The organism is Nitrosococcus halophilus Nc 4 (assembly GCF_000024725.1).
Classification (GTDB): Bacteria; Pseudomonadota; Gammaproteobacteria; order Nitrosococcales; family Nitrosococcaceae; genus Nitrosococcus; species Nitrosococcus halophilus.
The window spans coordinates 572,598-628,808 of record NC_013960.1 but is presented as its reverse complement, the minus strand read 5'-3'; the positions used below and the strand labels follow the sequence as shown (position 1 = coordinate 628,808).

General features: G+C 52.2%; 62 protein-coding genes (2 of these 62 running past the window's edge). 27 read left to right on the top strand and 35 right to left on the bottom strand.

Features of this window, described 5'->3' with window-relative positions; genetic code table 11:
* From NHAL_RS03030 to NHAL_RS03005, 7 genes are all read left to right on the top strand, one after another.
* Positions 1-827 carry the 3' portion of a sulfotransferase domain-containing protein gene (locus NHAL_RS03030; protein WP_238985422.1) on the top strand. 82 nt of this gene lie to the left of the window's left edge, so the window shows 827 of its 909 coding nt (coding positions 83-909); its start codon lies beyond the left edge, outside the window; the stop codon is at positions 825-827.
* A gap of 90 nt (positions 828-917) precedes the next feature.
* On the top strand, positions 918-1,844 hold the full coding sequence (locus NHAL_RS03025) for a sulfotransferase family protein (RefSeq protein WP_013031695.1): 927 nt from the start codon (positions 918-920) through the stop codon (positions 1,842-1,844).
* Positions 1,844-2,911: a glycosyltransferase family 2 protein gene (locus tag NHAL_RS19605; RefSeq protein ID WP_013031694.1), complete on the top strand. Its 1,068-nt coding sequence runs from the start codon at positions 1,844-1,846 to the stop codon at positions 2,909-2,911. Before NHAL_RS03025 ends, NHAL_RS19605 begins: the two co-directional genes overlap by 1 nt.
* A complete protein-coding gene (locus NHAL_RS19600) occupies positions 2,908-3,948 on the top strand; it encodes a glycosyltransferase family 2 protein (protein WP_013031693.1) in 1,041 nt (346 codons plus the stop codon). The genes NHAL_RS19605 and NHAL_RS19600 overlap by 4 nt, the downstream gene beginning before the upstream one ends.
* 24 nt (positions 3,949-3,972) lie before the next feature.
* The gene (gene glf, locus NHAL_RS03010) at positions 3,973-5,073 is read left to right on the top strand and encodes a UDP-galactopyranose mutase (protein WP_013031692.1); all 1,101 of its coding nucleotides are present in this window, start codon (positions 3,973-3,975) and stop codon (positions 5,071-5,073) included.
* A 21-nt stretch (positions 5,074-5,094) separates the two neighbouring features.
* On the top strand, positions 5,095-5,247 hold the full coding sequence (locus tag NHAL_RS20900) for a hypothetical protein (RefSeq protein ID WP_157862473.1): 153 nt from the start codon (positions 5,095-5,097) through the stop codon (positions 5,245-5,247).
* A gap of 10 nt (positions 5,248-5,257) precedes the next feature.
* Positions 5,258-6,382 (top strand): glycosyltransferase family 4 protein, encoded by a 1,125-nt coding sequence (locus NHAL_RS03005; protein WP_013031691.1) that lies wholly within the window; start codon positions 5,258-5,260, stop codon positions 6,380-6,382.
* 839 nt (positions 6,383-7,221) lie between these two features.
* Here the strand turns inward: NHAL_RS03005 and NHAL_RS03000 are convergent.
* The 4 genes from NHAL_RS03000 to NHAL_RS02985 all read right to left on the bottom strand — a co-directional run bounded on the left by NHAL_RS03000 (position 7,222) and on the right by NHAL_RS02985 (position 12,090).
* Complete coding sequence (locus NHAL_RS03000; protein ID WP_013031690.1) at positions 7,222-8,487, bottom strand: glycosyltransferase family 4 protein; 1,266 nt, start codon at positions 8,485-8,487, stop codon at positions 7,222-7,224.
* Positions 8,488-8,498: 11 nt separating this feature from the next.
* Complete coding sequence (locus NHAL_RS02995) at positions 8,499-9,365, bottom strand: glycosyltransferase family 2 protein (RefSeq protein ID WP_013031689.1); 867 nt, start codon at positions 9,363-9,365, stop codon at positions 8,499-8,501.
* Positions 9,366-9,523: 158 nt separating this feature from the next.
* Entirely contained in the window at positions 9,524-11,488 is a 1,965-nt protein-coding gene (locus tag NHAL_RS02990; protein ID WP_013031688.1) for a tetratricopeptide repeat protein, read from the bottom strand.
* Between the two features lie 110 nt (positions 11,489-11,598).
* Positions 11,599-12,090: a pilin gene (locus NHAL_RS02985; RefSeq protein ID WP_013031687.1), complete on the bottom strand. Its 492-nt coding sequence runs from the start codon at positions 12,088-12,090 to the stop codon at positions 11,599-11,601.
* A 366-nt stretch (positions 12,091-12,456) separates the two neighbouring features.
* Here NHAL_RS02985 and NHAL_RS02980 point away from each other — a divergent pair, with 366 nt between their 5' ends.
* On the top strand, positions 12,457-12,714 hold the full coding sequence (locus NHAL_RS02980) for a type II toxin-antitoxin system RelE family toxin (protein ID WP_013031686.1): 258 nt from the start codon (positions 12,457-12,459) through the stop codon (positions 12,712-12,714).
* Complete coding sequence (locus NHAL_RS02975) at positions 12,711-13,094, top strand: helix-turn-helix transcriptional regulator (RefSeq protein WP_013031685.1); 384 nt, start codon at positions 12,711-12,713, stop codon at positions 13,092-13,094. Before NHAL_RS02980 ends, NHAL_RS02975 begins: the two co-directional genes overlap by 4 nt.
* 11 nt (positions 13,095-13,105) lie before the next feature.
* On the opposite strand, the gene NHAL_RS02970 is transcribed toward NHAL_RS02975, so the two are convergent.
* The 12 genes from NHAL_RS02970 to suhB all read right to left on the bottom strand — a co-directional run bounded on the left by NHAL_RS02970 (position 13,106) and on the right by suhB (position 22,190).
* A complete protein-coding gene (locus tag NHAL_RS02970; protein WP_238985421.1) occupies positions 13,106-13,324 on the bottom strand; it encodes a PIN domain-containing protein in 219 nt (72 codons plus the stop codon).
* A 17-nt stretch (positions 13,325-13,341) separates the two neighbouring features.
* On the bottom strand, positions 13,342-13,608 hold the full coding sequence (locus NHAL_RS02965; RefSeq protein ID WP_013031683.1) for an AbrB/MazE/SpoVT family DNA-binding domain-containing protein: 267 nt from the start codon (positions 13,606-13,608) through the stop codon (positions 13,342-13,344).
* Between the two features lie 36 nt (positions 13,609-13,644).
* Positions 13,645-14,100: a helix-turn-helix domain-containing protein gene (locus tag NHAL_RS02960; RefSeq protein ID WP_203434353.1), complete on the bottom strand. Its 456-nt coding sequence runs from the start codon at positions 14,098-14,100 to the stop codon at positions 13,645-13,647.
* A gap of 60 nt (positions 14,101-14,160) precedes the next feature.
* Positions 14,161-14,490, bottom strand: a complete 330-nt coding sequence (locus NHAL_RS02955; RefSeq protein WP_013031681.1) for a DUF4258 domain-containing protein — start codon at positions 14,488-14,490, stop codon at positions 14,161-14,163.
* Between the two features lie 185 nt (positions 14,491-14,675).
* A complete protein-coding gene (locus tag NHAL_RS02950; RefSeq protein ID WP_013031680.1) occupies positions 14,676-15,239 on the bottom strand; it encodes a Uma2 family endonuclease in 564 nt (187 codons plus the stop codon).
* Positions 15,240-15,285: 46 nt separating this feature from the next.
* Entirely contained in the window at positions 15,286-15,444 is a 159-nt protein-coding gene (locus NHAL_RS20110; protein WP_013031679.1) for a type II toxin-antitoxin system RelE family toxin, read from the bottom strand.
* Between the two features lie 64 nt (positions 15,445-15,508).
* Positions 15,509-15,919 (bottom strand): transposase, encoded by a 411-nt coding sequence (locus NHAL_RS02940; protein ID WP_083761352.1) that lies wholly within the window; start codon positions 15,917-15,919, stop codon positions 15,509-15,511.
* A gap of 147 nt (positions 15,920-16,066) precedes the next feature.
* Positions 16,067-17,401 (bottom strand): sigma-54-dependent transcriptional regulator, encoded by a 1,335-nt coding sequence (locus NHAL_RS02935; RefSeq protein WP_013031677.1) that lies wholly within the window; start codon positions 17,399-17,401, stop codon positions 16,067-16,069.
* Positions 17,398-19,065, bottom strand: coding sequence for a sensor histidine kinase (locus NHAL_RS02930; RefSeq protein ID WP_013031676.1), 1,668 nt, complete (start codon positions 19,063-19,065; stop codon positions 17,398-17,400). Before NHAL_RS02930 ends, NHAL_RS02935 begins: the two co-directional genes overlap by 4 nt.
* Entirely contained in the window at positions 19,010-19,237 is a 228-nt protein-coding gene (locus tag NHAL_RS22200; protein WP_013031675.1) for a PP0621 family protein, read from the bottom strand. The genes NHAL_RS02930 and NHAL_RS22200 overlap by 56 nt, the downstream gene beginning before the upstream one ends.
* Before the next feature lie 4 nt (positions 19,238-19,241).
* Positions 19,242-21,071 (bottom strand): translational GTPase TypA, encoded by a 1,830-nt coding sequence (gene typA / locus NHAL_RS02920; RefSeq protein ID WP_013031674.1) that lies wholly within the window; start codon positions 21,069-21,071, stop codon positions 19,242-19,244.
* A gap of 321 nt (positions 21,072-21,392) precedes the next feature.
* Entirely contained in the window at positions 21,393-22,190 is a 798-nt protein-coding gene (suhB, locus tag NHAL_RS02915; protein WP_013031673.1) for an inositol-1-monophosphatase, read from the bottom strand.
* 579 nt (positions 22,191-22,769) lie between these two features.
* Between suhB and NHAL_RS02910 the strand changes: the two genes are divergently transcribed.
* On the top strand, positions 22,770-23,081 hold the full coding sequence (locus NHAL_RS02910) for an Lpp/OprI family alanine-zipper lipoprotein (RefSeq protein ID WP_013031672.1): 312 nt from the start codon (positions 22,770-22,772) through the stop codon (positions 23,079-23,081).
* A 73-nt stretch (positions 23,082-23,154) separates the two neighbouring features.
* On the opposite strand, the gene NHAL_RS02905 is transcribed toward NHAL_RS02910, so the two are convergent.
* On the bottom strand, positions 23,155-24,075 hold the full coding sequence (locus NHAL_RS02905; RefSeq protein WP_238985420.1) for a L,D-transpeptidase family protein: 921 nt from the start codon (positions 24,073-24,075) through the stop codon (positions 23,155-23,157).
* Positions 24,076-24,217: 142 nt separating this feature from the next.
* On the opposite strand from NHAL_RS02905, the gene NHAL_RS02900 reads away from it, so the two are divergent.
* A complete protein-coding gene (locus NHAL_RS02900) occupies positions 24,218-25,000 on the top strand; it encodes an outer membrane protein assembly factor BamD (protein ID WP_013031670.1) in 783 nt (260 codons plus the stop codon).
* A gap of 101 nt (positions 25,001-25,101) precedes the next feature.
* Here NHAL_RS02900 and NHAL_RS02895 read toward each other — a convergent pair whose 3' ends face one another.
* The 3 genes from NHAL_RS02895 to sucC form a co-directional block, all read right to left on the bottom strand.
* Positions 25,102-25,440 carry a P-II family nitrogen regulator gene (locus tag NHAL_RS02895; protein ID WP_013031669.1) on the bottom strand — a complete coding sequence of 113 codons (339 nt, stop codon included), beginning with the start codon at positions 25,438-25,440 and terminating at the stop codon, positions 25,102-25,104.
* A gap of 129 nt (positions 25,441-25,569) precedes the next feature.
* Positions 25,570-26,451, bottom strand: a complete 882-nt coding sequence (sucD, locus tag NHAL_RS02890; RefSeq protein ID WP_013031668.1) for a succinate--CoA ligase subunit alpha — start codon at positions 26,449-26,451, stop codon at positions 25,570-25,572.
* Positions 26,448-27,617: an ADP-forming succinate--CoA ligase subunit beta gene (gene sucC, locus NHAL_RS02885; protein ID WP_013031667.1), complete on the bottom strand. Its 1,170-nt coding sequence runs from the start codon at positions 27,615-27,617 to the stop codon at positions 26,448-26,450. Before sucC ends, sucD begins: the two co-directional genes overlap by 4 nt.
* A 61-nt stretch (positions 27,618-27,678) precedes the next feature.
* On the opposite strand from sucC, the gene pip reads away from it, so the two are divergent.
* The 4 genes from pip to NHAL_RS02865 are packed head-to-tail and all read left to right on the top strand — an operon-like array spanning position 27,679 to position 30,971.
* Positions 27,679-28,623 carry a prolyl aminopeptidase gene (gene pip, locus NHAL_RS02880; RefSeq protein ID WP_013031666.1) on the top strand — a complete coding sequence of 315 codons (945 nt, stop codon included), beginning with the start codon at positions 27,679-27,681 and terminating at the stop codon, positions 28,621-28,623.
* 9 nt (positions 28,624-28,632) lie between these two features.
* Positions 28,633-29,097, top strand: coding sequence for a D-aminoacyl-tRNA deacylase (gene dtd, locus NHAL_RS02875; protein WP_013031665.1), 465 nt, complete (start codon positions 28,633-28,635; stop codon positions 29,095-29,097).
* A 6-nt stretch (positions 29,098-29,103) separates the two neighbouring features.
* Positions 29,104-29,643, top strand: a complete 540-nt coding sequence (locus NHAL_RS02870) for a TRAP transporter small permease subunit (protein ID WP_013031664.1) — start codon at positions 29,104-29,106, stop codon at positions 29,641-29,643.
* Entirely contained in the window at positions 29,643-30,971 is a 1,329-nt protein-coding gene (locus tag NHAL_RS02865) for a TRAP transporter large permease (RefSeq protein ID WP_013031663.1), read from the top strand. Before NHAL_RS02870 ends, NHAL_RS02865 begins: the two co-directional genes overlap by 1 nt.
* A 106-nt stretch (positions 30,972-31,077) precedes the next feature.
* On the opposite strand, the gene epmA is transcribed toward NHAL_RS02865, so the two are convergent.
* Both epmA and efp read right to left on the bottom strand, forming a co-directional pair.
* On the bottom strand, positions 31,078-32,073 hold the full coding sequence (epmA, locus tag NHAL_RS02860) for an EF-P lysine aminoacylase EpmA (RefSeq protein ID WP_013031662.1): 996 nt from the start codon (positions 32,071-32,073) through the stop codon (positions 31,078-31,080).
* A gap of 46 nt (positions 32,074-32,119) precedes the next feature.
* Positions 32,120-32,689 (bottom strand): elongation factor P, encoded by a 570-nt coding sequence (gene efp, locus NHAL_RS02855; protein ID WP_013031661.1) that lies wholly within the window; start codon positions 32,687-32,689, stop codon positions 32,120-32,122.
* A gap of 59 nt (positions 32,690-32,748) precedes the next feature.
* Here efp and epmB point away from each other — a divergent pair, with 59 nt between their 5' ends.
* Positions 32,749-33,759 (top strand): EF-P beta-lysylation protein EpmB, encoded by a 1,011-nt coding sequence (gene epmB, locus NHAL_RS02850; RefSeq protein WP_013031660.1) that lies wholly within the window; start codon positions 32,749-32,751, stop codon positions 33,757-33,759.
* A gap of 53 nt (positions 33,760-33,812) precedes the next feature.
* Here epmB and NHAL_RS02845 read toward each other — a convergent pair whose 3' ends face one another.
* The 12 genes from NHAL_RS02845 to NHAL_RS02790 all read right to left on the bottom strand — a co-directional run bounded on the left by NHAL_RS02845 (position 33,813) and on the right by NHAL_RS02790 (position 46,535).
* On the bottom strand, positions 33,813-34,973 hold the full coding sequence (locus tag NHAL_RS02845; protein WP_013031659.1) for a citrate synthase: 1,161 nt from the start codon (positions 34,971-34,973) through the stop codon (positions 33,813-33,815).
* 184 nt (positions 34,974-35,157) lie between these two features.
* Positions 35,158-36,138 carry a lipoyl synthase gene (gene lipA / locus NHAL_RS02840; protein ID WP_013031658.1) on the bottom strand — a complete coding sequence of 327 codons (981 nt, stop codon included), beginning with the start codon at positions 36,136-36,138 and terminating at the stop codon, positions 35,158-35,160.
* 300 nt (positions 36,139-36,438) lie between these two features.
* Positions 36,439-37,071 carry a lipoyl(octanoyl) transferase LipB gene (gene lipB / locus NHAL_RS02835; RefSeq protein WP_013031656.1) on the bottom strand — a complete coding sequence of 211 codons (633 nt, stop codon included), beginning with the start codon at positions 37,069-37,071 and terminating at the stop codon, positions 36,439-36,441.
* Positions 37,072-37,099: 28 nt separating this feature from the next.
* Positions 37,100-37,963, bottom strand: coding sequence for a D-amino acid aminotransferase (locus NHAL_RS02830; RefSeq protein ID WP_013031655.1), 864 nt, complete (start codon positions 37,961-37,963; stop codon positions 37,100-37,102).
* 7 nt (positions 37,964-37,970) lie between these two features.
* Complete coding sequence (locus NHAL_RS02825; protein ID WP_013031654.1) at positions 37,971-39,119, bottom strand: D-alanyl-D-alanine carboxypeptidase family protein; 1,149 nt, start codon at positions 39,117-39,119, stop codon at positions 37,971-37,973.
* 87 nt (positions 39,120-39,206) lie between these two features.
* Positions 39,207-39,986, bottom strand: a complete 780-nt coding sequence (locus NHAL_RS02820; protein ID WP_013031653.1) for a septal ring lytic transglycosylase RlpA family protein — start codon at positions 39,984-39,986, stop codon at positions 39,207-39,209.
* Positions 39,983-40,978, bottom strand: a complete 996-nt coding sequence (mltB, locus tag NHAL_RS02815) for a lytic murein transglycosylase B (RefSeq protein WP_013031652.1) — start codon at positions 40,976-40,978, stop codon at positions 39,983-39,985. Before mltB ends, NHAL_RS02820 begins: the two co-directional genes overlap by 4 nt.
* Before the next feature lie 20 nt (positions 40,979-40,998).
* On the bottom strand, positions 40,999-42,138 hold the full coding sequence (gene rodA, locus NHAL_RS02810; RefSeq protein ID WP_013031651.1) for a rod shape-determining protein RodA: 1,140 nt from the start codon (positions 42,136-42,138) through the stop codon (positions 40,999-41,001).
* Positions 42,139-42,146: 8 nt separating this feature from the next.
* Positions 42,147-43,988 (bottom strand): penicillin-binding protein 2, encoded by a 1,842-nt coding sequence (gene mrdA / locus NHAL_RS02805; protein WP_013031650.1) that lies wholly within the window; start codon positions 43,986-43,988, stop codon positions 42,147-42,149.
* 12 nt (positions 43,989-44,000) lie between these two features.
* The gene (mreD, locus tag NHAL_RS02800; protein ID WP_013031649.1) at positions 44,001-44,495 is read right to left on the bottom strand and encodes a rod shape-determining protein MreD; all 495 of its coding nucleotides are present in this window, start codon (positions 44,493-44,495) and stop codon (positions 44,001-44,003) included.
* The gene (gene mreC / locus NHAL_RS02795) at positions 44,482-45,408 is read right to left on the bottom strand and encodes a rod shape-determining protein MreC (RefSeq protein ID WP_013031648.1); all 927 of its coding nucleotides are present in this window, start codon (positions 45,406-45,408) and stop codon (positions 44,482-44,484) included. The genes mreD and mreC overlap by 14 nt, the downstream gene beginning before the upstream one ends.
* Positions 45,409-45,485: 77 nt before the next feature.
* The gene (locus NHAL_RS02790) at positions 45,486-46,535 is read right to left on the bottom strand and encodes a rod shape-determining protein (protein ID WP_013031647.1); all 1,050 of its coding nucleotides are present in this window, start codon (positions 46,533-46,535) and stop codon (positions 45,486-45,488) included.
* A 113-nt stretch (positions 46,536-46,648) separates the two neighbouring features.
* On the opposite strand from NHAL_RS02790, the gene gatC reads away from it, so the two are divergent.
* The 7 genes from gatC to rpmG all read left to right on the top strand — a co-directional run bounded on the left by gatC (position 46,649) and on the right by rpmG (position 52,250).
* Complete coding sequence (gene gatC / locus NHAL_RS02785; RefSeq protein ID WP_013031646.1) at positions 46,649-46,936, top strand: Asp-tRNA(Asn)/Glu-tRNA(Gln) amidotransferase subunit GatC; 288 nt, start codon at positions 46,649-46,651, stop codon at positions 46,934-46,936.
* Positions 46,937-46,964: 28 nt separating this feature from the next.
* Positions 46,965-48,416, top strand: a complete 1,452-nt coding sequence (gene gatA, locus NHAL_RS02780; protein WP_013031645.1) for an Asp-tRNA(Asn)/Glu-tRNA(Gln) amidotransferase subunit GatA — start codon at positions 46,965-46,967, stop codon at positions 48,414-48,416.
* Between the two features lie 93 nt (positions 48,417-48,509).
* A complete protein-coding gene (tviB, locus tag NHAL_RS02775; protein ID WP_013031644.1) occupies positions 48,510-49,787 on the top strand; it encodes a Vi polysaccharide biosynthesis UDP-N-acetylglucosamine C-6 dehydrogenase TviB in 1,278 nt (425 codons plus the stop codon).
* A gap of 38 nt (positions 49,788-49,825) precedes the next feature.
* Entirely contained in the window at positions 49,826-50,836 is a 1,011-nt protein-coding gene (locus NHAL_RS02770) for an NAD-dependent epimerase (protein ID WP_013031643.1), read from the top strand.
* Between the two features lie 35 nt (positions 50,837-50,871).
* Entirely contained in the window at positions 50,872-51,732 is an 861-nt protein-coding gene (locus tag NHAL_RS02765; RefSeq protein ID WP_013031642.1) for an endonuclease/exonuclease/phosphatase family protein, read from the top strand.
* A gap of 113 nt (positions 51,733-51,845) precedes the next feature.
* Positions 51,846-52,082: a 50S ribosomal protein L28 gene (rpmB, locus tag NHAL_RS02760; protein WP_013031641.1), complete on the top strand. Its 237-nt coding sequence runs from the start codon at positions 51,846-51,848 to the stop codon at positions 52,080-52,082.
* Positions 52,083-52,094: 12 nt separating this feature from the next.
* Positions 52,095-52,250 carry a 50S ribosomal protein L33 gene (gene rpmG, locus NHAL_RS02755; RefSeq protein ID WP_013031640.1) on the top strand — a complete coding sequence of 52 codons (156 nt, stop codon included), beginning with the start codon at positions 52,095-52,097 and terminating at the stop codon, positions 52,248-52,250.
* 86 nt (positions 52,251-52,336) lie between these two features.
* On the opposite strand, the gene NHAL_RS02750 is transcribed toward rpmG, so the two are convergent.
* Positions 52,337-53,506 (bottom strand): DesA family fatty acid desaturase, encoded by a 1,170-nt coding sequence (locus tag NHAL_RS02750; protein WP_013031639.1) that lies wholly within the window; start codon positions 53,504-53,506, stop codon positions 52,337-52,339.
* A gap of 149 nt (positions 53,507-53,655) precedes the next feature.
* Here NHAL_RS02750 and NHAL_RS02745 point away from each other — a divergent pair, with 149 nt between their 5' ends.
* From NHAL_RS02745 to NHAL_RS02730, 4 genes are all read left to right on the top strand, one after another.
* Positions 53,656-54,105: an NUDIX domain-containing protein gene (locus tag NHAL_RS02745; RefSeq protein WP_013031638.1), complete on the top strand. Its 450-nt coding sequence runs from the start codon at positions 53,656-53,658 to the stop codon at positions 54,103-54,105.
* Positions 54,106-54,171: 66 nt separating this feature from the next.
* Entirely contained in the window at positions 54,172-55,119 is a 948-nt protein-coding gene (locus NHAL_RS02740) for an ABC transporter ATP-binding protein (protein WP_013031637.1), read from the top strand.
* A complete protein-coding gene (locus tag NHAL_RS02735) occupies positions 55,116-55,877 on the top strand; it encodes an ABC transporter permease (protein WP_013031636.1) in 762 nt (253 codons plus the stop codon). Before NHAL_RS02740 ends, NHAL_RS02735 begins: the two co-directional genes overlap by 4 nt.
* A gap of 45 nt (positions 55,878-55,922) precedes the next feature.
* On the top strand, positions 55,923-56,211 hold the start of the coding sequence (locus NHAL_RS02730; RefSeq protein WP_013031635.1) for a GldG family protein. The gene runs 1,100 nt beyond the window's last position; the window shows 289 of its 1,389 coding nt (coding positions 1-289); its start codon is at positions 55,923-55,925; its stop codon lies beyond the right edge, outside the window.

The window sequence follows — 56,211 nt, the reverse complement described above, 5'->3', positions numbered from 1 at the left end:
CGGGACATCCCATGATCTTCATGGCCGAACAATCTGGCATTAAGGAGCCAAATTTTTTTAACAAAGATCTAGCGCTTTCCCATCTCCCCCAAAAAATTCGTGATTGGGAAGCATATTTAGGGCTTTTCGTATCCGCACCTGAAAATGTTATCTATATGGGCGATGCATCAGTTCTCTATTTATACTCGAAATGCGCAGTCCCCGAGATCTTGGATAATTGCGAGCAACCTCGATTTATCGTCAGTTTAAGAAATCCTATTGAACTGGCTCAAAGTCTTCATAATCAGCGCGCGAAGCATGGAATTGAAATCCTCGATTTTGAACAAGCCTGGCACCTTCAGGACAAGCGAAAGCAAGGTAAATGTTTACCACACGAATTCATCGATGTTGATCTTCTCCAATACGGCGAAGTAGTAAAGCTAGGCGCACAAATTCAGCGCCTCTTCCAACTGGTCCCACGCGAATTCATTTATGTCATCCTCTACGATGATTTCTCCTCCAGACCAGATGTATGTTATCGCAAGCTCCTCGCTTGGCTTAATCTACCCGATGATGGAAGGATGAAATTCCCTCGACTGAATACATATGTAGGAGGATACCGATGGATGTGGTTGGAACAATCGCTCAGAGCACTTCGAAGCGTACGCCAAGCGCTAGGACTGCCGGGGGGCATTGGAATCCATCATACCATCAACCGTTTCAATGTAATCAATCGAAAGCAACCCCTCTCCAAGGCGTTCCGAGAGCAACTAGCGCACCATTTTCGTGATGACGTCAGACTCTTGGAAAAACTCCTAGGCCGGGACCTTTCACATTGGAATATATAATGCAACCGCCACAGCGATCAGCCTGGTCATCTGGAATTCCATTCTGTGGTATTGGATATGTAACCGGCTTCAGCTACGCCCGAGCGTCCTATGTCATTAAAACGCCACCCTATGCAAAAAAAAGTACGCATCCCAAACTTATTCATCATTGGCGCCCCGAAATGCGGCACAACTGCATTGAGCCACTATCTTGCGGGACATCCCATGATCTTCATGGCCGAACAATCTGGCACTAAGGAGCCAGATTTCTTTGATAAAGATCTAGCGCTTTCCCATATTCCCCAAAAAATTCGTGATTGGGAATCGTATTTAGGGCTTTTCGTATCTGCACCTGAAAATGTTATCTATATGGGCGATGCATCACCTCTCTACTTGTATTCAAAATCCGCAGTCCCCGAGATTTTGGACAATTGCGAGCAACCTCGATTTATCATCAGTTTAAGAAATCCTATTGAGTTGGCTCAAAGCCTTCATAACCAGCATGTAAAAAATGGAACTGAAATATTCGATTTTGAACAAGCCTGGTACCTTCAGGACAAGCGAAAGCAAGGTAAATATTTACCGTGCGAATTCACCGATGGTGATCTTCTCCAATACGGCGAAGTAGCAAAGCTGGGCAGGCAAATTCAACGCCTATTCCAACTGGTCCCACGCGAACTCGTTCATGTCATCCTCTACGATGATTTCTCCTCCAGACCAGATGTATGTTACCGCAAGCTTCTTGCTTGGCTTGATTTACCCGATGATGGAAGGATGGAATTCCCTCGCCTGAATACACGTGTAGGATACCGATGGATGTGGTTGGAACAATCGCTCAGAGCACTTCGAAGCGTACGTCAGACGCTGGGACTTCCAGGGGGCATAGGAATCCATCATGCCATCAACCGTTTCAATGTAATCAACCGAAAGCAACCCCTCTCCAAGGCATTTCGAGAGCAACTAGCCCACCATTTTCGTGATGATGTCAGACTCTTGGAAAAACTCCTAGGCCGCGATCTTTCGCATTGGAATATATAATGCCAAAGATTTCCGTACTTATGTCAGCGTACAACTGCGGACCATATATCGTTGAAGCAGTTTCCAGCATTTCTGCGCAGACATATCCTAACTTCGAGTTCCTAATTATCGACGATGCCTCGACCGACGATACCTGGAGAAAACTCCAACAATGCACACGGAATGATGGGCGTATCCGCCTCTTCCAGAACAGTAGGAATCTAGGGGTCGCCCATTCTATCAATACGCTGATTCCGAAAAGCACCGGCGAATACATCGCACGAATGGATGCCGACGATATTGCGCTACCTACCCGTTTCGAGCAGCAAGTCGCTGTACTGGACTCCGGAAAGGCTGACTTGTGCGGTGGATGGATGACTGTGTTCGGCACGGATACCGAGGTGATGTGGAGCGCTCCTAGCAACGATACGGAAATTAAGGCCGGATTACTCTTCACACCAATGTTTTCGCAACCCACGGTGATGTTGCGACGCGAGCTAATGGAACAGCACCAGTACGATCCCAGCACTGTACCTGCTGAAGACTACGACCTATGGGTTCGCATGGCTCCAGAGGCTATAATGCACAACATCCCCACGCCACTCGTGCGCTATCGTATCCATCCGACGCAGATATCCGCTCGTATGCAGCAGAAGCAGTGGGAGTCCGCAGCATCCATCGCCTCCAAGTATCTTGAACGCACTGGTCTGCCATTCACGGAGGCCGAGAGGAAGATCCATACTTTGATCAGCCACCCCGACCCGCCCGCCTCCATCAATCACGTTCGGGCCACCGATGACTGGTTTTGCAAACTGCTCACGGTATTCAATAGCAAAACAGAGGCCCAACGCATTATCGCGCGCATGTGGTACAGATATTGTCTAAGGGCAGCCGCGCTTGGGCCTCTCGTGTTCTGGCTTTTCCTTCGATCCCCAGTCACAAGGTGCGGAGCGTTCCGCCCTTGGCAATACTTGGCCATATTCGGGCTCAGTGCGCTGCGTGTTCGACACAACTCGAAACTTTATCGGCTACTGATCGTCAGGAGCCCAGCATCAAGAGTAAACTCTAAACTGAGTAACAACACATGAGCACTCCACTTCTATCTGTCGTAATGCCTTGTTTCAACGCTCAGCGGTGGGTGGAAGGCGCTATTGATAGTATTCTGACTCAGACCCACACACACCTCGAACTGATCGTCGTTGACGATGGCTCCAGCGACTCAAGCGTCAAGAGGATTCGCAAGATTGCCAACACTGACGCACGGTTACGGCTTCTCACAGCAAATTGCAACACCGGAATTGTCCATGCTTTGAATTACGGGATAGAGGAGGCAAGAGGCAAATTCATCGCCCGAATGGATGCCGACGATATATGCATGCCGAACCGACTTTCACAACAAATCTCTTTTCTCGAACAAACTAGTTGCGATCTTTGTGGAAGCTGGTTCGTCGAGTTCGGACAAGGAATACCCCGAACTGTCCGTTGGCCGCATACGGAATCTGCCCTGCGCGCGGCCATGATTTTCCAAAATACGATCTGCCACCCCACTGTCATGGCGCGGCGAGAAGTGTTCGAACAATTCCGATACCGTGAAGCGTACCAACTTGCAGAAGATTATGATCTGTTTGCTCGTGCCAGCACTAAATTCCGCCTTGCCAATATCCCTGAACCTTTGCTTCGCTATCGTCGCCATCCCCAGCAAGCTACTCAAGCTAGGCGTAACGACATGGAAATAGTTACAAGACAAATACGACTGCAAGCATTGCAAGCACAAGGAATTGAAGCCACGCCGGAAGAACAGCGCTTGCACAACCTAATTCGTGCGCCGTCTTCCATATATAACACAACTGATCTTGAAGGTATTGAGGCGTGGCTCCTCAAGTTATATAAGGCAAATGACGACAAAGAGGGGAAGCGCATTATAGCTTCGCAATGGGTACGAGCCTGTATCAGGGCTGCTCCGTTGGGGCACAACATGTGGAGGATATACCGATTGTCCCCGCTGCGCGCTTCTGCCGGCATCAACTTGATGACCCATACAGACTTACGAATACTTTCCGCTCTCAAACTTGACTATGGTTCGAACGCATTTTCGTCATTGCGCCGTTTCGGCCTAAGTGCCTGAAAGTACCTACTACTACAGATAACTATGACTGATACCTTTTTAGTTATAGGCGCTGGCTACGCGGGCAGCGTCATGGCGCGCGAGCTGGCCGAGGCCGGGCACCGGGTGCTGGTCATCGAGCGCCGCCCCCACATCGCCGGCAACGCCTATGACGAGCCGGATGCCCACGGCGTGTTGGTCCACCGCTATGGTCCCCATATCTTCCATACCAATGGCGAACGCATATTCGAATACCTTTCCCGCTTCACCCAATGGCGGCCATACGAGCATCGGGTTCGCAGTGTGGTGGATGGGGTGCGGTATCCGTTTCCGATCAACCGGGACACGCTGAACCAACTGTACGGGCTGGAACTGGATGAAGCTAGCGCCGCTGACTTTTTCGAGCGTGTACGGGAGCCGCGTGAGCCGGTGAGCACCAGTGAAGATGTCGTGCTGAACTCGGTCGGGCGCGACCTCTACGAGAAGTTTTTTCTCAACTACACGCGCAAGCAGTGGGGCCTGGAACCCTCGCAGCTCAAGGCCGGCGTGGCGGCGCGTATTCCGGTGCGGACCAATACCGACGACCGCTACTTTACCGATAACTTCCAGGCCATGCCAAAACACGGCTACACCAAGATGTTCGAGGCCATGCTTGACCACCCCAACATCAGCGTCGAGCTGGGAGTGGATTTCACCGAGGTGCGTAACCGGATCAAGGCCCGACATATCGTTTACACTGGCCCCATTGATGCCTACTTCGACTACCGCTACGGGCACCTGCCCTATCGCTCACTGAGCTTTGAACACGAACACCTGACCGATACCGAGCGTTTTCAGGAGACCGGCACGGTCAATTACCCCAACGATCACGCCTATACCCGGATCACCGAATTCAAACACCTGACCGGGCAACAGCACACCGGCACCTCGATTGTGCGTGAATACCCCCAGGCTCAGGGGGAACCGTACTATCCAGTGCCCCGCGCGGAAAACGAGGCCCTGTTCAAGCGTTATCAAGCACTGGCGGAGCAAGAGTCTGGCGTGACCTTCGTCGGCCGCCTAGCGCAATACCGCTACTACAACATGGATCAGGTCGTAGGCGCAGCGCTGGCGGCGGCAAAACGGCTGATCGGGACGGGGTCATAATAGAAGATAGAGCGCGGCGATATGGAAAAACTGCAACATACGCTTGCCGGCGTCGATACCGCCCTGGAGGAATTACCCTGGGAAACCCTGTTTCTAGCTGGCAAACCATTCCGACAATACCGTGCTCAGCGAGGAATACAGACAATGGCACTGCTATCGCCGCCACAAGGCTGATCAGGACACCATGCGTATAGCCTTTCTCTGCAAACGCCGCTACATGGGGAAGGATGTGATTGATGATCGCTATGGGCGGCTATACGAGATTCCCTACCAGTTGGCGCGACTGGGGCACACGGTGCGCGGATACTGCCTCAGCTATCAAGGTGCGCCCGGAGGAACCTGGTCCCATGATGCCTCCCCCGGCCTCCTGGAGTGGGAATCCCGCCCCCTAGATATGGGCACCGTCCTTTATCCTGCCCATCTGCGTCGGCGTTTGCGTTATTTCAGACCCGATGTCATCGTTGGCGCTTCGGATATCCCCCATGTGGCGCTGGCTGCCAGGCTGGGACAGCAATTGGATGTACCCCATGCGCTCGATCTTTACGATCATTTCGAAAGCTTCGGGCAGGCCCGCATCCCCGGCATAAAAACCCTACTGCGACGTGCCGTGGGCGGGGCACCGCTGGTGACGACCACCAGTCAGATGTTGGCTGACCACGTGCTCTCGGAGTACCGTGCCCGTGGCAATGTCCTCAGTATGCCAAGCACCGTGGACAAGACGGTCTTTCGTCCCCTGGACAAAACCCAGTGCCGACAAGCACTGGGGCTACCCACGAACGCCCGCCTGATTGGCACTGCCGGCGGCTTACTAGGCAATAGAGGGATTGGCACGCTGTATGACGCCTGGAAGCAACTAGCGGCGACCGATGCTTCATCGCATTTGGTACTGGCCGGACCGACAGACCCTCAATGCCCACCGCCCAATGGAGAACGGGTTCATTACCTGGGCATGCTAGCCCATGGGCAGATTGCCCAGCTTTTCAATGCCTTGGACGTGGGCGTCATCTACCTGCGCGACAGCTTGTTTGGCCGCTATTGTTTCCCTCAAAAAGCCTATGAGATGGCAGCATGCGGCATCGCCATCGTCGCGACACGGGTGGGCGCGATGACCGATGTGCTTCACGACCACCCGCAATGTCTTTATCAAACCGACAATATTGAAGATCTTACCCGCTGCATTCGCCAGCAATTACAACACCCTACCCCACCGGCGCTACTTATCGACGACTGGAGCAAAATCATTGGCAAGATGGAGCCCCATTTACGTGCTTTAACCACCAAGGGCTTTGCAACAGGCGCTCGAGCTTAAGTATCCCGGCAAAAATTTTGAGCAGAATAGGGTCAGTTTCGCACGGTTTGACGGCTCCTCCGAGCCGACAAGTAGCGTGCGCCATGCGCACGAAGAAGAGTGTACCCCCCCTTCTTATCCCCCCTCCCTTGGAGGGAGGGGGAATTTAAGAGTTTCAAGCATTCACCCCCACCCTTACCCTCCCCCATCAAGGGGGAGGGAATGTTATATCGGAGTTCGCTGCTTATGAGTGACAATTATCGGCTTATCTGCTTTCGCCGACCGGGCTCCTGCCCGGTTGTCCTCTGCGCGTTTCCTGCTTCATCGAGACCCCTATTGTCCCAGGCCGACCCTGGTATCGCTGGGAGGCTGTGCCCCTCGACAGGCCTAACTTCCCGCGCTCCTCGCGGTAGCCATAATGGATGTGCCGGTCGGGTTTTACATCATGGCCGGTCTTCTGATAACAACCCCAAGGCCTCCCTATTGAGACCACACCCTAGCCTGGGGTCGATGTTACCGAAACGCGCCGCAGCGAACAACACGTTATGTGGCCCTTGTGCTCGGCGCGCCGTTTCACTTCGCGACCTCGCTAGGGGGTCGTTCACCATCCATGGAGAACTTCTAGGCATTTCCCTTATAAGAGAAATACAGCCAGGCTGAGCAATTTTGGTATCACTTTTTAGGGAACCGCTATAGCATCTTAGAGACTGGAAAGCGGGAATAAGTATCTCAGTAAATATTCCTGGAGCGAGCCGGTGGCGTGGAGCCAGGGGACAGGGAAATCCCCGCAAACCTTTTTTCTGGGAGGAAAAGCGGGTTTGCGGAACACCATCAACTCCCCCCCAAAACAACCTCATATTTTATTCATAGGTACTTAAAGCATCCCCAATTCGCGACCACACTGCATTCCCAAAATGTTTCCAGGAAAACCCCTCAGCATGAAACCGGAGTACCGCTGCCGGGAGCGATCGCTCCAGAAGCTGAATCACTGCTCCTACAAAGGCCCTATCATCACCCGGAGCCACGAGGTATCCAGACTTGCCTTCGGCCACAGCATCGACAATGCCGCCGGTGGCGTAGGCAACCGTGGGCAAGCCCTGTGCTGCGGCTTCGATGGCGACCATGCCGAAACCTTCGGGATCGTTGGGAATGTGCTGCACGGGAAAGACGTGAACATCCGCTGACTGATACACGGTGGCAAGCCGGTCGCGGTCAGTGATAACGCCGAGAAACTTGATGTGGTTACCGATACCCTTGGAGTCGGCTGCCGCCTGGATGCTTTCGGGAGTTTGGGACTCGGCATGCAAGGATTGTGTGGGCGCATCACCCACCACTAGCAGCATTACATCTGACCTGGCGGCGACGATCTGGGGCAATACATTCGCAACGAACTCACGCAGACCCTTGCGCCGGGTGAGACGGCCCACGGAAAGTAATACGGGACGTTGACCAAGTTGGTGTTCGGCGCGAAAACGGGTGATTGCTTCCGGGTCCAGTTCGCCTTGCGGCAACTCGACGCCGGGAGGAACAATGGTAATACGCGCAAGGTCCACACCTGCATCGATAGCCAGTTTTTCGGTGGCATGGCTATTGGCAATGACGTTATCCATGCGGCGGATGGCGGGTAGCCACAGGGCGCGATAGACCGATTGTTTTACTGCCAGATCCAAACCATGCACATAAACAGCAGCGCGCGCCCCGCAAGATTTTGCAGTCAACCAGCTTATCGGCGCAGTCAGGCCGCTGCCGGCCAGCACGATATGGGGTCGCCAGGCGCGTGCCTCACGCCAGGCGCGCCACTGAGCCGCGAGCAGAAAACCCGGCAAGGGTTTCAGTGGAGCTTCCCGCAGTTGCACAACCCCTACCGGCGCTATAGCCGCCGCGCCTTCGGGACCAATCACTCGCACCTCGGCGCGTTTGGCCAATTCTTCGATCATGTGCCAATTCAACCGCTCCATCCCGCCGACCAAGGGAGGCAGATTGCGGGTAATCACTAAAATTTTTGGGCGTGCTTTCTCAGCCTCTTCGTGCGCATAGCCCACACTACTTGTCGGTTCGGAGGAGCAGTCGAGCCGCGGGAAAGCGCCCCTATTCTGCTCCAAACTTTTGCTGAGAGGCTTCATCATTCAGGGGAAAACTATCGTTGGGAGGTGTTGGCGTACAAAAGATTAGCAATCTGCTCCGAAATCAATCCCATTAGAAAAACGAGAATGGCGGTAATAAACATCAGCGCGCTCATATTAGTAAACCGTCCCTCTAGCAGGTAAGTATAAAGATAATTACCTGCACCCAGCATAAAAAAGACAAAACTGATAGGGGTAAATACTTTTAATGGCGAATAGAGGGTCGCCACCTTTAATATAATTAAAAAAAAGCGAATCCCGTCTTTAACTAAATTAATATGACTTTTTCCTTCCCGTTTATTGGCATGAATAGGGACATAGCTGACCAGATAGCCTGCGCGAAAAAAAGCCATGGTGCTGGTGGTCGGATAGGAAAAACCATTGGGCAACAGGTAGAGAAACTCCCGGAAACGTTTAGCTCGAACAACACGGAAGCCCGATGTCAAATCTTCAATCCGGTGCCCTGTGACCCAACTAGAAAGACGGTTATAAAAACTATTACCCAGCCGTCTGCTTAAGGAAGCCTGAGAAGTGGAATCTCGAGCTCCGACAACCATGTCAAAACCTTCAAAAAGGCGTTCCAATAAACGGGGAATATCCCCAGGGTCATGTTGCCCATCGGCATCCATGAAAACAATGATTTCTCCCGTAGCGGCACGGGCGCCATGTTTGACCGCCGCCCCGTTACCCATACTATAGGCATGGGTCACAACCTTGGCCCCCGCAGCCTGGGCCACCTCTAGGGTTTCATCGCTAGAGCCATCATTGACGACGAGAATCTCCGCATCGGAATAAATTTCCCGTAATGCTGGTAAGAGTTTTCTAAGGCTATTGGCTTCATTTTTAGCGGGTAAAACAATACTCAGGGTAGGCGGCGCCATAAATTGATCCTAACGGGCAAGGTGTTTTCATTGTAACCGTTCCCCGTAAGAGAGCATCGAGAAGTAGGGGCTGAACGATTACTTTTTATTAGCTGAACCATACTTTCTTTTAATCGGCCCCGAATGAATTTTCCCAAGCAATGACATTACCTCTTTTTTTATTCATCCAACAATGCTTCTAACGCTTTCTTCTCCTTCTGTAAACGCTGCGAATGAAGATTCGAAAGAGACAAAGAACTCAGCGCGGCATACTCCGCTTGCGCTTCTTGGTAACGACCCCCATAGCGTAATAGCGCCGCGTAATTTAGTGTGAGCTGAGGATCTCTCGGATTGACTTTTTTGGCTTCCTCTGCCACCTGCAATGCCTGACTCAAATCCCCCTTCGCCAACAAGAGTATGGAATATTCCGTCAGCAGTACGACCTTTGCCTGGGGAACCAGGGTTGGATTTTTGACCGCGGCGCTAAAGAGCATTTTTAACTGCTCCGCTGGCCACCGGCACTCTCCCTCGAGATGACATTGATTGGTTTTCTGGAGATTATGAATGGTAAAAGGCGTTAACGGCGTGGTCTCCAATTCCTGAGCCAGTAATTTTACTTGAGCTTCATTGACTGATTTTTCAAAGGTATAATTTATGGCCAATGTGGCAAGTAAAGCGCTTAGGAAGCGCGGATCATTGCGATAAGCTTGGGAAAAAAATTCTTTTCCCCGTTGATAATACACTTCCCGGTCAGCTTCCTTTTTTTCAGCCAAAGCCAGATCAAAGTACAGCTGCCCTGCACCGTAATGAGTACGGGCCGAGTGGGGATGATGGCGGGCACTGACCAGCAGATGCTCCAAAGGATGACCCCAGGTATCGGCGCGGATGGCGGTCATCGTCGAAAGCAAAACAAGGGTTGTGCTCGCCATAAAAATTCGCAAACCCCTTTGTGGGATCAACACCCCTGCGCCATAGGCAAGCATCAAGGCGATTCCAAATAAAGGGACATAATTGCGGTGCTCATGAACCAACTCTAGGCCAAAGATGGTGGATTCCATACTGTGGCCGATGAGAAAAAATCCCAGACCAAAAACAAACACAGGCGCTCGCTTACGCAAAAGCAGGCAAGCCATCCCCAGGGCGATGACCCCAAGCACCGCAGGTAAGGTGGTGGTGGGTTCCAGCCAACCGTGGGAAATCGCGAAATCGTCGTGGTACAAACTAAAATTGGCCAATCGCGGCAAAAAAATAAGCTGCAAGTAATACCAAAAAACGCGGGCCTCGGTCAGCAAGCGTTCGCCCAAAGTAAACGCCCGGGTCTCGTAACCTCCCAATAACCATTCTAAGTTAAACAGCAGATAAAGGACTCCCAGGATCACGGGCAGCACCACAATCAATCCATGACCTGCGATAAGCAGTCGCCGTGTACCTTGGCGAACAGCACTAAACTGAAACAAAGTCAGTTCCGCCAGCAGAAGGAAAAGCGGCAACAGGAACGCATTTTCCTTGCTCAATGCCCCTAAGGGCAGCGCGATAAACAAAGCCAGCGCAATGGCGATCCAGCCGTTTTTGCCTTCCATCTGCCGTCGACGACCCCAAGCATAAAGGCCAAGACCAGCAAAGGTAAATAAAGCCGCGAGACTGGTCATCCGCTGCACCACGTAAAGCACCGGAGTCAGATTTAGCGGATGCAGCAACCAGAGGGCCGCGCATCCAAGGCTTATCCAGGAAATGGTGGTGTCATTCAATATCTTCTGCTGACAACGCCGATAGGCGGCAAGCAATTGCCAGGCGGTAAAATAAACGAGAATGCCGGTAGCCAGATGAACGAACAGGTTAACCAACTTGAAAGCGTAAGGGTCTAGCCCGCTTACATAATGGTTAAAGGCAAAACTCAACAGACTCAAGGGTCGCTTGAGGGGTCCGGACTCAGTGGAAAAAGCGGCCTGCCAAAGGCTTTCTGGGGAAATATCTTCAATCTGAATAGCCTTATTATCGGTGATGTTATGTTCGTCATCGAATAGAAATGTGCCGCCAAGACCTGGGCTATAGAGAAAGAAGGTAAGGAACAACACCCCTAAAAGCCCCATAAGGCTATAACTTGTTGCCAGCTTAGAATGAGAACGGCTTGCAGGGTTAAGCATGAATTAAGGCTCCTCGGGAGTGAAATGAGTGGCCGTCTAATGACGGCTCATATAAAGAAAGGGCCATCCACTTTGGGACGGCCCTTATCATTTACCTTAGGCTATCGCTTTTAGCTGCGACACTCTGTGGGCAAGTATTTATCTTCAATATCAGTTTGTGTGCTTCCTACACCAGAAATTTCTGGCAGCTTAGAATCGTCTTTGCTATCGTACGCTTTACCGCAAAGCCAGACGAGACTGCCTGCCTGATTCTGAGCGGGTGTCAAAGTAAGTATGCCATTCTCAATATTGCTGTTAGCCCGGTTGCCATAGGTAAGGGCTATTTGGCCATTATCTACCGCCATCTGGGTGATATAATTACCGGTAATAGACGTTGCATCAGCCAATCCCGCAGAAGCATTATCGCCAGGCAACCTACCCCGCGCACTCCAGAAATCGCCGATACTTTGCTTTGCTTCGGCAGCCAGATTCAAGCCCTCTGTCACCTGAGTTCTGATGGTGTAGTCCTGATAAGCGGGAATTGCAATAGAAGCGAGGATACCAATGATCGCCACCACGATCATCAATTCAATCAACGTAAAACCCTGTTGTACTTTTCTCATTACGAGCGACTCCTTGAAATTAATTTGACGGAAACCCAAATTTGTATATTGGCAGCAGATAAATCCTTTACCTGCCTGCATACTCCATCGAGCAATCAGCGTGCCATCCCTATATTTCGGCAAGAGGAGCGATGGCTTTATGGGGGCTGGTTCACAAAATCAGGAGTTAACAGCGCAAAGTAAGGCTGGTGATATGGACTAGAACCTTGGGAGTAATAAAGAGAAGGCAGGGCTTGGGGTGTCGAGGGAGGACAGAAAGTGACGTTCTATGTCACTTTGTCATAGGCAGGATTGAAAACAATCAGTGAGCCGCAAATAATTCATCTAGCTTTTGAATTAGTTATCTCATTATGAGATAACCAAAATATGTATACAATACTCTACAAAAAATCAGCGCAAAAATCGCTGCAGCGCATGCCTAGAAAAATGGCTTTAAAGGTGATTGAGTCATTTAAAAAGCTGGCGGTAGACCCCACGCGAAAAGACCTGGACATCAATCCGCTCACTGGCCGAGAGGGTTTTCGCTTGAGAATAGGAGGTTGGCGGGCTATCTATCAGATAGAGCAGAAACGCTTAGTAACACATGTTCTGACAATTGGAGCGAGAGGAGATGTGTATAAATGACAGCGCAAGTAATTAAACGAAACGGCAAGCCAGAATGGGCTGTTCTGCCCTATGAAGAATACCAGGCATTGCTGGAGAAAGCAGAAATGTTGGATGATATTGCCGCTTATGATAAGGCGATAGCCGCTGATGAAGAGAATATCCCTCAAGAAGTCGTTGAAAGCTTGGTGGCAGGAGAAAACCCACTTAAAGTTTGGCGGACCTATCGCGGGCTTACTCAAGCGCAATTAGCCGAGCAAGTTGGATTGAGCCAATCTCATCTCGTTACTATGGAAAAAGGAGAACGGAAAGGGACGATTAAGGTGCTTAAGCGAATAGCTCAAACGCTGCGGGTGGATATAGATGATCTCTACCCGCTTTCTGAGGGAGGAGGGGAATAAAATTTTTGCATTTAATTATTTTCATTCCTTTCAATTCGCACATTAGGTAAACCGAGGATATGGAGCATAGCCTTCAATACTGCCTTAAGCGGTAGCTCATAAACAGCTTGCAAAATCCATCTTAGCTCTAGTAGTACTGTTTTGGTTACCAGGATCTCATTGGAGCCTAGCAGCTCCATTGCCTGCCGTGCCTGGATCTCATCGTCGTTAGTTACACAGCATACCAGCACGTAGGTATCTACGGCGATTATCTTTTTTCTTTTTTAGACCAACGCCAGCGTAGGCTTTCGGCAATGCCTTTATCCATTTCCTCTAGGGATTTGGCTTTGCCTTGATAACCCGTACAACCTAGTCCTTCTTCCAAGCAGGTGGCAGGGAAGGGCTTTAGGGGTCGAAGAATAATGCTATCGTCCCGCTCTTCAACAATGAACTCCATTCCAGCCTCCCAATGACGCACCGCCCGGATAGATTTGGGGATAATGATTTGCCCTTTGCTGGAGAGGCGAAAGAAAATTTCCGATCCCCGCAGTATTAACAGGCTTTAGCCCATTTAGGCAGCTAGATCGGGTTTCCAACCTGATTCGGTATCCGAAAAAGTGCGCGCCTTTTGATATTCATTCCGATCGAGATGATTGAGCTGATCGACCAAGTTAACGATAGCGGGACTTTTATTCGAATAATCTAAATACACCAACCGAATCATGCGGTCTGCCCACATGGGCACCCTACCCTTACGCTCCCATAAGGAAAGCGTCTGCTCACTGGTGCTTAATAATTCAGCCAGACGTTTCTGGGACATCAACAACTCATTACGTAAAAATCGAAACTCTGCGCCCGTGAGTTTCGGCTTGTGGTAGATCAGATCACAGGCAATTGCGCCGTGTAAATCTTCCATGTTCTCAATAGAGACTGTCTCGCCGTATGGAGTTTTACGTAGGTAATAACCGTTCTTGAGATAAATATTTCGCAATCCGCACTCAGTATAGTGATACATAAACTTAGACATCCGTATGCAGTTATCCTACCCTCCTTAAAGAGGAAATCGAAACCCTTCCTTACCCCCTTTCTATCTATGGTGGTAGGTGGTGACAATGATCACCGGCTGACCCGCGCTATCTGTTTCGATAGCAACCACTACAACTACATTGTCACCCGCCACAAACCTTTCAAGTGTACACTCCCAGTCTCCTGTAGTACCACGTACTGGCCCTTCGATAATTTTACCTTTGCTCAGCACATCAAGGACCTGTCTCGTGGTGATACGGCGTTCCCGCATTCTCTTACGCGCATGTTTTGACCATTGAATGCGCGAGGTGTCTAAAACTGCCTCGCGAATGATTTCTCTGGCGCGCTTGTCGCTAAGCTGCAATTGGGCAATCTTGTTTTTATTAGACAAGGGAGAATCTATAAAATTTATGGGTTACCCATAATTATTATGGGTAACCCCTAGAAAAAGTCAAGGTGACTTCCAAAACGCCGACTAGATACCGGCGCCGTAGGGGTGCAGAGCGAAGCGATACACACCATCAAAAGCGAGAGACTGGGTAGGTTTGGCTTCCGCTCAGCCCGCCTTTGGCATTGTCAGTTTGAGAGGGCTTCTGCCCAGTTAATGATTGCCTCTGGCAATAAGCCCGGTGCAACCCGCTCCCCTCGCCCAGGGCGCAGGATTTTTTTATACCCTTCCGATGAAGGATCTAAGAAAATTTCCAGCCGCTGTGCTTTTAAATCAAACAACCAGGTTTCCGGGATCTGATGGCAAGCGTAGAGAGGAATCTTCACCTCTCGATCATAGGCTACTGAGGTCTCTGCTACTTCCACCAATAAAAGCACATCCTGAGCCTGGGGATGAACCCGGCGATAAAAATCGGATCTAGGTTTTAGAAGCATCATATCGGGCTGAGGTTCTGAATAATCACTAAGCCGAAGGGGATTCTGAATATCGAGCATGGCGGCCTCCCCCAGGTGGGGAGCAAAGGAATGTAATAAATAGCGCACGCAGGCGGCGTGGGCACTTCCAATCGGCGCCATATCAATGATTTCCCCCTCAATCATTTCCACTCTGTCATCCTCTGACAGAATACCCATCTCCCCCATTTTGTGATAGTCAGCAACGGTCAAGCGGTGTCTTGGTAGTGTGACGGTCATGAGAGTCTTACCTCCTTATAAAGCCACCCGCCATTTTTCTTGCCTATTACCGCGAACGGCGGTAGGCGTCACGACGATGCCGAACCCGGACAACCAAAACAGTTAATTTGCCGCCATCGACTTCGTAAATCAAACGGTATTCACCAACGCGAATCCGCCGAAGGCCACTCATACCAATTTGCAGCCCATAGGCCGAATTAAGCATCGCGTATCCGGCAAAACAATACTAGGGCTTGTCTATCCTAGCCAGTTCCCTGCGAGCACTGCCCTTAATCCTGAGCAAGTAGCCCACGTTTTACATCTTCCCATTCTAGGACCGGGTCGTTTGGATCCTGGAGACGTTCGAGGGCTATATGCAGATCATCAGAGTCCTCAAGATAACGCTCTATGGCATCACGCACAATCTCCGCTCGAGAGCGTTTTAATATCTCCCGCTCCTCCTTCAAGCGGGCATTCTCCTTTTTCAAGCGCTTGAGTTCATCATAAAGGTGTTCTTCACCCACCGGATGCTCCACCGCTTGAGCGCGATGGTACTTGCCAATCCAGGGATGCAGGGTGTTCTTGTTGACCCCTAATTCTCCGGCAGTCTTGCTAAACGGTTGATCACTCTCTACTGCCAGCTTCACCGCGCGCGCTTTAAATTCCGCTGTATACTGATTCGCTTTCTTCTTGGTATCCATCACAACACACTCTCCTCATTTGTCTTTAAGATTACTTGAGTTCGTGTGTCCGGAATAGTCTAGCCACTTCAATCGGTGGGTTTCGCTCCGCTCAACGCCACCCTACGGTAGGACCCACAAAATCATGACCGTGAGCACCCTTTGGTATTACTCCAACTCCAGTTTTTTTAAACGATAACGCAAAGCCCGGAAGGTAATGCCAAGGAGCTTGGCGGCAGCGGTCTTGTTGTAATGGGTTCGTTCCAAAGCCTGGAGAATGGCCCGCCTTTCCACGCCCTCCAAACACTCTTCTAACGAACCTACCGGCAGTGATGTCGGGGTACTGGGGGGTTCCGCCTTAGGCAAGTGCAAATCTTTGGCCTCTATGATCTCGGAGTCACACAAGGTCATGGCCCGCTCGAGGGTGTTTTCCAACTCGCGGACATTCCCTGGGAAAGGGTAAACTTGTAGCGCCTCCAGGGCGTCAGAAGTCAACTTAGGACAAGTGATTTGGTTAATCCCGGCGAGTTTACTCAAAATATGCTCGGCCAACTGGGGAATATCACTGGCCCGTTGTCTTAAGGGCGGAACCGGCAACTCAATAACATTAAGCCGGTAGAAGAGATCCTGGCGGAAGCTGCCTTCCTTTACTAAGGCGGCTAAGTCCTTGTGGGTAGCACAGAGAATACGCACATCCACGGAAATTTCTTTCTCGCTGCCAATAGGCCGCACGCTTTTCTCCTGGATAGCCCGCAAAAGTTTGACCTGCATGGGTAAAGGTAAGTCGGCCACTTCATCCAAAAACAGGGTCCCTCCACCGGCGGTTTGAAACAGCCCTCGCTTATCATGGGTGGCGCCGGTAAAACTGCCCTTTTTATGGCCGAAAAACTCGCTTTCCATCAACTCATTGGGGATAGCGCCACAGTTTACCGGGACAAAGGGCGCTTCCAAGCGGGGCCCTTGCTCATGGATGAGCCTGGCGACCAGCTCCTTGCCGGTGCCCGATTCACCGCTAATGTAGACCGGCGCTTGGCTCCGTGCCAGCTTGGCGATTTTGGAGCGTACCGCCCGCATGGCGGCTGATTCTCCCAGTAACCGGTAGCGGGTCCGCCGCTCCCTTTGGGGATAACGAAGCGGGAGTCTAAGGGCTGCGTTGGTCAGATTGCGAAGCGCCTGCAAATCCACCGGTTTGGAGATAAAATCAAAAGCGCCCGACTTCAGGGCTTCAACCGCGGTCTCCACACTGCCATGGGCCGTAATCACCGCGACCGGTGTCTCCGGGAAATGCTGGCTAATGAGCCTGACCAACTCAATACCATCCCCATCCGGAAGGCGCATATCGGTCAAGCACAGATCGAAGGAATGCTGCTGCAAATATTGGCGGGCTTCGGCAAGATCGACAGCCTTATGACAAGCCACGCCCATAGGCGCCAGGGTAAGCTCAAGTAACTCTAGAATATCCGGCTCATCGTCCACAATGAGGGCCAAGGGATGTTCTTTCATGCGGCATTCGCCCCCACACCCAGGGGAGCAAAACAAAGCCGGAAACAGCTCCCCCCTCCGGGAACGGGATAGTACTCCAGGCTGGCGTCATTACACTCGGAAAGTTCTCGAGCCAAATAAAGCCCCAGCCCGGTCCCTGCGCCTTGGGTGGTGAAGAAGGGCTCGAATATTTTGTCTACCGCCTCCTTAGCAATACCCGGCCCTCTATCCATCACATCCAAAAAAACCTGGCCGGTATTGGCTTTAATCCCCACTGAAATTTGGAGGCATGGAGAACCGTCTGAATCTTGGGAATGCCGCCGGGCATTGTCGCAAAGATTCCACAGTATCTGGTGAAGTTGGGAAGGATCCACATGAACCCGGACCTTTCCAGGATCCACCTGGAGCACTACCGCTGCTCGGTCAATCCCATGGGTACGGCAGAACTCTTCTAGAAAATGCAGCAACCAGGGTTTGAGAAGCAATGCTTCCAGGCGGCTATGCTTCCGGCGGCTAAGCTGCAAGACATTCTTGATAATATCATTTACACGCCCACAGTGATTAAGAATAATCTCCAATAGTCGGCGCTCACTTGGGTTTAAAGTGGAAGATTCCCTGAGGAGTTGGCTGGCATGGCTAATCGCCCCCAAGGGATTGCGAATCTCATGGGCAATGCTCGCCGTGAGGCGCCCTAGGGAAGCCAGCTTTAATTGCTGGGCTTGGCGCGCCAGAACTGAAGTGTCTTCTAAAAAGATCAGGGTCCCATAGGGAGCCCCCAGGCTGATGAATTTAGGTAATATCTCGGATTGTTCTAAAGCCGACCGAAAAGCTTTAGGTTGATAAGAGTGGTGTTCTTTCCTCCAGCAGGCAAGCTGCTCGGCAAGGGGGGGCACTGCCATGGCCAGGGGATCGCCTTCCCTCCCCGGTTTCAATCCTAACAGTTCCTCTCCAGCCTGATTGATAAGCCGAATGGTGTCATTCCTATCCACCACCAGGACTCCAGATTGCAAACGCTGAATAATATAGCCATTGAGCTGGCTGATATTCGCAAGGTCCAGGCTTTGTTGAGCCGCCAGGGCCTCGCTCTCTCGAATCCGAGCCGCCAAAACCTGAGCCAATAGTGCCGTCGCAAAAAGGGTGGCGCCTAACAAACCCGCCTGGGTATAGTGAACAGCCTCAAAATCACGGGACACCAGGGAGTAAGACTGTTCAAACAACACCGCCAGAGTCGCCAAGGCAGCAAGGGCATTGGCAGTGCGCCCCACGGTTAAAATCCCCCCGGCGGCGATCACCACCACCAACAACATCCCCAGACCACTGGGGACTCCACCGCTGGCATGCATCAGCAGGGTGATAGCACCGATGTCTAAGGATAACTGCAGCAAAACTTGGAAATAAAACCCGCCAATCCGGGCGACAGTCGCCACACTGAGCGCTATGGCGGCAGCCCCATAAACAAGGCAAGTGATCAAAAATAGATCCGGCTGAGACTGGCCAAGAAATCTGGGGCCAACACCGGTGATCACCACCCCTAAAAGCAAAAAAACAATCAGCAAACGATAGACGCAAAAAACAGCCAGCGGCCGCCAGGCAGGGACTAGGCTTTGGCCCTTAACCGCAGTGGTTATCTTAGTTTTTATCCCTCTTCGCCAATTCACGGTGCTCACGGCAACAAAAATTGTCACTGTCCTCTGTTAGGGCTTCGCCCTCTGGCAGGAAAACCCCACAGTAGGCGCAGCGAACCATATGTCGGGTATCTGTTTCTTGAATCTTTCGGCCAGATTGATAATCCTTTAGTAGCTTTCTTAAAAATAAATAGGCCAATAACACGAACAAGATAAAAAATAATAATCGCATTTCGCTATTCCCCCGCGGCTACCTTGCTCCGCGCTGCCCGCTTTCTTTCATGCTCCAGTAGCAATTTTTTGCGCAAACGAATATGCTTGGGCGTCACCTCCACCAATTCGTCCTCATCAATAAACTCTAATGCTTGCTCCAAGCTAAGCTGCAAGGGAGGGGTCAACAGAATATTCTCATCACTTCCCGCCGCCCGGATATTGGTAAGCTGCTTGGCTTTCATGGGATTGACCACCAGATCGTTTTCCCGCGAATGAATACCGAGAATCATTCCCTCGTAAACTTCGGTGCCGGGCCCGATAAAGAGCCGACCCCGCTCTTGGAGATTAAATAGGGCATACCCCAAGGCTTTGCCCACACCGTTGGCCACCAGAACCCCATTCTTGCGGTGAACCACCGCGCCCTTTTTAATGGCGCCATAATGGTCGAAAACATGGTAGATCAACCCGGTGCCGGAAGTCGCAGTCAGAAATTCAGTCTGAAAGCCGATAAGTCCCCGGGATGGAATGGAATACTCCAAGCGCACCCGGCCCTTGCCATCGGGAACCATATCGGCAAGTTCCCCTTTGCGCTCACCGAGCTTTTCCATCACCGCGCCCTGGTGTTGCTCCTCCACATCCACCATCAGCTGTTCATAGGGCTCACACAATTCACCCTTAATTTCCTTAACAATCACCTCGGGCCGGGACACACCCAGCTCATACCCTTCCCGCCGCATATTCTCGATCAGGATGGAAAGGTGGAGTTCGCCACGCCCGGAAACCTTGAATTTATCCGGATCATCGCTTTCCTCAACCCGCAGGGCGACGTTATGGATCAGCTCCCTCAGCAAACGCTCCCGCAACTGACGGCTGGTCACATACTTTCCGTCCCGACCGGCAAAAGGGGAATTATTGACTTGAAAGGTCATGCTTACCGTAGGTTCATCCACCGTTAGAGGCGGCAAACCCTCAACCTGGGCGGGATCACAGAGAGTATCGGAGATCCGCAGATTCTCGATCCCCGAAATCGCGATGATATCCCCCGCCCTGGCTTCAGGGATTTCAACCCGCTCAAGCCCTCTAAAACCCATGACTTGAAGCACCCGTCCCTTACGCCGATGCCCTTCCCTATCCAAGATTTCCACTGGGGTGTTGGTTTTGACTACACCCCGTTGAATACGGCCAATACCAATCACCCCCACATAGGGGCTATAGTCCAAGCTGCTAATTTGCATTTGGAAAGGGCCTTCCAAGTCCACCGGAGGAGGAGGAACCTGTTGGACAATGGTCTGAAAGAGGGGAGTCATATCCCCAGCGTCTACCTCCGGCGTCAGCCCTCCATAGCCCTGAAGCGCCGAAGCATAAACCACCGGAAAATCTAGCTGTTCGTCCGTGGCGCCAAGACGATCAAATAAATCAAAAGTTTGATCCAACACCCAGTTTGGGCGACTGCCTGGCCGATCGATTTTATTGATCACTACAATCGGACGGAGACCCAGAGCAAAAGCCTTCTGGGTGACAAAACGGGTCTGGGGCATGGGACCATCCACCGCGTCAACCAGCAATAGCACGGAATCCACCATGGATAGGACCCGTTCTACCTCGCCCCCAAAATCCGCATGGCCGGGGGTATCCACGATATTAATCCGGTAACCGTTCCACTCAATGGCGGTATTTTTTGCCAGGATGGTGATTCCCCGCTCCCGTTCGAGATCATTGGAGTCGAGTACCCGCTCAGCAACGGTCTCCCACTCGCCAAAGGTACCTGATTGCTTCAGTAGCTGATCAACCAGGGTGGTTTTGCCATGATCCACATGGGCGATGATAGCGATATTACGAAGTTTATCGACCATAGGTAACAACCGACTTTATGAATTTACCTTGATATAAAGATGAAATCTGTGAAATAGAGAGCAATGTAGGCGCATTGCTCCGGGCATGATAACTCTCTTCTGCCAAAACTGGGGTTAAGCCTCTTCGTGCGCACGGCGCACGCGACTTACTCCCTGGTGAGGGGCGATTGACCTGCCTGCCTGTCACCGCACGAAACCGATCACATTCTTCTTCTCAAAATTTTTGCCGAGAGACTTAAAATCCAGCCCGCAGGCTGCGCCTACGAATTAGAAAGGAGAAATAACCTGGCGTTAATGGCTAGAGGGCTGAATGGAGAAGAATCACCGGGCAAGCTCCTCCACTAACAAGGGTTGAATAGTTTGAAGGATAGCCTTATGAACCGAAAGATTTCCAGCCACCACATTGCCTGTGGTTAAGAAATCATGGCCTCCAGAAAAATCGGTGATAATGCCCCCTGCTTCCTGAATCAGCAGCGCCCCGGCAGCCATGTCCCATTCGGCAAGGCTGAGCTCCCAAAACCCATCCAAGCGTCCAGCCGCCACATAGGCCAGATCCAAAGCCGCCGCGCCGGGTCGGCGGATACCGGCGGTATCGCGAAACAGAGCCTTAAAGGTGGCCAGATAACAATCCAAATACTGATGCTTTTTAAAGGGAAAACCTGTCCCCAATAAGGCGCCTTCCAGCCCCTTTTGTGGACTTACCCGTATACGCCGCTCGTTAAGTTGCGCCCCGCTGCCCCGGGAGGCAGTAAAGAGTTCCTGCCGTAGGGGATCGTAAATCACGGCATGCTGCAAACGACCTCTATGTTTTACCGCAATAGAGATGGCAAACTGGGGAAACCCATGCAAGAAATTAGTCGTCCCATCCAGAGGATCGATCACCCAAATCGTATCGTCCCCCGCCTGTCCTCCCCCTTCCTCGGCTAGGATTCCATGGCTAGGGTAGGCCTTGCGGATGATACCGATAATCTCCCGCTCAGCCAGCCGATCGACGTCACTGACAAAGTCGTTGCGATCCTTTACCGTCACCTCAAGGTGATCGACTCGGTCTAGAGAACGCACAATCAGGTTACCGGCACTGCGCGCCGCGCGCACTGCAATATTAAGGAGGGGATGCATGAATAGAACCTTTTTAAATTTGAGTTCGCTACTTACGGGTCGCAATTATCGGCTTATCTGCGTTCGCCGACTAGGCGCCTGCCAAGTTGCGCCCTGCGCGTTTCCTGCTTCATCGAGGCCCCTATTGTCCCAGGTCTTGCCCGGTATCGTCAGGAGGCTGTGCCCCTCGACAGGCCTAAGTTCCCGCGCTCATCGCGGTAGCTCTGGTAGAGAATTGCTCGTCGGGTTTTACGCTATGGCGAGTCTTCTGATAACAACCCCGAGGTATCTTTATGATACCACACCTTAACGTAGGGTCGAGTTTAACCCAAACGCGCCGCAGCGAACAACAAACTATTGTGCCCTCGCACTCTCGCTGAGGGGCGTCGTGCGTTCATGCACTCCTTCAAAGCTTTAAGCACAGGGAAGCGGATATATTCTCACATCGCGATAAGTCATTGCTGTAACTACAAAACTCTTATTGGACTTTTTCCATTTTTCCTGCTAGTTTTCATACATGCTCCTTAAGATCACAACAATGTTTTCAACCCTACCTTCTCCACAATAATTTCTCCCAAAAATAGTAAAGGAGGTTCTACAATGAAAAAAGGCTTTGGTAACGTCTTAAAATTAAGTATTGCGATGACCCTTGTGGTGCTGCTTGGCGCCTGTGCCAGCACCTCCAGAGTCGATCAAGTGGAAGCCCTGGTACAGGAGGCGCAAAGCGCGGCCGATGAAGCTCAAACCGCTGCCCGCAATGCCCAAAGCGCTGCCAACTCTGCCGCACAAAGGGCTGAAGATGCTGCTGCTAGGGCCGACGCTGCCCACCAGACAGCCGACGAGGCCTTCCAAGCGGTCACCGAATGCTGCGCTAAAGTCGATCGCATGTTCGAAAAAGCAATGAGCAAATAACGATACTGACTCGTCTAGCCCGGATGTTGCGCTGATTTAGGGCAACATCCGGGCTAGGATGGTATTTTAGCCACTATAGGGTATCCCCAGCCTCAATTTTACCTACCTGAGTCGCCACCCCAGTACGCTCATCAGCGACACGCTTAGCCGCCTCCCAATACATTTCAGGAATAGGTTTTTCAGTGGCGGCGACGATGGTTGCCACCATCTTAGTCAATCCACCCTGTTCCGGGCTCTCCAACTCTGGAAGGGGGACATGGGCCTCAAGATAAAGTACGGCGTCCTTGATCCCGGCTTTAAAAGGCTGATAAACAATATTGACCGAAGCGCCTACCTTAACCTGAGCAAAGAGGCTGGCAATATCTTCCGGGTAGAGCCGGATACAGCCATGGCTCACACGCATTCCTACTCCCCAAGGACGGTTGGTGCCATGAATCAAATACCCCGGCATACCCAAGCGTAAGGCGAACTTTCCAAGGGGATTGTCAGAACCGGGGGGGACCACCTTCGGTAATGGATCCCCGTTAGCTTCATGCTCTGCCCGTATCGACTCGGGGGGAATCCAAGTGGGGTTCTTCTTCTTGCTAATGACCGAAGTCTTCCCCAAGGGGGTTGACCAACCTTCTCGTCCAATGCCTATAGGATGGGTCACCACGACTCCTGGCTGTCCCGGTTGGGATTCCGGAAAATAATATAACCGCATCTCAGCAAGGTTGATTACAATCCCTCTGCGGGGAGCCTGGGGCAACACATACTGTGTGGGAACCACGACCGGGCTGCCTTCCTTAGGTAGCCAGGGATCGATATTGGGATTGGCGGCTTTGATTTCACTGTAACCCACATCATAGCGGCGAGCGATATCCAACAAAGTCTCGGAGGCTTTTGCAGGCACGATAAGATTGCGTCCCACCACAGACTCCCCTGACGAGGGCAGTACCAGAGTGGCCGCCGAAACAGCAGTCGTTAATAAGAGGCTGATAGCTATAATGGTCACATAAAAATTTACGATAATAATAAGAGGGGTTATTTTTGATTTGAACATAAAAATCTTATTTTCTCGGTAAAGAGCCTCAACTAGCCCTGACCTTACCCACTATGAGCTTTGCTCCTGCGCCTAGTTGGGGTAATCTAACGGTATGCGAATTTTTTACTTTCTTTCTCTATTCCTCGTCCTCTGGCTTGGAGGTTGCTCCTGGCTTGGCAAACCCCAAGAACAACCAGAAGCCGACTGGAATGTTGAACGATACTATTCCGAAGCCAAAGCTGCACTCAATTCCGGCAATTACCAACAGGCCATTACCCTTTATGAGCAATTAGAAGCCCGTTACCCCTTTGGGGTTTATGCCCAACAAGCATTGCTAGAATCCGCTTATGCCTATTACAAATTCGATGAGCCGGAATCGGCACTTGCGGCATTAGACCGTTTTATTCGCCTTTATCCTCTCAATCCCCATATGGATTACGCCCATTATCTTAAAGGATTGGTAAATTTTCATCGCGGGATTGGCCTTATCGAAAAATATATTCCTCGGGATGAATCCCAGCGGGACCCAGAATCGGCCCGGGATGCCCTAAAGGATTTCAGAACCCTAGTAAAGCGCTTCCCCGACAGCCGGTATGCCAAAGATGGCGCTCAGCGCATTGTTTACTTGCGTAATCGGCTGGCACAGCATGAAATTAACGTCGCTCAGTATTATATGCGACGAGGGGCCTATATTGGTGCCATTAACCGGGCCAAATATGTGGTGGAGAATTATCAACGCACTCCCACCGTACCTGAAGCCCTAACTATTATGGCCCGAGGCTACAAGGTCCTGGGCTTAGACGAATTGGCGGAAGATACCCTGCGGGTATTGGAAACCAACTTCCCAGGCCATCCTGGCATCGCCCAGGCCAGGCAAATCAAAATAATAGAGTAATAGAACCCCGCTGGTTTGATCAGCGGGGTTCATGCAACTCGCCCATCCGTCCTCTTGCCTGAACGCGCGCTGCAACAAGCTAGGGTTTACCCAGGGTGTTGCTAAATCGCATCCCCCCCTTCTTCACCGGTACGGATACGAACAGCACGTTCTACATTAGTGACAAAAATCTTGCCGTCACCAATACGACCGGACTGGGCCGCCTTAGTGATCGCCTCAATACAGGCATCGACCTGGTCGTCGCCGACAACGATTTCCAACATGATTTTCGGCAGAAAGTCCACGACATACTCAGCACCGCGATAGAGTTCCGTATGTCCTTTCTGACGGCCGAAACCCTTCACCTCGATGGCCGTCATCCCTGAAACTCCGATTTCTGATAGGGCTTCGCGCACATCATCGAGCTTAAACGGTTTGATAATCGCCTCAATTTTCTTCATTAACTACAACTACTCCCTAAAAAGTGGATCTCGACACGTCAGTTATCGCTGCTGCCTCACCGACGCACAAAAATCCGGCCCTTTTTAGCAGCCAGCGGCCCAGCAATCAAGGATTAAGTCATGGCTGACTTATCTTCCATCCCCACTTAAAGCCTGCTCCATACACTCTCCCATCTCAGCGGGTGAGTGGGCTATCACCACTCCCGCCGCCGAGAGGGCTTCCACCTTACCTTTGGCGGTCCCTTTGCCGCCACTAACAATGGCCCCCGCATGACCCATGCGCTTCCCCTTGGGAGCGGTGATTCCCGCGATATAGGCAACGACCGGCTTGCTAACATGATGCTGGATATATTCGGCTGCCTCTTCTTCAGCGCTGCCGCCTATTTCCCCCACCAAGATTACCCCTTCGGTCTGGGAATCTTGCTCAAAAAGCGCAAGGCAATCAACGAAGCTCATACCCTGAATAGGATCACCGCCAATCCCCACACAAGTACTTTGACCCAGCCCCTTTTGACTCGTCTGGTAGACCGCCTCATAAGTGAGGGTACCCGAGCGGGAGACAATCCCAATTCGACCCGGTTGATGAATATTCCCCGGCATAATACCAATTTTACAGGCTCCAGGCGTAATGACACCGGGGCAATTAGGCCCCACCAGACGGGAGGGGGTGTCTGCTAAGACCGCTTTCACCTTCAGCATATCAAGTACTGGAATTCCCTCGGTGATGCAGACAATCAGGCGGATCCCCCCCGCCGCGGCTTCTAAAATCGCATCGGCGGCAAGCGCTGCGGGAACATAAATCATGGTGGCATCGGCGCCAGTCGCCTCCACGGCTTCTGCCACCGTGTCAAAGACGGGACGTTCCAGATGAGTCTGTCCACCTTTACCCGGCGTCACCCCACCCACCAGTTGAGTGCCATACTCTATGGCTTGCTGAGAATGGAAAGTGCCCTGTTTGCCGGTAAAGCCTTGGCAAATCACCCGCGTCTGCTCATCAACCAAAATACTCATTTTTCCTCCCCTGCCGCAGCTACCGCTTTGCGGGCGGCATCCGTCAGATCATCCGCCGTGATCAGATTCATTCCGCTATCCTGCAACAGGGTACGGCCCTGCTTGGCATTGGTGCCTTCCAAACGCACCACCACAGGCAGTTGGATCGCCACCTCTTGCACCGCCTGGATAATCCCTTCCGCAATCAGGTCACAACGTACAATACCGCCGAAAATGTTGACCAGAATCGATTTAACTTTGCCATCGGCAAGGATCAACTTGAAGGCTTCGGCCACCCGGTCAGCCGTCGCCGTCCCCCCTACATCAAGGAAATTAGCCGGCTCCCCACCCTGGAGCTTGATCAAATCCATAGTGGCCATGGCAAGACCGGCGCCATTGACCATGCAGGCAATTTCCCCTTCCAGGGCAATGTAGCTCAAGCCATGGGCCCGGGCTTCAACTTCTTTGGGGTCTTCCTGGGTAGGGTCGCGCAGAGCTTCCCAAGCGGGGTGCCGAAAGAAGGCGTTATCATCCAATATCACCTTGGCATCCAAGGCCAACAGATTACCCTGTTCGGTGACCACCAAGGGATTCATCTCGACTAAATTCCCATCTTGTTCCCGAAACAACTGGTACATTTTCTCCATAATTTGGCTCAGCTGCCGGCGCTGCTCCCCAGTCAACCCGAGAGCGAACCCCACCTCCCGGCACTGATAAGGCTGCAACCCCATGATGGGATTGATCACCAATTGGAGAATCTCACCCGGGTGCTCCGCCGCCACCTGCTCAATATCCACCCCGCCGCGGCTTGAAACCATGATCACGACTCGCTTTAGTTGGCGATCCACCGTCGTGGCAAGATAAAATTCCCGAGCCACTGCCGCCGGCTGTTCTATCAGGAGGGTTTTAACAGGCAGCCCCGTGGCATCGGTTTGGGCCGTCACTAAACGGGTTCCCAGCAATTGCGCGCCAACCTCAGACAGCTCCTCCAAACTGGAGACCACCCGCACTCCACCGGCCTTGCCCCGCCCACCGGCATGGACTTGGGCCTTGACGACCCAGCGTTCCCCCCCCAATTCCCGCGCCTGTGCGCCTGCTTCTTCGGCAGTCTCCGCCGGGCCTCCTGGGGGCACGGGAATCCCATAATCCGCAAATAAGCGCTTAGCCTGAAATTCATGCAAAATCATATTCTGAACCTGTTTGGGTACAATAGTGTTCTTAAGTATAAATTTTAGGCAAAATAATTGAATGCTGTCTCTTTATCCCGATATCAAGCCTTACGTGCGCCACACCCTAGCGGTGGAGGCGCCCCATCAACTCTATGTGGAAGAATGTGGTCATCCGGGAGGGCTGCCGGTTCTCGTTCTCCATGGAGGACCCGGCAATGGCTGCCAACCCCACCAACGCTGTTTCTTTGATCCCGATCTCTATCGGGTGATTTTATTCGATCAGCGGGGCTGCGGCAGATCTCAACCCCACGGTGAGCTGGAAAAGAACACCACCACAGGGCTCCTGGCCGATATAGAACATATCCGCAAGCATTTAGGGATTGAGCGCTGGCTTATTTTTGGAGGGTCTTGGGGGGCCACCCTAGGGCTGCTCTACGCAGAGGCCTATCCCAACCAAGTCCTGGGGCTACTATTGCGGGGTATCTTCCTGGGCCGGGAGCAAGACACCCGCTGGTTCCTCCAGGAGGGCACTCCCCAAATTTTCCCCGATGTCTGGGACTCCTTGGTAGAGGATATTCCCCCTGGAGAGCAAAATAATCTAATAGAGGCTTTCCACCGCCTTCTTAATAGCCCCGATGAACTAGCCCAAATGGCAGCGGCTAAAGCGCTCAATACCTGGGAATCCAGTTGCAGTCGTCTTGTCAGCGGTAAGATGCCCTCCCCTCAGGCGCATCCCGCACTTCTAGCCCAGGCCCGGCTGCGAATCCACTATGCCAGGAATCATTACTTTATCAAGCCCAACCAGATATTGAACAATGCCCACCAACTGGCGAATATCCCTGGCATTATCATCCATGGTCGCTATGATGTGCTCTGCCCAGTGGGCAATGCTTGGGAATTGCACCAAGCTTGGCCTCTATCTGAATTGCAGATCGTGCCCGTCGCCGGTCATGCAGCCACTGAACCGGCAATTGTGGATGCCCTGGTCCGGGCAACGAACCTCATGGCTCGGCGGGTGGGCTAAAGACCACCCATGATTGCATTATTGCAGCGGGTCACCAATGCCCAAGTTACCGTCGACGGAGAAACCATAGCTCACATCGGCCCCGGGTTGATGGTACTAGTGGGAGTCGAGCGGGGCGACGGCGCCCCCCAAGCCGAGCGGCTATTAGAGCGCCTGCTCAGCTACCGCGTCTTTGCCGATTCCAAAGGACACATGAACCGGAGCTTGACCGACATGGGGGGGGATCTGTTATTGGTACCCCAATTCACCTTAGCGGCTGACACCCGCAAGGGGACACGCCCCAGCTTTACCCCAACCGCACCGCCGGCACTGGGCCAACAGATATTTGAACACCTGCTTACTCGAGCTAAAACCCGCTATCCCAGACTTGCCGCAGGCCGCTTTGGCGCCCACATGCAGGTTTCCCTGACCAATGATGGTCCCGTCACCTTTACTTTGCGGGTTCCACCAGAAGTTAAAACAACAACGACATAACCAAAAATGGGATTTCCAGAACAAAAACTTCAACAATTCGCGACTTCCATCGATAAATTAAGTAGTTGGACGGGCCGCTTAGTAGCCTGGTTGGTGCTGCTTTTGGTGTTGTTGGTATGCTACGACGTCAGTATGCGCTATCTTTTCCAAAGCGGCTCCGTAGCCTTGCAGGAATTGGAATGGCATCTCTTTGCGCTGATCTTTTTGCTAGGGGCCGCACCCACCTTAAAAAATGATGGCCATGTGCGAGTCGATGTCCTCTACCACAGTCACTGGTTTAGTCCTCGAACTCGAATCTGGATTAATCTCCTCGGAACCCTCGCCTTCCTGCTCCCTTTCTGCCTTGTGGTGATTACCGCCTCCTGGCCCTTTGTCCGCAATGCTTTCCTACAAAATGAAGGTTCTCCTGATCCCGGTGGCCTCCCTTATCGTTATCTTCTGAAAGCCGTTATTCCCCTCGCTTTTAGTTTACTCGCCCTCCAAGGTATTGCCGATCTTATTCGCAACTTACTGAAATTAAGACAGGATTCGGAGGCGACTGAATAATGGAAGTGTGGGCTCTCGTGATGTTTGCAGTGCTATTTGCACTGCTGCTTTTAGGTTATCCGGTTGCCTTCACCCTTGGTGGCGTTGCGTTAGCTTTCGGGACGATATTCCTGGATATGGATTTCTTTCGACTCTTGCCCTTGCGTATCTGGGGCATCATCACCAACTTCACCCTATTAGCGGTGCCCCTGTTTGTATTTATGGGAGTCATCCTAGAGAAATCAGGCCTAGCCGAAGAGTTGCTTGAAACCATGGGCCTATTATTTGGCCGGCTACGGGGGGGGTTGGGAATCTCCATTGTAGTGGTCGGCGCGCTTCTGGCAGCAACCACCGGGGTAGTGGGGGCTACCGTGGTCACCATGGGGATTATTGCCTTGCCCTCCATGCTTAAGCATGGCTACGCCAAGGAGTTGGCGACCGGGACTATTGCCTCTGCAGGAACCTTAGGACAAATCATCCCCCCCAGCATTGTGCTGATCCTATTAGGAGATGTCATGGGGGTGCCGGTAGGCCAGCTCTTCATGGCAGCCGTCGTTCCTGGGATCTTGCTCATCCTGCTCTATATCGCCTATATTGTGGTCACTGCCTGGCGACGGCCAGAGGTTGCTCCAGCCCTTAATAGAACAGCCACCCTCGGCCATCCTAGCTTAGGGCTACAGATCCTCAAAAGCCTCATTCCTCCCTTGGCCTTAGTGATTGCGGTGCTGGGCTCGATCTTTTTTGGAATTGCTTCCCCCACCGAGTCGGCTGCAGTGGGCGCCCTCGGCGCCATGCTTCTGGCGCTCTCCCACCGGCGACTGACCCTGGATAACCTGCGGGAAGCCAGTGCTCAGACCATGCGCCTGACAAGCATGGTTTTTATTATTTTAATTGGCGCCACTGCCTTTGGTTTAGTCTTTCGCGGGATGGGGGGCGATGCCTTGGTCTTGGAATTAATGTCTGGGCTGCCTGGGGGAGCTTGGACCTTCCTCGCCATCAGCATGTTACTCATTTTCCTGCTAGGGTTTTTTCTTGATTTTCTTGAAATTTGCTTTATCGTGGTGCCTATCCTTACGCCGGTGGCCATCCACCTGGGGCTTAATCCGCTCTGGTTTGCGGTACTGATTGCCCTGAATTTGCAAACCTCCTTTCTCACTCCACCTTTTGGCTTTTCTCTCTTTTACCTGAAAGCCGTCACCCCCCCTGAGGTTCAAATCAGCCACATCTACCGGGGCATATTGCCCTTTGTCGCTATCCAGCTTATCGCCCTGGTGCTCCTTTTGGTCTTTCCTGAACTAGGTCTCTGGCTACCTACCACCATGGACCGTTGGCAAGGGCTAGGAGGTTAATATTTATAGCGGCTGCCATTTAGAGGGAGGGTTGTGTTTTAAATGGGGAGAATTGAGATTCCCTCACCTTCGTGTCCTTTGTGTCTTGGTGGTGAAAAATTCAAGGTTAGATCCGATCAACAGGGAAAGCCAAAACTTCCTCAATGTGCAAGCTTCCTAACAGCAGCATTAGGAGCCGGTCCACTCCCAGCGCCACCCCCGCACAATCCGGCAGCCCCTGGGCTAAGGCTGCCAACAGAAGCTCATCCAAGGGCACTTCCTCAAGCCCCCTCGCCTTTCGGTGGGCCAGATCCGCTTGGAAGCGTTGGCGCTGTTCTGCGGCATCGCTCAACTCATGGTAGCCATTGGCCAATTCCATACCATTGAGGTACACTTCAAAACGCTCCGCCAGAGAAACGGAACAAGCTTTTGAAGGGGGACGAACACGGGCTAATTGGGCTTCAGAGGCCGGATAGTCGTAAACAAAACAGGGCCGACCCTGTCCAAGTTGGGGTTCTATAACCGCCGCCATCAAAAAATCTAGAGCAATTTGCCTTGCTTCTTCACCCTTTTCTGTCCCTCCCTGGAAGCCATGGGCTCTAGCGAGCCCTTCCAATACCTTATGGCTGGCGGCAAAGACATCGACTTCTAGGTAGTGCTGAAAAGCCTCTCCATAGCTAAGGCGCTCCCCCTTGGGTGTTCCCAAAAGCAGCGACAAAAAGATATCGACTTCCTCCATGAGAGCCCAGTGGTCAAAACCAGGGCGGTACCACTCCAGCAGGGTAAATTCGGGATTGTGCCGCCGTCCACTTTCCCCGTTGCGAAATACCCGCGCGAGCTGATAAATCGGACCACTCCCCGCCGCCAATAGGCGTTTCATGGCATGTTCAGGGGAAGTCTGCAAAAAAAGCCGCTGACCTTCCGGGTTCTGAGGCCCCTGATAGTGAGTCGTTAGACTATGAAGATGAGGCGCAGTTGCTGGCGCCGTTGCGAGTATAGGCGTTTCTACCTCTAAGACTCCACGCTCCGCGAAGAAACGGCGAATGTCCGCCAGGAGCCGTGCCCTAGCCTCTAAGGCTCTCCTATTGGCTGTAGGACGCCATCGAGTCTCTGCCTCCGCCATAGGGGCCAATACCTAGGGATAATGATGAGAAAGCACAACGCCCCGGTTATTCCTTGGCCCGTTCCACATACTCGCCCGTACGGGTATCAATCTTGAGCACTTCGCCCACATCAATGAACAACGGAACTCGCACTACTGCGCCCGTCTCTAATGTAGCCGGTTTGTTGCCACCGCTAGAGGTGTCCCCACGAAGGCCCGGATCGGTTTCGGTCACCTTAAGGGTGACAAAATTGGGGGGGGCCACCGAGAGGGGTACCCCATTCCACAGGGTAACAGTACAAATATCTTGTTCCTTGAGCCATTTGGCCGCATCACCCACAGCAGCCCCATCGGCTGAGTACTGCTCAAAGGTCTCTGGCGACATAAAATGCCAAAACTCTCCATCTGAATAAAGGTACTGCAATTGGGTCTCAAGGACATCCGCTGCCTCTAGGGTTTCCCCAGACTTAAAGGTCCGATCAATTACCCGGCCCGTTTTTAAGTTACGCAGCTTGACCCGATTGAAAGCCTGCCCCTTACCGGGCTTGACAAATTCATTCTCCACGATGGAACAGGGATCCCCATCCATCATGACTTTGAGCCCGGATTTAAATTCATTGGTACTATAGGCTGCCATACTCCCCTCTCCAAAAATTATTTAAGATTAATTAGGCTTTCTAGTTACAAAAACCGACTATGATAACCCAATCACCTCCTCCTCTACAGAGGCCAGCTTGGCAAACGGAACTTGCCCGGGCTGTCCGCAATCCACAAGAATTGCTTGCTCTCATAGGTTTAAATCATCATCCGCAACTTGCCGGCGAAGCCACCCGTCGGCAATTTCCCCTCCGAGTGCCCCGCGGTTACATCGCCCGCATGAAAAAGGGGGATCCTAACGACCCACTCTTCCGGCAAGTTTTTCCCTTGATTGCCGAAGATCAAATTTCGCCCGGTTTTAGCGCCGATCCTGTCGGCGACTTGGCCGCCATGCCCGCCCCTGGAGTCCTGCAAAAATACGCCGGAAGAGTGCTTCTGGTCACCACGGGGGCCTGTGCCATTCACTGCCGCTATTGCTTTCGCCGCCATTTTCCCTATGCCGACCATAACCCTGCTCCAAGCCAGTGGCAGCAAGCACTACAATATATTGCCCAGAACCCAAGCACTCAGGAGGTGATTTTGAGCGGCGGCGACCCCTTAACCCTTACTGATAACCGCTTAACCGAACTGGTCCAGGCCCTGGCCGCCATTTCCCATGTCAAGCGGCTGCGCATCCACACCCGCTTGCCAGTGGTATTGCCAGAGCGAGTCGATAGCCACTTGCTCCAGTGGCTTGAGCATACCTCCCTGCAAAAAGTGGTGGTTATCCATGCCAATCACGCTAACGAGCTTGATGATAGGGTAGGCGAGGCGCTTGAGGGGCTTTCCCGCGCCGGATGCCGTCTCTTCAATCAGACGGTGCTGTTACGGGGGATTAATGATAGGGTGAGTGCTCTGTGTGATTTGAGCGAAAGCTTGTTCGATGCAGGCGTCATCCCCTATTACCTCCACCTATTGGACAGAGTCCAGGGAGCCGCCCATTTTGAAGTGGATACTCCCACCGCCCAATGCCTGCACCGAACACTGCGCGCCCGCTTGCCCGGCTACTTAGTGCCCCTGCTGGTGCAAGAGCTGGCAGGCGCGCCCAGCAAGTTGCCCCTGGAAGGATAATCCTAGAAACGGCAGTTAAGCGCTCGGCTACCGTTTCTAGGAGAGCGCAACCGCTAACCCCGTTCGTTCAACGGAACATAATGCCGCAGGGGACTGCCCACATACACTTGAGTAGGCCGGAAAATGCGGTTATCGGAGAGTTGCTCCCGCCAGTGGGCCAACCAACCCCCTGAGCGAGAGACGGCAAATAAGGGCGTAAATTGGTCTGTAGGTATCCCTAATTCCCTGTAAAGAATGCCTGAGTAAAAATCTACGTTGGCATAAATGCCCTTATGGCCCAACCGTTCCGTGGCCGCCTCTTCTAAGGCGAGGGCCGTTTCGAATAACGGGCTGAGCTGACCGCCCCGTTCGGCTGGTAATCGCTCCATCAATTTTTGCAGGATTTTAGCCCGGGGATCCTTGGTTTTATAGACCCGATGACCAAATCCCCAAATTTTTTGCTTATGGGCGAGTCTCTCGTCGAGCCATGATTTTACCTTCTCGGGGCGGCCAATTTCCCGCAGCATCTCTACCACCCGTTCATTGGCCCCTCCATGTAAGGGGCCCGACAGGGTCCCAATGGCACCAGAAATCACCGCATAGGGGCTGGCTAAGGTGGAACCGGCCACTAAAGTCGCAAAAGTCGAGGCATTGATAGTGTGCTCGGCGTGGAGTATTAAGCAGGTATCCATGATCTTTGCCATCAACGGATCCGGCTCTTCACCATGGAACATGTATAACAGATTCTGGGCAATGGGCAGATCGGGGCGAGGAGGAACCGGGTCATAGCCGTTGCGGATATGCTCCCACATCGCCACTAAGGCAGGCATGCGGGCAATGATCTTGACCGTCATGTTATCGACGTAATTGCGATCAGTGCAAGAAGCAGAACCCGTTAAGCATTCATTCCCCGGATAGAACATGCCCAGCGCAGAAACACCCGCCTGTAGCATCTCCATCGGAGACCCGGTACTCGGCAATGCCGTCATCAGGGTCCGGATATTGTACTTTACCCGATAATTTTGCCGTAATTCCTGGGTAAACTCTTCAAGGCGCTGAGCTGTAGGCAATTCCCCGTCTAACAACAGCAAAACCGTCTCTTCAAAGGTGCTACGCTCGGCCAAATCTTCAATAGGGTAACCCCGATAGGTCAGTATGCCGTGCTCACCATCAACCTCTGAGATATTGGACCGGGTCGCCGGAACCCCTTCGAGACCGGGCAGATATTCACTCATGTAGGCCTCCTCACCTTAGTATCTACATATCCCCAATGCCGTGGCGGTAAATCCATCCAGGATAGCCCCTGATAACTAGGCAAATAAAAATAGAAACCGCCTCCCACTGGCAGGGCGTGAGATACCTCAAATTTAAAAGTAATGATAGCAGAAAACAGATCGCTTTCTGAGGAGAAGCTTAACGCTAGGTAATGGCTTCACCGGCAGCTTGACGATCGGCATGATAAGAAGAGCGGACCATGGGGCCACTGGCCACATGGGAAAACCCCATGGCGCGGGCTTTCTCCCCTAACGCATCAAACTCCGCCGGGGTAACGAAGCGCTTCACCGGCAAATGATGGAGGCTGGGTTGCAGGTACTGGCCTAGGGTGAGCATATCGCAACCATGATCACGCAGATCCCTCATGACTTGCTCCACTTCTGCTAACTCTTCTCCCAGGCCAAGCATCAAACCTGATTTGGTCGGCACAGCGGAATGTCCCTCCTTGAAACGTTCTAGCAAGCGCAAAGACCACTGGTAATCGGCACCGGGGCGGACGGCCTTGTAGAGACGGGGTATCGTCTCCAAATTGTGGTTAAAAATATCGGGGGGCGCCACTGCCAATGCCTCCAAAGCCCGATCCATGCGTCCCCGAAAATCCGGCACCAAGACTTCAATGCAAGTCTGGGGCGACTGGGTGCGAAGCGCCTGAATACAGCGTGCAAAATGGGCAGCGCCCCCATCACGCAAATCATCCCGATCCACCGATGTCACCACCACATGACGAAGCCCCATGGCGCGGACGGCTTGAGCCAAATGCATGGGTTCCCCAGCATCGAGGGGATCTGGCCGCCCATGGGCCACATCGCAAAAGGGACAACGGCGGGTACAAATATTACCCATGATCAGGAAAGTCGCCGTGCCGTGGCCGAAGCACTCCCCAAGATTAGGGCAAGAGGCTTCCTCGCAAACAGTATGAAGCTCATGCTCGCGCAACAACCCTTTAAGCCGTAAGACCTCGGAACCTATGGGCGCCTTAGCCCGGATCCAGCGGGGTTTGCGTTGGCGTTCTGTCGTCGGTTCAACCTTCACCGGGATCCGGGCGACCTTAGAGGCGCCCTTCAAAGCCCGAATATCCCTATCCCGCTTTAACTCACCGCTAGACGGTGGCGTTTTTGAATTCATGATCGCACTCTTCCAAAGGTTGATACCACCGTCTTTAGACGGTCAGTTTTAACTACGAGATTAAGCGGTGTATACTGTTGGCTTGGCGCGCGTATCCCACGTCGATGTCCAGCCTGCCAGACAGGCGTAAATAAATAACGAGGGATTGCTTTGCTTATCAGCTTGGCAACGGGCGCCCCTGGGGGGTAAGCCGTCCGTATGTGGGGTCTCTTGACTACCATAAATGACCGCTCCTTTTGGGGTTGGGTCTGAAAAAGCCACCTGCTTTAGCAGGTCGGTCGTTTACTTAATAATCCTATTTTATTCCTCATATAGCGGGGCTGGATATCCCAACCGCCGCGCTAGATGCTGAGATAATGTCCGTCGGAGGGTCGCCACCGGAACAATCACCCCTAAACTCCTCAAATCAATCACTTTCATGCCTGGGTAACCGCAGGGGTCAATATAATCGAAAGGTGATAAGTCCATGGCGACATTCAAGCTAAGCCCATGATAGGAACAGCCTCCCCGCACCCGCAGACCCAGGGATGCAATCTTTCTGCCTTGGACATAAACCCCAGGGGCCTCTGTCCTGCGACTTCCCTCGATACCATAGGATTGTAGCAAGTCAACCACGGATAGCTCCAACGCATCCACCAGTTGCCGTACCCCCAAAGCCCGGCGCCGCAGGTCAATCAAGGCATAGACCACCACTTGCCCCGGTCCATGGTAAGTGACCTGGCCACCCCGATCACAGTGCACCACGGGAATGTCACCCACCTCTCGCACATGACATTCTCTGCCATTCAAACCTAAAGTAAAGACGGGAGGATGCTCCACCCACCATAATTCATCGACGGTGGCGCTGTCACGGCTAGCGGTAAAATCCCGCATCGCCTGCCATACGGCACCGTACTCTTGAAGGTGAAGATTCCGTATCCGCAGTGTATCCATGGACACCGCAGTCCCCTCATCTATGGTTTCAATTTTCGTAGAGACCTGCTCGCACCCTCGCCTTGTACTCTTGATACAGTATATCCATTTGCCCCCATAGGGGACCAGGCTTGCCGCTGCCGACTTCGATTCCATCGAGCCGAGTCACGGGGACAATTTCTCGGGTAGAACTGGTTAGCCAAAGCTCATCCGCTTGAGTCAAATCCCAGGCAGTGATCACCCTCTCGCGGCAAGGGATCCCGCCCTCTCCTGCTAATTCCAGTATTAGATCCCGGGTGATCCCAGACAATAAAAAAGGACCCTTGGGGGGCGTCGCCAGTACTCCTCCACGAACGATAAATACATTGCTTGCCGCTCCCTCAGTGAGCTGCTCATCCCGCAACAGGAGCGCCTCTTGAGCCCCTGCCTCAATTGCCTCTTGGCGCAATAAAATATTCGCTAGCAAGGCCACCGATTTAATGTGACAGTACTTCCAACGAATATCTTCCCGGGTCACAGCAGCCACCCCTTTCAACCGCCACTCCGTCGGTAAAGGTTTGAGAGGATTGCTCATCGCAAACACTGTGGGTTCGACCGGCTGCGGGAAGGCATGATCCCGCGCCGCAGGCCCCCGGGTTACCTGCAAATAAACCGCTTGATCCAGACCCTCGTTGCGGGCGACTAGGCGCTGGAGGACTTCTCGCCACTGGCTGGGCGAGAGGGGGTTTTCTAAATGGATGGCTTGAAGACTGTGTTCAAGACGCTGCAGGTGCAAGGATAAACGGAAAAAATGTCCGCCATAGACCGGGATCACTTCATAGACCCCGTCGCCAAATAAGAATCCCCGATCTAGCACAGAAACCTTGGCCTGCGCTAAAGGCAAAAACTCGCCGTTGAGATAAACGAGAGCCAAAGTATCTCTAAGTAAAAAAGGACAGCAGCCAGTCAACAAACCGTTGCCACCAACTCCCTTCCGGGATAGCTGTTAGGGCTACCAGCGGTCTTTTAAGCAAGGCTTCCTCACCTAGTTTTACAATCACCACCCCCAATCTTTGCCCTTCGGTAATAGGGGCCGTAATAGGATCTTGCAACTGTATTGACGAGGATAACTCCTGCCAACGTCCCCGCTGCAAAGTCACTGCAAGATCATCCGCCACCCCTAGCGACAGCTCCTTATTTGCTCCCTGCCAAACCCGCGCACTAGTCACAGGCTCTCTAGCCGCGTAAAGGCTGCGGGTGTCATAAAAACGAAAACCATAGTTCAACAAAGCCAAGGACTCCCGAGCGCGAATTTTAGGGCCCTTCGTTCCCATGACTACCGCGATCAACCGCATCCCTTCCCGCATCGCAGAAGAGACTAGACAGTACCCTGCGGCTTCCGTATAGCCCGTCTTACAACCATCGACACTGGGATCACGCCTTAACAAAACATTACGGTTATACTGAGTAATATTGTTATAAGTAAATTCCTGCTCAGAATACCAACCGTAGTATTCGGGAAAATCTCGAATGAGCGCCCTTGCCAAAGTCGCGATATCCCGCGTTGTCATATAATGATTTTCATGGGGTAACCCTGTACTATTGACAAAGTGGGAGCCCGTCATTCCCAGCGCTTGCGCTTGTTGGTTCATCAAGGTCGCAAAAATTTCCTCGGTCCCGCCCACATATTCCGCTAGGGCCACACTGGCATCATTGCCTGATTGAATGATCATCCCTTGCAGAAGGGTCTCTACAGAGACCCGGCTGTCGACCTCGATAAAGGTCCGCGACCCCCCAGTACGCCAAGCTTTTTCGCTAATGAGGACTTTATCTTCAAGATGGATATTGCCACGCTTGAGCTCGGCAAATACCACATAGGCCGTCATCAACTTGGTGATACTCGCGGGCTCAACCCGCTGATCGGCCTGGGCCTCAGCAAGCACTTGACCGGTTGCAAAGTCCTGCAGAATATAAGCCTTAGCACTAAGTGAGGGCGCCGCCGGAATAGGCAGGGGTTGTCCCCAGACAGTCCCCCCCATGAAAAGCAAGAGAAGCCAATACCAAGAGAAAAGGGAACCAAGTGATTTCATTGTCTTTATCTCAGATTTCATGGGCCATAAGAAATATCAAGCAAGCTAGGGTAAATTCAATCGGGCTACAGCATAGCGGCAATCAATTTAGTGAACAATGATATGATCCGGGTAACCCAGCTCAGCAAGTTGCTTAGCCAGATTATCAAGCTTTTCCACGTTTGGCAGAGGGCCAACACGCACCCGATAGAAGGGGACTTGCTGCGCCGTTGTCGGGCTGACGTTCACCCCCGTACCAAGGACGGACTGTAGCTGCTTTTGCAATCGCTCCGCATGGCGGCGGTTCTGGAAGGCGCCGACCTGGAGATAGATCTCTTTCTCCGCAACCTCCCCCTTACGGCCTGAAACCGATCTTGGCTCGATGGCACGCACCTCCACCAAACCCGTACCTTCCCTCGCCAAACCGAGCTTTACCGCCGCCGCGTAGGAAAGGTCAATGATCCGATCGGAGTGAAACGGTCCTCGATCATTGACCCGCAAAACCACCTGGCGCTGGTTGCTTAGATTGGTCACGACCACATAAGAGGGCAGAGGCAAACTACGATGGGCTGCGGTCATCCCATACATGTCATAAGTTTCGCCACTGGAAGTGCGGCGGCCATGGAATTTAGAGCCATACCAGGAGGCAATGCCTTTTTCCCGATAACCGCGACTACTGCGAAGGGTATGGTAGCGCTGGCCATTGACCTCGTAAACAGGAGGATTGCCGTACTTACTGAGGGGTTCAAACCGGAAAAGGGGATCTGAAACATCACCTGGCATATCATTTGCGGGTGGTTTGCTCTCTCGGGTTTCGGAAATATTGCTACAGGAGACATTGAACAACACCACCAGAGGAAGAAGGAAGGAGGGAACCACCGACCTCATGAACTGCCACCCTCTCGCTGCGCTTTAATTGCCTCCGCCAGTTGGTAAACTGCCATGGCATAGAGAGGGCTGGGATTATAGCGAATGATGGCATAAAAATTGTGAAACCCTACCCAAAGCTCGGGACCCTTTTCCTGTTCCAGCTGGAACAGAGAAACCAGTTCATCTTCAGGAATTGGCTCTGCCACCTCAATCCCCTCTTGGCGCAATTGCCGCAAGGGTATCGACGGTTTAAGCCCCTGCTGCAACCAATGGCGATAGTCGACCCCATTGGCTGCAGCAGCGCTGACCACGGGGGCTTTTGCTTGCCAACCCCCTTTGCGCTTCAGAAAATTAGCAATGCTGCCCACCGCATCTTCTGGATTTTCCCAAATGTCTCGCCAACCGTCCTGATCGAAATCCACGGCATAATCACGAAAGCTGTCCGGCATAAACTGGGCAAGTCCCATGGCTCCCGCATAGGATCCCGTAAAATGACGCGGATCCCGGTTCTCTTCCCGGGTGAGCAATAAGAACTCCACCAGTTGCTGGCGAAAAAAGCGGCTGCGCGGCGGATAACGAAAAGCCAGCGTAGCGAGAGAATCAATGACCCGGTAACGGCCCGTATGACGACCATAACGGGTCTCTACCCCCAGGATGGCCACGATGACTTCCGGGGCCACCCCAAAAACCTCTTGCGCACGGGCAAGGCTATGTTGATTCAGCTCCCAAAATGAGACTCCCCCCTGAATGTGCTCGGGAGTCAGAAAGATACGGCGGTACTCATACCAAGGCTTGCTCTTCTCCGCTGGCCGGGAAATCACCCGGAGGATGTTCTCCTTGACTTCAATTTCAGTAAATAATTGGTTGAGTTCATTTTTGTCAAAACCGTGCTGGACAGTCATCTCGTCGATAAAGTCATCAATACCCGGCAAGTCGTTATCGGCGGCAACAACTCTTAGCGGTAAAAAGGCGTATACGATGACTATAAGAGCAGTGATTGTTTTTCTCATTATTTATTCCGCAACAACATCTACCTAGGGATCAACCGACGGTGAGTGTGAATCGACATCAAGATACCGAAAGCTGAAAACAAGGTCACCATTGAGGTTCCGCCATAAGAAATCAGGGGTAACGGTACCCCGACTACAGGGAGAAGACCGGTAACCATCCCCACATTTACAAAAACATAAATAAAAAATGTTAGAGAAAGGCTACCCGCAAGCAGTCGGCTAAAGCTATCCTGGGCTTGGAAAGCAATGTATAAACCACGCGCAGCTAGCAACCAATAAAGCAGCACTATGAGAGCTGCCCCCACTAAGCCGAATTCCTCTCCGATAACCGCAAAGATAAAGTCCGTAGACTGCTCCGGCAGAAAATCCAAATGGGCCTGGCTCCCATTTAGCCACCCCTTACCATAGAGGCCCCCCGAACCAATGGCAATCTTTGATTGAATCATGTGGTAACCGGCGCCCAGCGGATCATTTTCAGGGTTAAGGAAAGTCAGTACCCGCTGCTGCTGATAATCATGCATCTGATACCACAGTACCGGCACCAACGCTAAAACAACCCCACCAAACCCCATGATAAGACGCCAAGTGACTCCCGCCAGGAATAACACCCACAATCCAGCAACGGCAATCAGCAAAGCAGTCCCGAGATCCGGTTGTTTAGCAATAAGCCCTGCCGGCAGGATAATCAGGACCAAGGCCAATAGCAGTTGCCACCATCGCGGGGGTAGGGCCGCCTGAGCAAAAAAGTGCGCTATCATCATCGGCACTGCGATCTTCATGATTTCAGAGGGCTGGAATCGAAATATCCCAAAATCAAGCCAGCGCTGAGCCCCCTTACCTACATGACCATAAACCAGCACAAAAATTAACAGCCCTAAACCTAGACCATAAAGCCATGGCGCCCACCGTTCAAATTGGCGTGGGGGCACTTGAGCTAATCCTATAAGGGCTACCAAAGCAACTCCCAAACGCAACAGCTGGCGTTGGATCAAGTCTATATCTTGCCCCCCTGCGCTAAAAAGTACAACTAACCCAAAGCTCGAGAGCAATACCAGCCCTAGTAATAAGGGGGAGTCCAGATGGAGACAGTAGAGTAACCCGCTGTTCGGCCGCCGCCGCCGCTCCAACCATCCCGGAGGTTCTATCCGCGCCTGAGCCATCTCACTGCTTAGGAGTTTAAGTAAACATCAATCAATCGACGCCCAATGGGCGCAGCCACACTGCCGCCATGGCCGCCATTCTCTACGACCACCGCAACCGCAATAGCAGGCTCGGCAACAGGGGCATAGGCAATAAACAGGGCATGGTCCCGCAAATTCATGGGTACCTCGGCTTCTGTGTAATGCTCGTTCTGTTTAACACTAAAAACCTGGGCCGTCCCTGTCTTGCCAGCTATTTGAAAGGATAAATCTTTGCCTATCTGACGGGCAGTCCCACGCTCACCATGAACCACCTCCACCATGGCCGCCTCGACCCGCTCCCAATGTTTCGCTTTATTGATACTGACGACCTCTGGTGCCCGAGTAGGACGAAGAGTTATTTTCTCCGCCCCCGGAGCACGGCTGGCATAAACCACACCAGGGGTCCTTTTCAAACCTTGCTCCGCCAACACGGCCACAGCGGTGGCTAATTGCAAAGGGGTCGCCTGGATAAAGCCTTGCCCAATCCCCGTAATCACGGTTTCCCCCGGAAACCAGGGGAGTTGATGAACCTGCCGCTTCCAATCCCTAGAGGGCAGGAGGCCGGCACGTTCCCCTGGAATATCAACTTGCGCCCTGCGACCAAATCCAAAACGGCCCAAATACTCATAAATACGGTCGATTCCTAAAGCGACCGCCAAATCATAAAAGTAAACGTCACAGGACTCCGCCACCGCTTTGACCAAATCGACGGGGCCATGCCCACGACGGCGCCAACACCGATAACGACGGCTATGCCCAGGAAGCTTATACCAACCCGGGCAATAGGTCGCTTTATCGTGCCCGGCTAATCCCCACTCCAGGCCGGCCAGCGCCATAAAAGGTTTCAAGGTCGACCCGGGTGGATACAAACCACGCAGGGCTCGATCGTAGAGGGGACGATCCGGCGAGTCCCTCAGCGCAGCGAAGGACTGGGTGCTTAGCCCGGTCACAAAAACATTGGGATCAAAACCAGGACGACTCACCATAGCCAACACATCGCCGGTTTTCGGATCCAGCGCTACCACCGCCCCATTATATTCACCCAAGGCGTCAATGGCAGCCGCTTGTAAACGACTATCAAGGCTTAAATAGAGATCATGGCCAGGAACTGGCGGCATTTGCCTGAGGACTTGGATTACCCGCCCCTGGGCATTAACCTCCACCTGCTCAAATCCCACAGAACCATGCAAGATGGCCTCATAGGCCTTTTCTACTCCAGTCTTGCCAAGATAGCGACTACCGCGATAGTTCACAGGATCAAGTCGTTGCAACTCAGCCTCATTGATCCGGCCAACATACCCTACCACATGGGCAAATAATTCTTTTTGGGGATAGTACCGAATCAGTCGCGCCTCAACGGAGACCCCAGGAAAACGGTGCCGATTGACGGCAAAGCGGGCCACCTCTTCTTCACCTAAATGGAGGCTTAGTGGCACCTTCTCAAAAATCCCTTTTTTTTTCATGCGCCGACGAAAATCGGCGACTTCCTCACCCCCTAGTGGAATGAGTTCTTGCAAGGCAGCAAGCGTGCCATCCAAGTCCCCCACTCGCTCCGGCACCACTTCCAAGCTAAAGGAGGGAACATTTTCAGCAAGCAGTACCCCATTACGGTCGTAAATAAGACCCCGCCTAGGAAGCAGTGGCCTCATATCTACACGGTTATCATGGGAGAGCATTGTAAAATGCTCGTGGGCATAGACTTGCAGATAGAGCAATCGGGCCAGTACCCCCAAAACCAAGAAAGCGGTGAGCACCAAGGCAACGACGATACGCTCTTGGAACAACCGGCTCTCCTGGAAATGGTCTTTGATCTTAAAGTAAGCCCCCATGGCAGCCCCTAATTAACGAACCGCAAAACGCTGCTGAATATTTCTAAGCACAACAGACAACCAGGGCCACAACAGCATACTCGTCACTGCGGGCATCCAAAAGCGCCACCCTCCCATCAATTGGCCATCGAGTCCTCGCACCCAAGCCTCCAGAAACTGCCCCAAGGCCACGAGAAACAACACATTCACCGCCTGTTGCCAAATTGTTTGCTGACTGAGGCGACGTTGCCAGCACAGCGTAATATAAGCGATTAAAGCAAAAGCCAGGGCATGCTGGCCTAACACTGCACCGGTCAAAGCATCCATCAGTAATCCCACCAACCAGGCCCCCACCACACCGACCCGTTGAGGTAAAAACAGACACCAATAAATTAATATTAACCCCCCCCATTCGGGACGGTAAAACATCGCCCAGGCAGGGAGAGGGATCAGGGTCAATACATAAGCCGTCACAAAACTAAGAATAATGACCCCGCCACCGGAATGTCGTCGGTCATTGGGTGACATCTGGAGCGGGGCTGTTCAGGGTAGGGGGTAATGGGGAGATATCCGCTGCCTCCATAGTGTTGGTCGCCCTAGAGAGTTCCCGAACTATTTTTTCTCCGGCCTGATGGCGGGGCGTAGCAGATACGACTAGCAGTGCTTCCCGGGTCTTTTCCAACTCGGCGGCGGAGTTTGCAAAAACTTGCGCAAAAGCCGCACTGGCATCATGAACCACCCGGGTCACCGTTCCCACAGGATAGCCGGGTGGGAAACGTCCCCCCAACCCTGAAGAAACCAGTAAATCGCCTTTACGGACATCCGCGTTATGGGCGATATGCAAAAGCTGCAATCCCCCCGTGGTCCCTGTTCCAACGGCAATGGCCCGGAGACCATTACGGTTGACTTCTACAGGTAGCGCATGGCTAGGATCGGTAATCAAAAGCGCCACACTGGACAACGGCCCTACCTGGACGACCTGCCCCATAATACCTTTGGCATCCAGCAGTGGCTGCCCTTTGAATACCCCCTGCAGATCCCCCTTGTTGAGTACCACACGATGGGACAGGGCCTCCAAATCAACTGCCAGCAATTCCGTCACTAGGACCCGATCGGGCAATCGGAAGGAAGCATCAAGCAGCTCCCGAAGCCGCCGGTTCTCCCGCTCCAAAGCAGCCATTTTTTGTAATCTTGCCTCAAGTAACAGGTTACGGGAACGTAGGGTCATGTTCTCCTCCTGCAACTCAGTGCGAGAAGCAAACATTTGACTTAACCACTCCCCAATGCTTGCCGGCGCATCCACAACGACCTGTAAGGGGTAGGTGACCGCCAAAAGCGTAGACCGCAGCGAAGCAAGGTAATGGAGCCGCTGGTCCAAGACAATCAATGCAAGAGAGAGTATGGCGCAGATGACAAGGCGCGTGGTTAATGAAGGTCTCACAATAAACAGCGACTTATATAAAAGACAGGTCTAAGAACAAATCATAATAATAACAATGATTTGTCACGTATAGTCTTTTATTCCGTAGCAAAGAGACTGATACCCCGTTCATCAATGAGTTCTAACGCCCGTCCTCCCCCTCGAACCACACAAGTCAGGGGATCTTCGGCAATAATCACTGGCAATCCGGTTTCCTCCCTCAAGAGCCGGTCAATATCCCGCAGCAGGGCTCCTCCCCCGGTCACCACAATACCCCGCTCGGCGACATCCGCCCCCAACTCAGGCGGAGTTTGCTCTAAAGCCGTTCTCACTGCGCTTACAATACCGGAGATGGGTTCCTGGAGGGCCTCCAGAATCTCATTACTATTGAGGGCAAAACTCCGCGGAACGCCTTCGGCCATATTGCGACCTCGCACCTCAATTTCCTTGACTTCCGCGCCCGGATAGGCAGAGCCGATTTCGTGCTTGATTCGCTCCGCAGTCGTTTCACCAATAAGGATACCGTAATTACGCCGTACGTAGTTGGCGATAGCTTCATCAAAACGATCGCCGCCGATACGCGCCGAAGAGGAATACACAATTCCATTCAGTGAAACGACCGCCACTTCCGTAGTGCCCCCACCAATATCCAAGACCATGGAGCCGCTGGCTTCATCCACCGGTAAACCGGCACCCATTGCGGCCGCCATGGGTTCCTCAATCAAATAGGCCTCTCGTGCCCCCGCGCCAGCTGCAGACTCGCGGATGGCGCGCCGCTCTACCTGGGTTGAACCACAGGGTACGGAAACTAATACCCGAGGGCTAGGGCGAAAAAAGCGGGAATCATGGATTTTCCGAATAAAATGCTGGAGCATTTTTTCGGTGACGGTAAAATCCGCAATAACACCATCCTTAAGAGGCCGAATGGCGGTGATGTTGGCGGGTGTCCGGCCGAGCATACGCTTGGCCTCGATACCTACAGCGGCAATAGAACGAGGACCTCCAGGTCCTCGTTCTTGCCTTATGGCAACCACCGAGGGCTCGTTGAGAACGATCCCCTGCCCCCGGACATAGATCAAGGTATTGGCGGTGCCTAAATCGATGGAAAGATCGTTCGAGAAAAGCCCCCGAAGATGGTCAAAGAACATGGCGGTATCCGAGCCCTAATACTGAAAGCGCCGTACTTTAGCAATGGCAAAGGCTTTTGAGCAAGCAAGAAACTGTGTCAAAATTCTTGGTACCATTCGCGGGGGAAACAATCATGGCATTAAAGACAACTGACATTGAATATATCGCCCATCTCGCTCGCCTCGCTATTGACGCGGAGGCTGTTCCTCATTACGTACGTGATTTAAGTCGCATCCTTGAGTTTGTGGAGCAAATGAATAAAGTCGACACTACAGGCATCGAACCTATGGCCCATCCCCTAGAGGCTATCCAACGACTGCGTCCTGATGAAGTGACTGAAATTGATCAGCGGGAGATTTTCCAAGCGACCGCTCCCCAAATCGAGGCAGGCGTGTACTTAGTCCCCAAAGTCATTGATTAGACTACCGCAGTTCTCTGGAAAATAACCTATGCACCATAAGTCTTTAGCTGAATTAGCTCGTGCCCTAAAAGCTCGTGAGTTTTCGAGTGAAGAACTCACCCAACATTATCTCAAACGTATTGAGCAGTTGGATGAGAACCTAAATAGCTTTATTTCGGTGTCGGCCGAAGAAGCCCTGCAACAAGCCAAGGCTGCTGATACCCTCTTGCACTCGGGGGAAGGCAACGCCATGACGGGCATTCCCTTAGCCCATAAGGACATTTTCTGCACCGCAGGAATGAAAACGAGCTGCGGCTCGAAGATGCTAGACAATTTTATCGCACCCTATGACGCTACGGTGGTCTCCCGCCTTAAAGCGGCCGGTGCTATCATGCTTGGCAAAACCAACATGGACGAGTTTGCCATGGGTTCCAGTAATGAAACCAGCTTCTACGGCCCGGTCAAGAATCCCTGGGCTCACGAGCGAGTCCCGGGTGGGTCTTCAGGGGGCTCGGCAGCAGCAGTAGCGGCAAAGCTCTCTCCCGCCGCCACGGGGACGGATACGGGCGGATCTATTCGCCAACCAGCGGCTTTATGCGGTATTACTGGATTAAAGCCCACTTATGGCCGAGTTTCCCGTTACGGCATGATCGCCTTTGCTTCTAGCCTTGACCAGGGAGGGCCCATGGCCCACAGTGCCCAAGATGTGGCGCTCCTGCTTAACGCCATGGCCGGTTTTGACCCCTCAGACTCCACCTCGGTGGTGCAAGAGGTTCCTGATTACACCCTTTCCCTTGAGGAAAGTATTGAGGGAATTAAAATTGGTCTCCCGAAGGAATATTTCGGCGAAGGCCTCGATCCCAATATCGCCGCCACCATTGACGCCGCCATCAAAGAATTCGAAGGCCTCGGCGCCCAGATCCGGGAAATCAGCTTACCCAATACGGAACTTGCCGTCCCCACCTATTATGTGGTTGCGCCGGCGGAATGCTCTTCCAATCTCTCCCGCTACGACGGCGTTCGCTTTGGTTATCGCTGCCATAACCCGAAAGATCTCCTCGATCTTTATTGTCGCTCCCGGGGTGAAGGCTTTGGCCCTGAAGTAAAGCGCCGAATTTTGATAGGCACCTATGTTCTCTCAGCAGGCTATTACGATGCCTATTACCTCAAAGCCCAAAAGTTGCGGCGTCTTATCAGCGACGACTTTAAACGGGCCTTTACTGAGGTGGATGTGATTATGGGCCCCACGTCACCCACGCCTGCTTTTCAACTGGGAGAAAAAACCGACGATCCGGTTGCGATGTACTTGGCTGATATTTACACCATCAGCACCAACCTAGCCGGGTTGCCTGCGCTCTCCATTCCGGCAGGCTTTACCCAAGGGTTACCTGTGGGTTTGCAGATCATTGGTAATTATTTCAGCGAAGCGCACCTGCTTAATATTGCTCATCGCTACCAACAAATAACTGACTGGCATTGCCATACGCCTACGGACTATTAAGAATTTAACCACCAGTCCGATAGTCCGTGGAAGCAGAAGAAAGGAAGTCACCACACCCATTGCCGAACGGCTAACATAAGGGAGACCCATGCGATGCTCACATTGGGAGAAGTACGGATCGGGATTATCGGTCTAGGTTATGTCGGGCTACCCCTGGCGGTAGAGTTCGGTAAAAAATTTCCTACCCTGGGGTTTGACATCAATTCAACCCGGATTACGGAATTAAAGGAAGGCTATGACAGCACCTTGGAAGTAGAACCGGAACTACTTGCAGCGGCCAACCAACTCCAATACACCCGCCAACTCCAAGATCTAGCCGACTGTAATGTCTACATCATTACCGTTCCTACTCCCATTGACGAACATAAACGTCCCGATCTCCGTCCTCTAGAAAGCGCCAGTAGTACTGTCGGCAAAGTGCTCAAGCCGGGCAATATCGCCATTTTTGAATCCACTGTCTATCCGGGCGCTACAGAAGAAGTTTGCGTTCCCATCCTGGAGCAGGAGTCAGGGCTTATTTACAACCGAGATTTTTTTGCCGGTTATAGTCCCGAACGAATTAATCCTGGAGACAAACAGCACCGGGTGACCTCTATCCGCAAGGTAACCTCAGCTTCCACGGCTGAGGCGGCCGAGTTTGTTGATCAACTCTATGGCACCATCATTACCGCGGGTACCCATAGAACCAGTAGTATCCGGGTCGCTGAGGCTGCCAAAGTGATTGAAAACACCCAACGGGATGTCAACATTGCCCTGATTAATGAACTGGCAATGTTGTTTAACCGTTTGGGCATCGATACCCAAGAGGTCTTGCAAGCAGCAGCCACCAAATGGAATTTCTTGCCCTTCCGTCCGGGCCTCGTGGGAGGGCATTGCATCGGTATTGATCCCTACTACCTTACCCACAAAGCGCAGGCGATCGGTTTCCAGCCAGAGATGATCCTTGCTGGACGCCGAGTCAATGATGGCATGGGAAGCTATGTGGCCAGCCAAGTCGTTAAACTCATGACTCAACGTCGCATCCATGTGGTCGATAGCCGGATATTGATCCTAGGACTCACTTTCAAGGAAAACTGCCCTGATTTGCGGAACACACGGGTCACGGATATTATCGCCGAACTTGAAGGCTACCACGCCCAAGTCGATATCTACGATCCCTGGGCGGACGCCAAAGAAGCCCTAAAAGAATATGGGATCACCCTTGTGACCAGTTTAAACAAAGGCTATTACGATGCCATCGTCGTGACGGTTGCCCACCAACAATTTGCAGAATTCAGCGCCGAAGGTATCCGTGCGTTAGGGAAGCCAGGAAGCATTCTCTATGATGTCAAACATCTTCTCCCTAAGGAGACCGTGGATGGTCGCCTTTAGGCAATTTCTATTCGAGACAAATCTCAGGAAATGTCTAGATGAAAATTATGGTGACCGGAAGCGCTGGCTTTATCGGCGCTGCCTTGACCGAAAAATTATTAAAGCGCGGTGATGAGATCATTGGGGTTGATAACCTTAATGACTATTATGATGTCAATCTCAAGCTTGCTCGCCTTGCCCGCTTTCAAGACCAGCCAGCTTTTACCGAAGCCCGTATGGGTCTGGAAAATCGCGAAGCTTTAAACACTGTCTTTGCCAAACATCGTCCCCAACGGGTAGTTAACTTAGCGGCCCAGGCTGGCGTCCGCTATTCTTTAGAAAATCCCCATGCTTATGTAGACAGCAACTTGCAGGGTTTCCTCAATATCCTAGAAAATTGCCGCCATTACCAGGTAGAACATCTAGTCTTTGCCTCAAGCAGTTCCGTTTATGGGGCCAATACCAAAATGCCCTATTCTGTCCATGATAATGTGGATCACCCCTTAAGTCTCTACGCGGCTTCCAAAAAGGCCAATGAATTAATGGCCCATACCTACAGCCACCTTTATCAACTCCCGGTCACCGGATTGCGTTTTTTCACTGTCTACGGCCCCTGGGGGCGGCCGGATATGGCCCTCTTTAAGTTCACTCGCAATATCCTGGCAGGCAGGCCTATTGACGTCTATAATTATGGCCACCACCAACGAGATTTTACCTATATCGATGATATTGTAGAGGGCGTGATTCGTACCCTAGATCGGCTCCCCACCCCTAATTCCAACTGGAATGGGGCAGCCCCTGATCCTAGCACGAGCACCGCTCCCTATCGGCTCTACAATATAGGCAACCACCAGCCTGTAGAACTCTCTGATTTTATTAAAACATTAGAAGAGTGCCTGGGTTGTGAAGCAAAAAAGAATTTACTACCGATGCAGCCTGGCGATGTCCCGGCGACTTACGCCGATGTGGATGATTTAATGCGGGATGTGGGGTTCCATCCTGCTACGCCTATTGAGCAGGGAATTGCTCGCTTCGTTACCTGGTATAAAGATTACTATAAGGTAAGATAAAATAAGATAAGAATATTTTCTCGAGGAAAGGTAGGATGCCCACGTTAGCCCTTCATTCGCCGCTAGTCTCTAGTACTAAAAGACACCCCTTACGCTTGTTAAGCTACAATATCCAAGCTGGCGTCACCACTAGCCGTTATCATCACTACCTTACCCGTAGCTGGAAACACATACTCCCTGATGTACACCGCCATAAGACCATGGCTAGCATTGCCGGGGTCATATCCGATTTTGATATTGTGGGTTTACAAGAGGCAGACGTTGGCAGTTTGCGTACCGGCTTCGTCAACCAGGCAGAGCTGCTGGCGGAACTCTGCCATTTCCCCCATTGGCACCAACAGGCTACTCGCCGCTTTGCTAACATTGCTCAACAAAGCAATGCTCTCCTTAGCCGCATTCAACCCAACTATGTTCGCTCCTATCGACTACCAGGCCTAGTGCCCGGCCGGGGTGCTATCCTGGCCCATTTTGGCAATCCTGAAAATCCTTTAATCGTACTCATCATCCACCTTGCCCTAGGCCGTCGCTCACGAACGCAGCAGCTTAGTCTAATCAGCCACTTAGTTCACGAGCATCCCTATGTGGTGGTCATGGGGGATTTAAATTGCCAACCTCACAGCCCGGAGTTAAGCGCCTTATTACAAAAAACGGGGTTAAAAGCACCGGCGACTAAGATTGCAACCTACCCCAGTTGGCGGCCAAAACGGCATATTGACCATATCTTAGTGAGTCCCTCCTTAGAAGTGACTCAAGTTTGTGCCTTAGAGCATACTGTTTCTGATCACCTTCCACTGGCTACAGAAATCCTGGTTCCGGCGGAGATAGGGCTATGGGGTGATAACGCTTCCGGTTTACCCACCAAAAGCAACCCTGAAATTAGCCAAAAAGTTGCTTAGACTTTAATTTGCTACAAAATTTGTCTCAGATTTGATATAAAAAGGCCTTTTTGGATCCGTTTGGCGTAAAATCCCAAAAGGTCCTCCGGGAGCATATCAAGGAGTAATCAGTCATGTCCAGAGTATGTCAGGTAACGGGCAAGCGTCCCGTCAGCGGTAATAACGTTTCCCATGCCCATAACAAAACCAAGCGACGGTTCTTACCCAATCTCCATACCCACCGGTTCTGGGTAGAGAGCGAGAAACGCTGGGTAAAACTCAAAGTGAGCAGCAAAGGCCTCCGCATCATCGACAAACGGGGTATCGATCAAGTTTTAGCGGATCTGCGAACTCGGGGTGAGAGAGTATAAGGAGAAAACATTATGCGTGATAAAATCAAGCTGGTATCGAGTGCGGGCACAGGCCATTTTTACACCACAACCAAAAACAAACGCACTACCCCGGAAAAACTAGAAAAGAAAAAATACGATCCTGTGGTGCGTAAGCATGTCATTTACAAGGAAGCTAAGATTAAATAGCTTCATTGTGCTGGGTTCCCCCCACTAAAAAACCCGCCAAACGGCGGGTTTTTTAGTGGTTCTAGTTTTCTTAAACAACTAAGGGTCTAAGCCTGCTGGAGGGAATATCCCCGCAAAGACAGGGCGAAATCCTGCAAGGCCTTAATGCCGGACTCCTCGGCCCGCTTACACCAATCCTGCAAGGCTTGTAATAACGCCTCCTGGCTAGACCAAGCCTGAGACCAGATTTCCTGCAACTGCTGGCGGAAACGGTACACCGTCTCCAAGCGATGGCTTTCTTCCAAAAGGGCTTTCAACTCCTGCCGGGCTTTGGCATCCACTAAAGCCTCATGGCGTACCAGCCAATTCCGGGCCCGCCGATACAGCTCGTTGCCTGAGAAGTGGGCGGCTTCCTCTTTCAGCACCGGCAGCATCACCTTCCGGCCATAGGAGGTCATCAGATGGAAGCGGTGCGCCACCACCGCCCGGGCCGTGTCCAAATCCACCCACTGCTTCTCGGGCCTGATAAGTAGCTTGGGGGCGACCTTTTTCACCCGGGCCAATTTCAACGCCTGAAATAGCCGAATGTACATCCATCCAATATCAAACTCATACCACTTGGAGGAGAGCTTGGCCGAACTGCCGTAAGCATGATGGTTGTTATGCAGCTCCTCACCCCCGATGAGAATGCCCCAGGGGAAAAGATTGGTGGAGGCATCGGCCACTTCATAATTACGATAGCCCCAGTAATGGCCCAGCCCGTTAATCACTCCCGCCGCAAAGAAGGGAATCCAATGCATCTGAATAGCCCATACCAACAACCCAGGCACTCCAAACAGCCCCAAGTCAATCAACAACATCAAACCAATCCCTAAATAGCTGTGCTTGGTATAAAGGTTGCGTTCTATCCAATCATCGGGGGTTCCATGGCCGTATTTTTCCGTTACTTCCGGATTTCTCGCCGCCACCCGGTACAGGGTGGCGCCTCGCCATAAAACCGGATGAATACCCACCATTTGCGGGCTATGAGGATCTTCCTCGGTCTCACACTTAGCGTGGTGTTTACGGTGCACCGCAGCCCACTCCTTGGTGATTATCCCCGTGGTCAACCACAGCCAAAAACGGAAGAAATGGCTGAGCGCCGGATGCAGATCCAATGCCCGATGGGCTTGATGGCGATGAAGATAAACGGTAACACTGATAATAGTGATATGGGTAAGCAGCAGAATGGCGGCAAGATAGCCCCAAAAAGATAAATCTAAAAGACCCAAAAACATGAAATTTAATTCTCCGACTTTATAATTTTTATATCGATATTTATTCTCCCAACGGAAGCCGAATACTAGCCGATGTGGCAATCAGCGTCTACAAAAGACGCAATATCCTTGCACCTTATCCCTAACACCCCCTCATTCAGGACATAACCATGCCCAAACCCACCACCCCACTCTTGGCAGTCGACATCATCATTACTCTAAAAGATCAGCCTAATCAGCCTATTGTCCTCATCAAACGGCGCCACCCTCCCCTCGGATGGGCCTTACCTGGTGGCTTTGTCAATGTCGGGGAAATGTTGGAGCAGGCAGCAACCCGGGAAGCACGGGAAGAAACGGGGCTTAGTGTTAGGCTTGAGACACTCCTAGGCTGTTACTCTAACCCGACGCGAGATCCTCGTGGTCATACGGTCAGCGCCGTTTACACCGCCAGTGCTTCTGGAATGCCTAAAGCGGCCGATGATGCGGCCGAAGCAGCCTTATTTTCGCTGGACAAACTGCCTAAGAATTTAGCTTTCGACCACCGTCAAATCTTAGCCGATTACACCCGCTACCGCTCTATTGGCGAACTTGCGCCCATCCACCCTGCAGGTTCAGACTAAATGACGCGCCAATAGGGGGCAAAAAGGTAGTGGCAAAATAGCACACAACGAATATAATAGTGGTCCATGAAACAGGATGTACTAATACGCGCAGAGCAACTTTATCGGTATTACGGCGAGAACTGCGCTGTTAAGGGCGTGAGTTTCGACGTTCGGCGAGGTGAAGTCCTTGGTTTCCTGGGGCCTAACGGCGCAGGGAAATCAACCACCATGCAAATGTTGACGGGCAACTTAGCACCCAGTTCCGGACAGGTATGGATCAATGGCTTGGACTTGTTGGATAGACCCAAGCAAGCTAAGCGAGGTCTAGGCTACCTCCCTGAAGCCCCTCCGCTTTATCGGGAACTTACGGTAAAAGAGTACCTTGCCTTCTGCGCTCGCCTCAACTACATACCACGAAACCAGCAAACCAAAGCCATCGCTTCGGCGGTGGAGCGCTGCGGCTTAAAAGAAGTGACTAAGCGGCTGATCGGTAACCTTTCTAAAGGCTACCAACAGCGGGTAGGCATTGCCCAGGCAATTATCCACTCCCCTTCCGTGATTATCCTAGATGAACCGACCGTGGGCTTAGACCCCATCCAAATCCGGGAGATCCGCGAACTTATTCGGGAGCTAGCCCAGGAGCATAGCGTTATCCTTTCCACCCACATCCTGCCAGAAGTTCAAACCATCTGCGACCGGGTACAGATCATCAATCAGGGAGAGTTAGTCCTGACTGACACCATTGCGGGGCTCAGTCAGCGTATGGAATCCACCAGCGTCTTAGTCAGGTTTGATAATCCCCCCGCAACAGAGGTTCTCATGTCGCTTAGGGGTGTAGAAAACGTAGCAAGCCAGGGAGATGGGCGGATCCGGCTTCGCTATCGACCTGAACAGGATCCGGTGGATGAGTTGGTTCGCCGCGCCGTCAATGAAAATTGGCGTTTGCGGGAACTTACCCCGGAACGGCGGACCCTAGAAGAAATCTTCGTGTCCATTACCCAGACCGAAGACCAACAGGAGGCTGCCGCATGATGGTCTTTACCTTGGCATTGCACGAATTACGCCGTTTATTTCTCTCACCCTTGGCCTGGGCCACTCTAGCCGTCAGCCAGATCCTGCTTGGCTATATGTTCTTATCCCAGGTGGCCTACTTTCTGCAGGTCCAGTCCCGCCTAATGGGCCTTCCCGAGATGCCTGGCGTCACTGAGGTAGTGGCCATGCCCCTGTTTCAGAATGCCGCCGTGGTCATGCTCTTGATAGTCCCCCTGATGACCATGCGTCTGGTGGCCGACGAAAGACGGAGCCATACCCTGGCTTTATTATTCTCAGCCCCCCTCTCCATGACCGAAATCGTGCTGGGTAAGTATTTGGGAACATTGGCTTTCTTTGCCATCATGACTCTCTTGCTTACTTTAATGCCGCTGTCCTTGCTCATAGGGGGTACCCTAGATTTGGGACTTTTGGCGGCAGGACTGCTTGGATTAGGACTACTTCTTGCTAGTTTCACTGCCATCGGGTTATTTCTTTCCTGCTTAACCCAGCAGGCCACGCTAGCAGCCGTTGGCTCCTTTGGAGTATTACTGTTGCTCTGGATTATCGATTGGGCAGGCAGTAGCGGCCTTTTAGCTAAAGGGAGCGAAGTACTCAATTATCTCTCCCTACTGCAGCACTACCAAGCTTTGCTGAAAGGTCAATTTAACAGCAGCGATATTATCTACTACCTATTGATTATTATCACCTTTCTCACGCTTAGTATCCGTCGGCTTGATGCTGATCGGCTACCCCATTGATTTTTTTCGATTGCATAGGTATTGAGGAGCAAACCGGGACAGCGTATGCGCGTCACTCGAAAAACCCACTGGCAAATCAGACTGCAAAATCTTTTTTTTACCGTCCTATTCCTCGCTATCGTTGGCCTAATCGCAGCCCTTAGCATACGCTATAATTATCAGGCTGACTGGACCGCTAGCGGGCGCAATACCCTCTCTGAAGCAAGCCAAGCGCTTCTGAAACAACTTGAGGGTCCAGTCACCATCATTAGTTTTGCCCAGGGGCCCAGTGCCAAGCAGCAAATTAGCCAACTCATTGAACGCTACCAGCGTTACAAACCGGATCTGGAATTAG

Bases quoted from the DNA above. Each gene is read 5' to 3' on its own strand.
- NHAL_RS03025 (WP_013031695.1), top strand. From the start codon at position 918: ATGTCATTAAAACGCCACCCTATGCAAAAAAAAGTACGCATCCCAAAC.
- NHAL_RS19605 (WP_013031694.1), top strand. From the start codon at position 1,844: ATGCCAAAGATTTCCGTACTTATGTCAGCGTACAACTGCGGACCATAT.
- NHAL_RS19600 (WP_013031693.1), top strand. From the start codon at position 2,908: ATGAGCACTCCACTTCTATCTGTCGTAATGCCTTGTTTCAACGCTCAG.
- glf (WP_013031692.1), top strand. From the start codon at position 3,973: ATGACTGATACCTTTTTAGTTATAGGCGCTGGCTACGCGGGCAGCGTC.
- NHAL_RS20900 (WP_157862473.1), top strand. From the start codon at position 5,095: ATGGAAAAACTGCAACATACGCTTGCCGGCGTCGATACCGCCCTGGAG.
- NHAL_RS03005 (WP_013031691.1), top strand. From the start codon at position 5,258: ATGCGTATAGCCTTTCTCTGCAAACGCCGCTACATGGGGAAGGATGTG.
- NHAL_RS03000 (WP_013031690.1), bottom strand. From the start codon at position 8,487: ATGATGAAGCCTCTCAGCAAAAGTTTGGAGCAGAATAGGGGCGCTTTC.
- NHAL_RS02995 (WP_013031689.1), bottom strand. From the start codon at position 9,365: ATGGCGCCGCCTACCCTGAGTATTGTTTTACCCGCTAAAAATGAAGCC.
- NHAL_RS02990 (WP_013031688.1), bottom strand. From the start codon at position 11,488: ATGCTTAACCCTGCAAGCCGTTCTCATTCTAAGCTGGCAACAAGTTAT.
- NHAL_RS02985 (WP_013031687.1), bottom strand. From the start codon at position 12,090: ATGAGAAAAGTACAACAGGGTTTTACGTTGATTGAATTGATGATCGTG.
- NHAL_RS02980 (WP_013031686.1), top strand. From the start codon at position 12,457: ATGTATACAATACTCTACAAAAAATCAGCGCAAAAATCGCTGCAGCGC.
- NHAL_RS02975 (WP_013031685.1), top strand. From the start codon at position 12,711: ATGACAGCGCAAGTAATTAAACGAAACGGCAAGCCAGAATGGGCTGTT.
- NHAL_RS02960 (WP_203434353.1), bottom strand. From the start codon at position 14,100: ATGTCTAAGTTTATGTATCACTATACTGAGTGCGGATTGCGAAATATT.
- NHAL_RS02950 (WP_013031680.1), bottom strand. From the start codon at position 15,239: ATGACCGTCACACTACCAAGACACCGCTTGACCGTTGCTGACTATCAC.
- NHAL_RS20110 (WP_013031679.1), bottom strand. From the start codon at position 15,444: ATGCTTAATTCGGCCTATGGGCTGCAAATTGGTATGAGTGGCCTTCGG.
- NHAL_RS02940 (WP_083761352.1), bottom strand. From the start codon at position 15,919: ATGGATACCAAGAAGAAAGCGAATCAGTATACAGCGGAATTTAAAGCG.
- NHAL_RS02935 (WP_013031677.1), bottom strand. From the start codon at position 17,401: ATGAAAGAACATCCCTTGGCCCTCATTGTGGACGATGAGCCGGATATT.
- NHAL_RS22200 (WP_013031675.1), bottom strand. From the start codon at position 19,237: ATGCGATTATTATTTTTTATCTTGTTCGTGTTATTGGCCTATTTATTT.
- typA (WP_013031674.1), bottom strand. From the start codon at position 21,071: ATGGTCGATAAACTTCGTAATATCGCTATCATCGCCCATGTGGATCAT.
- suhB (WP_013031673.1), bottom strand. From the start codon at position 22,190: ATGCATCCCCTCCTTAATATTGCAGTGCGCGCGGCGCGCAGTGCCGGT.
- NHAL_RS02910 (WP_013031672.1), top strand. From the start codon at position 22,770: ATGAAAAAAGGCTTTGGTAACGTCTTAAAATTAAGTATTGCGATGACC.
- NHAL_RS02900 (WP_013031670.1), top strand. From the start codon at position 24,218: ATGCGAATTTTTTACTTTCTTTCTCTATTCCTCGTCCTCTGGCTTGGA.
- NHAL_RS02895 (WP_013031669.1), bottom strand. From the start codon at position 25,440: ATGAAGAAAATTGAGGCGATTATCAAACCGTTTAAGCTCGATGATGTG.
- sucD (WP_013031668.1), bottom strand. From the start codon at position 26,451: ATGAGTATTTTGGTTGATGAGCAGACGCGGGTGATTTGCCAAGGCTTT.
- sucC (WP_013031667.1), bottom strand. From the start codon at position 27,617: ATGATTTTGCATGAATTTCAGGCTAAGCGCTTATTTGCGGATTATGGG.
- pip (WP_013031666.1), top strand. From the start codon at position 27,679: ATGCTGTCTCTTTATCCCGATATCAAGCCTTACGTGCGCCACACCCTA.
- dtd (WP_013031665.1), top strand. From the start codon at position 28,633: ATGATTGCATTATTGCAGCGGGTCACCAATGCCCAAGTTACCGTCGAC.
- NHAL_RS02870 (WP_013031664.1), top strand. From the start codon at position 29,104: ATGGGATTTCCAGAACAAAAACTTCAACAATTCGCGACTTCCATCGAT.
- NHAL_RS02865 (WP_013031663.1), top strand. From the start codon at position 29,643: ATGGAAGTGTGGGCTCTCGTGATGTTTGCAGTGCTATTTGCACTGCTG.
- epmA (WP_013031662.1), bottom strand. From the start codon at position 32,073: ATGGCGGAGGCAGAGACTCGATGGCGTCCTACAGCCAATAGGAGAGCC.
- efp (WP_013031661.1), bottom strand. From the start codon at position 32,689: ATGGCAGCCTATAGTACCAATGAATTTAAATCCGGGCTCAAAGTCATG.
- epmB (WP_013031660.1), top strand. From the start codon at position 32,749: ATGATAACCCAATCACCTCCTCCTCTACAGAGGCCAGCTTGGCAAACG.
- NHAL_RS02845 (WP_013031659.1), bottom strand. From the start codon at position 34,973: ATGAGTGAATATCTGCCCGGTCTCGAAGGGGTTCCGGCGACCCGGTCC.
- lipA (WP_013031658.1), bottom strand. From the start codon at position 36,138: ATGAATTCAAAAACGCCACCGTCTAGCGGTGAGTTAAAGCGGGATAGG.
- lipB (WP_013031656.1), bottom strand. From the start codon at position 37,071: ATGGATACACTGCGGATACGGAATCTTCACCTTCAAGAGTACGGTGCC.
- NHAL_RS02825 (WP_013031654.1), bottom strand. From the start codon at position 39,119: ATGAAATCACTTGGTTCCCTTTTCTCTTGGTATTGGCTTCTCTTGCTT.
- NHAL_RS02820 (WP_013031653.1), bottom strand. From the start codon at position 39,986: ATGAGGTCGGTGGTTCCCTCCTTCCTTCTTCCTCTGGTGGTGTTGTTC.
- mltB (WP_013031652.1), bottom strand. From the start codon at position 40,978: ATGAGAAAAACAATCACTGCTCTTATAGTCATCGTATACGCCTTTTTA.
- rodA (WP_013031651.1), bottom strand. From the start codon at position 42,138: ATGGCTCAGGCGCGGATAGAACCTCCGGGATGGTTGGAGCGGCGGCGG.
- mrdA (WP_013031650.1), bottom strand. From the start codon at position 43,988: ATGGGGGCTTACTTTAAGATCAAAGACCATTTCCAGGAGAGCCGGTTG.
- mreD (WP_013031649.1), bottom strand. From the start codon at position 44,495: ATGTCACCCAATGACCGACGACATTCCGGTGGCGGGGTCATTATTCTT.
- NHAL_RS02790 (WP_013031647.1), bottom strand. From the start codon at position 46,535: ATGTTCTTTGACCATCTTCGGGGGCTTTTCTCGAACGATCTTTCCATC.
- gatC (WP_013031646.1), top strand. From the start codon at position 46,649: ATGGCATTAAAGACAACTGACATTGAATATATCGCCCATCTCGCTCGC.
- gatA (WP_013031645.1), top strand. From the start codon at position 46,965: ATGCACCATAAGTCTTTAGCTGAATTAGCTCGTGCCCTAAAAGCTCGT.
- tviB (WP_013031644.1), top strand. From the start codon at position 48,510: ATGCTCACATTGGGAGAAGTACGGATCGGGATTATCGGTCTAGGTTAT.
- NHAL_RS02770 (WP_013031643.1), top strand. From the start codon at position 49,826: ATGAAAATTATGGTGACCGGAAGCGCTGGCTTTATCGGCGCTGCCTTG.
- NHAL_RS02765 (WP_013031642.1), top strand. From the start codon at position 50,872: ATGCCCACGTTAGCCCTTCATTCGCCGCTAGTCTCTAGTACTAAAAGA.
- rpmB (WP_013031641.1), top strand. From the start codon at position 51,846: ATGTCCAGAGTATGTCAGGTAACGGGCAAGCGTCCCGTCAGCGGTAAT.
- rpmG (WP_013031640.1), top strand. From the start codon at position 52,095: ATGCGTGATAAAATCAAGCTGGTATCGAGTGCGGGCACAGGCCATTTT.
- NHAL_RS02750 (WP_013031639.1), bottom strand. From the start codon at position 53,506: ATGTTTTTGGGTCTTTTAGATTTATCTTTTTGGGGCTATCTTGCCGCC.
- NHAL_RS02745 (WP_013031638.1), top strand. From the start codon at position 53,656: ATGCCCAAACCCACCACCCCACTCTTGGCAGTCGACATCATCATTACT.
- NHAL_RS02740 (WP_013031637.1), top strand. From the start codon at position 54,172: ATGAAACAGGATGTACTAATACGCGCAGAGCAACTTTATCGGTATTAC.
- NHAL_RS02735 (WP_013031636.1), top strand. From the start codon at position 55,116: ATGATGGTCTTTACCTTGGCATTGCACGAATTACGCCGTTTATTTCTC.